Annotated in this window: 52 protein-coding genes and 1 tRNA gene (2 of these 53 only partly in view); 7 read left to right on the forward strand and 46 right to left on the reverse strand. The window is 59.1% G+C overall.

Annotation, left to right across the window (positions count from 1 at the left end; translation table 11 throughout):
• Positions 1-4,685: the 5' portion of a glutamate synthase large subunit gene (gene gltB, locus CRP02_RS07375; RefSeq protein WP_097170678.1), read on the reverse strand. 61 nt of this gene lie to the left of the window's left edge; only the first 4,685 of its 4,746 coding nucleotides appear in the window; its start codon is at positions 4,683-4,685; its stop codon lies off the left edge, out of view.
• 371 nt (positions 4,686-5,056) lie between these two features.
• On the opposite strand from gltB, the gene CRP02_RS07380 reads away from it, so the two are divergent.
• Positions 5,057-6,109: a low specificity L-threonine aldolase gene (locus tag CRP02_RS07380; RefSeq protein WP_003511467.1), complete on the forward strand. Its 1,053-nt coding sequence runs from the start codon at positions 5,057-5,059 to the stop codon at positions 6,107-6,109.
• 36 nt (positions 6,110-6,145) lie between these two features.
• On the opposite strand, the gene CRP02_RS07385 is transcribed toward CRP02_RS07380, so the two are convergent.
• The 10 genes from CRP02_RS07385 to CRP02_RS07420 form a co-directional block, all read right to left on the reverse strand.
• Positions 6,146-6,835, reverse strand: coding sequence for a response regulator transcription factor (locus tag CRP02_RS07385; RefSeq protein ID WP_097170679.1), 690 nt, complete (start codon positions 6,833-6,835; stop codon positions 6,146-6,148).
• 18 nt (positions 6,836-6,853) lie between these two features.
• Positions 6,854-9,556, reverse strand: coding sequence for a sensor histidine kinase (locus CRP02_RS07390; protein ID WP_097170680.1), 2,703 nt, complete (start codon positions 9,554-9,556; stop codon positions 6,854-6,856).
• Positions 9,557-9,610: 54 nt separating this feature from the next.
• On the reverse strand, positions 9,611-10,177 hold the full coding sequence (kdpC, locus tag CRP02_RS07395; RefSeq protein WP_097171284.1) for a potassium-transporting ATPase subunit KdpC: 567 nt from the start codon (positions 10,175-10,177) through the stop codon (positions 9,611-9,613).
• 11 nt (positions 10,178-10,188) lie between these two features.
• Positions 10,189-12,273: a potassium-transporting ATPase subunit KdpB gene (kdpB, locus tag CRP02_RS07400; protein ID WP_097170681.1), complete on the reverse strand. Its 2,085-nt coding sequence runs from the start codon at positions 12,271-12,273 to the stop codon at positions 10,189-10,191.
• A 44-nt stretch (positions 12,274-12,317) separates the two neighbouring features.
• Positions 12,318-12,482 carry a hypothetical protein gene (locus CRP02_RS27490; RefSeq protein ID WP_174003578.1) on the reverse strand — a complete coding sequence of 55 codons (165 nt, stop codon included), beginning with the start codon at positions 12,480-12,482 and terminating at the stop codon, positions 12,318-12,320.
• A gap of 9 nt (positions 12,483-12,491) precedes the next feature.
• Positions 12,492-14,195, reverse strand: a complete 1,704-nt coding sequence (gene kdpA / locus CRP02_RS07405; protein WP_097170682.1) for a potassium-transporting ATPase subunit KdpA — start codon at positions 14,193-14,195, stop codon at positions 12,492-12,494.
• Between the two features lie 33 nt (positions 14,196-14,228).
• The gene (kdpF, locus tag CRP02_RS07410; protein WP_003511473.1) at positions 14,229-14,318 is read right to left on the reverse strand and encodes a K(+)-transporting ATPase subunit F; all 90 of its coding nucleotides are present in this window, start codon (positions 14,316-14,318) and stop codon (positions 14,229-14,231) included.
• A gap of 12 nt (positions 14,319-14,330) precedes the next feature.
• Entirely contained in the window at positions 14,331-14,468 is a 138-nt protein-coding gene (locus CRP02_RS27495; RefSeq protein ID WP_003497749.1) for a hypothetical protein, read from the reverse strand.
• Positions 14,469-14,634: 166 nt separating this feature from the next.
• Positions 14,635-15,588, reverse strand: coding sequence for an asparaginase (locus CRP02_RS07415; protein WP_097170683.1), 954 nt, complete (start codon positions 15,586-15,588; stop codon positions 14,635-14,637).
• Positions 15,585-17,042 carry an amino acid permease gene (locus CRP02_RS07420; RefSeq protein WP_019564934.1) on the reverse strand — a complete coding sequence of 486 codons (1,458 nt, stop codon included), beginning with the start codon at positions 17,040-17,042 and terminating at the stop codon, positions 15,585-15,587. The genes CRP02_RS07415 and CRP02_RS07420 overlap by 4 nt, the downstream gene beginning before the upstream one ends.
• Before the next feature lie 289 nt (positions 17,043-17,331).
• On the opposite strand from CRP02_RS07420, the gene CRP02_RS07425 reads away from it, so the two are divergent.
• Positions 17,332-18,744: an aspartate ammonia-lyase gene (locus CRP02_RS07425; protein WP_162697988.1), complete on the forward strand. Its 1,413-nt coding sequence runs from the start codon at positions 17,332-17,334 to the stop codon at positions 18,742-18,744.
• Here CRP02_RS07425 and CRP02_RS07430 read toward each other — a convergent pair.
• The 4 genes from CRP02_RS07430 to CRP02_RS07445 form a co-directional block, all read right to left on the reverse strand.
• Positions 18,713-19,429, reverse strand: coding sequence for a FadR/GntR family transcriptional regulator (locus CRP02_RS07430; RefSeq protein ID WP_025595359.1), 717 nt, complete (start codon positions 19,427-19,429; stop codon positions 18,713-18,715). The two genes, CRP02_RS07425 and CRP02_RS07430, sit on opposite strands and share 32 nt — an antisense overlap.
• Positions 19,430-19,646: 217 nt before the next feature.
• On the reverse strand, positions 19,647-22,718 hold the full coding sequence (locus CRP02_RS07435; protein ID WP_097170684.1) for an efflux RND transporter permease subunit: 3,072 nt from the start codon (positions 22,716-22,718) through the stop codon (positions 19,647-19,649).
• Positions 22,715-23,800 carry an efflux RND transporter periplasmic adaptor subunit gene (locus tag CRP02_RS07440; RefSeq protein ID WP_097170685.1) on the reverse strand — a complete coding sequence of 362 codons (1,086 nt, stop codon included), beginning with the start codon at positions 23,798-23,800 and terminating at the stop codon, positions 22,715-22,717. Before CRP02_RS07440 ends, CRP02_RS07435 begins: the two co-directional genes overlap by 4 nt.
• A complete protein-coding gene (locus CRP02_RS07445) occupies positions 23,800-24,876 on the reverse strand; it encodes an efflux RND transporter periplasmic adaptor subunit (RefSeq protein WP_097170686.1) in 1,077 nt (358 codons plus the stop codon). The genes CRP02_RS07440 and CRP02_RS07445 overlap by 1 nt, the downstream gene beginning before the upstream one ends.
• Before the next feature lie 306 nt (positions 24,877-25,182).
• On the opposite strand from CRP02_RS07445, the gene CRP02_RS07450 reads away from it, so the two are divergent.
• Both CRP02_RS07450 and CRP02_RS07455 read left to right on the forward strand, forming a co-directional pair.
• A complete protein-coding gene (locus tag CRP02_RS07450) occupies positions 25,183-25,797 on the forward strand; it encodes a TetR/AcrR family transcriptional regulator (RefSeq protein ID WP_097170687.1) in 615 nt (204 codons plus the stop codon).
• A 569-nt stretch (positions 25,798-26,366) separates the two neighbouring features.
• On the forward strand, positions 26,367-27,398 hold the full coding sequence (locus tag CRP02_RS07455; protein WP_097170688.1) for a fatty acid desaturase: 1,032 nt from the start codon (positions 26,367-26,369) through the stop codon (positions 27,396-27,398).
• A gap of 48 nt (positions 27,399-27,446) precedes the next feature.
• Here CRP02_RS07455 and CRP02_RS07460 read toward each other — a convergent pair whose 3' ends face one another.
• Genes CRP02_RS07460 through CRP02_RS07470 form a run of 3 tightly spaced genes read right to left on the reverse strand, consistent with a single transcriptional unit; the run spans position 27,447 to position 28,851 of the window.
• Positions 27,447-28,022, reverse strand: coding sequence for a DUF4865 family protein (locus tag CRP02_RS07460; RefSeq protein ID WP_097170689.1), 576 nt, complete (start codon positions 28,020-28,022; stop codon positions 27,447-27,449).
• On the reverse strand, positions 28,019-28,453 hold the full coding sequence (locus CRP02_RS07465) for a cupin domain-containing protein (protein ID WP_097170690.1): 435 nt from the start codon (positions 28,451-28,453) through the stop codon (positions 28,019-28,021). The genes CRP02_RS07460 and CRP02_RS07465 overlap by 4 nt, the downstream gene beginning before the upstream one ends.
• Positions 28,450-28,851: a tautomerase family protein gene (locus CRP02_RS07470; protein ID WP_097171285.1), complete on the reverse strand. Its 402-nt coding sequence runs from the start codon at positions 28,849-28,851 to the stop codon at positions 28,450-28,452. The genes CRP02_RS07465 and CRP02_RS07470 overlap by 4 nt, the downstream gene beginning before the upstream one ends.
• A gap of 107 nt (positions 28,852-28,958) precedes the next feature.
• On the opposite strand from CRP02_RS07470, the gene CRP02_RS07475 reads away from it, so the two are divergent.
• The 3 genes from CRP02_RS07475 (at position 28,959) to CRP02_RS07485 (ending at position 31,092) form a co-directional block, all read left to right on the forward strand.
• A complete protein-coding gene (locus CRP02_RS07475) occupies positions 28,959-29,861 on the forward strand; it encodes a LysR substrate-binding domain-containing protein (RefSeq protein WP_097099879.1) in 903 nt (300 codons plus the stop codon).
• Positions 29,862-30,007: 146 nt separating this feature from the next.
• Positions 30,008-30,463, forward strand: coding sequence for an Lrp/AsnC family transcriptional regulator (locus tag CRP02_RS07480; RefSeq protein WP_097170691.1), 456 nt, complete (start codon positions 30,008-30,010; stop codon positions 30,461-30,463).
• Positions 30,463-31,092: a LysE family translocator gene (locus CRP02_RS07485; RefSeq protein ID WP_097170692.1), complete on the forward strand. Its 630-nt coding sequence runs from the start codon at positions 30,463-30,465 to the stop codon at positions 31,090-31,092. Before CRP02_RS07480 ends, CRP02_RS07485 begins: the two co-directional genes overlap by 1 nt.
• A gap of 166 nt (positions 31,093-31,258) precedes the next feature.
• Here the strand turns inward: CRP02_RS07485 and CRP02_RS07490 are convergent, their stop codons facing one another.
• The 28 genes from CRP02_RS07490 to CRP02_RS07625 all read right to left on the reverse strand — a co-directional run.
• Positions 31,259-32,713, reverse strand: a complete 1,455-nt coding sequence (locus CRP02_RS07490) for an NAD-dependent succinate-semialdehyde dehydrogenase (protein WP_097170693.1) — start codon at positions 32,711-32,713, stop codon at positions 31,259-31,261.
• 10 nt (positions 32,714-32,723) lie between these two features.
• Positions 32,724-33,806 (reverse strand): ABC transporter ATP-binding protein, encoded by a 1,083-nt coding sequence (locus CRP02_RS07495; RefSeq protein ID WP_097099875.1) that lies wholly within the window; start codon positions 33,804-33,806, stop codon positions 32,724-32,726.
• Positions 33,803-34,603, reverse strand: coding sequence for an ABC transporter permease (locus CRP02_RS07500; RefSeq protein ID WP_097170694.1), 801 nt, complete (start codon positions 34,601-34,603; stop codon positions 33,803-33,805). Before CRP02_RS07500 ends, CRP02_RS07495 begins: the two co-directional genes overlap by 4 nt.
• Position 34,604: 1 nt before the next feature.
• Positions 34,605-35,432 (reverse strand): ABC transporter permease, encoded by an 828-nt coding sequence (locus CRP02_RS07505; protein WP_370647636.1) that lies wholly within the window; start codon positions 35,430-35,432, stop codon positions 34,605-34,607.
• A 109-nt stretch (positions 35,433-35,541) separates the two neighbouring features.
• On the reverse strand, positions 35,542-36,552 hold the full coding sequence (locus CRP02_RS07510) for an ABC transporter substrate-binding protein (RefSeq protein WP_097170695.1): 1,011 nt from the start codon (positions 36,550-36,552) through the stop codon (positions 35,542-35,544).
• A gap of 56 nt (positions 36,553-36,608) precedes the next feature.
• The gene (locus CRP02_RS07515) at positions 36,609-36,923 is read right to left on the reverse strand and encodes an NIPSNAP family protein (protein WP_097099873.1); all 315 of its coding nucleotides are present in this window, start codon (positions 36,921-36,923) and stop codon (positions 36,609-36,611) included.
• A gap of 4 nt (positions 36,924-36,927) precedes the next feature.
• The gene (locus CRP02_RS07520; protein WP_097171286.1) at positions 36,928-38,394 is read right to left on the reverse strand and encodes an aldehyde dehydrogenase; all 1,467 of its coding nucleotides are present in this window, start codon (positions 38,392-38,394) and stop codon (positions 36,928-36,930) included.
• A gap of 4 nt (positions 38,395-38,398) precedes the next feature.
• Entirely contained in the window at positions 38,399-39,439 is a 1,041-nt protein-coding gene (locus CRP02_RS07525; protein ID WP_097170696.1) for an LLM class flavin-dependent oxidoreductase, read from the reverse strand.
• Positions 39,436-40,374, reverse strand: a complete 939-nt coding sequence (locus CRP02_RS07530; protein WP_097170697.1) for a flavin reductase family protein — start codon at positions 40,372-40,374, stop codon at positions 39,436-39,438. Before CRP02_RS07530 ends, CRP02_RS07525 begins: the two co-directional genes overlap by 4 nt.
• On the reverse strand, positions 40,371-41,216 hold the full coding sequence (locus CRP02_RS07535) for an alpha/beta fold hydrolase (protein ID WP_097170698.1): 846 nt from the start codon (positions 41,214-41,216) through the stop codon (positions 40,371-40,373). The genes CRP02_RS07530 and CRP02_RS07535 overlap by 4 nt, the downstream gene beginning before the upstream one ends.
• 11 nt (positions 41,217-41,227) lie before the next feature.
• The gene (locus CRP02_RS07540; protein WP_097170699.1) at positions 41,228-41,830 is read right to left on the reverse strand and encodes an amino acid synthesis family protein; all 603 of its coding nucleotides are present in this window, start codon (positions 41,828-41,830) and stop codon (positions 41,228-41,230) included.
• A 118-nt stretch (positions 41,831-41,948) separates the two neighbouring features.
• Complete coding sequence (locus CRP02_RS07545; protein ID WP_097170700.1) at positions 41,949-43,127, reverse strand: iron-containing alcohol dehydrogenase; 1,179 nt, start codon at positions 43,125-43,127, stop codon at positions 41,949-41,951.
• Between the two features lie 97 nt (positions 43,128-43,224).
• The gene (locus CRP02_RS07550; RefSeq protein ID WP_025595347.1) at positions 43,225-43,956 is read right to left on the reverse strand and encodes an amino acid ABC transporter ATP-binding protein; all 732 of its coding nucleotides are present in this window, start codon (positions 43,954-43,956) and stop codon (positions 43,225-43,227) included.
• Positions 43,957-43,985: 29 nt separating this feature from the next.
• Positions 43,986-44,675: an amino acid ABC transporter permease gene (locus CRP02_RS07555; protein WP_003511502.1), complete on the reverse strand. Its 690-nt coding sequence runs from the start codon at positions 44,673-44,675 to the stop codon at positions 43,986-43,988.
• Between the two features lie 76 nt (positions 44,676-44,751).
• A complete protein-coding gene (locus CRP02_RS07560; protein ID WP_013761897.1) occupies positions 44,752-45,612 on the reverse strand; it encodes a transporter substrate-binding domain-containing protein in 861 nt (286 codons plus the stop codon).
• Between the two features lie 183 nt (positions 45,613-45,795).
• Complete coding sequence (locus tag CRP02_RS07565) at positions 45,796-46,491, reverse strand: GntR family transcriptional regulator (protein ID WP_003511504.1); 696 nt, start codon at positions 46,489-46,491, stop codon at positions 45,796-45,798.
• A 144-nt stretch (positions 46,492-46,635) separates the two neighbouring features.
• Positions 46,636-47,520 carry a formyltetrahydrofolate deformylase gene (gene purU / locus CRP02_RS07570; RefSeq protein WP_097170701.1) on the reverse strand — a complete coding sequence of 295 codons (885 nt, stop codon included), beginning with the start codon at positions 47,518-47,520 and terminating at the stop codon, positions 46,636-46,638.
• Positions 47,521-47,611: 91 nt separating this feature from the next.
• Positions 47,612-48,919 carry a type III glutamate--ammonia ligase gene (gene glnT / locus CRP02_RS07575; protein ID WP_003511506.1) on the reverse strand — a complete coding sequence of 436 codons (1,308 nt, stop codon included), beginning with the start codon at positions 48,917-48,919 and terminating at the stop codon, positions 47,612-47,614.
• Positions 48,920-49,002: 83 nt separating this feature from the next.
• Positions 49,003-50,331 (reverse strand): FMN-binding glutamate synthase family protein, encoded by a 1,329-nt coding sequence (locus CRP02_RS07580; protein WP_003511507.1) that lies wholly within the window; start codon positions 50,329-50,331, stop codon positions 49,003-49,005.
• A gap of 16 nt (positions 50,332-50,347) precedes the next feature.
• Complete coding sequence (locus tag CRP02_RS07585; protein ID WP_097098859.1) at positions 50,348-51,034, reverse strand: GXGXG domain-containing protein; 687 nt, start codon at positions 51,032-51,034, stop codon at positions 50,348-50,350.
• A gap of 35 nt (positions 51,035-51,069) precedes the next feature.
• Positions 51,070-51,975, reverse strand: a complete 906-nt coding sequence (locus CRP02_RS07590) for a class II glutamine amidotransferase (protein WP_097170702.1) — start codon at positions 51,973-51,975, stop codon at positions 51,070-51,072.
• Positions 51,976-52,071: 96 nt separating this feature from the next.
• Entirely contained in the window at positions 52,072-52,749 is a 678-nt protein-coding gene (locus CRP02_RS07595; RefSeq protein WP_179783960.1) for a helix-turn-helix domain-containing protein, read from the reverse strand.
• A gap of 318 nt (positions 52,750-53,067) precedes the next feature.
• Positions 53,068-53,430, reverse strand: a complete 363-nt coding sequence (locus CRP02_RS07600; RefSeq protein ID WP_003511512.1) for a hypothetical protein — start codon at positions 53,428-53,430, stop codon at positions 53,068-53,070.
• Positions 53,431-53,748: 318 nt separating this feature from the next.
• Positions 53,749-53,838: transfer RNA gene (locus tag CRP02_RS07605), tRNA-Ser, on the reverse strand.
• A gap of 197 nt (positions 53,839-54,035) precedes the next feature.
• On the reverse strand, positions 54,036-54,917 hold the full coding sequence (locus CRP02_RS07610; protein ID WP_097170703.1) for a dihydrodipicolinate synthase family protein: 882 nt from the start codon (positions 54,915-54,917) through the stop codon (positions 54,036-54,038).
• Positions 54,914-56,554: an ABC transporter ATP-binding protein gene (locus tag CRP02_RS07615; RefSeq protein WP_097099862.1), complete on the reverse strand. Its 1,641-nt coding sequence runs from the start codon at positions 56,552-56,554 to the stop codon at positions 54,914-54,916. The genes CRP02_RS07610 and CRP02_RS07615 overlap by 4 nt, the downstream gene beginning before the upstream one ends.
• Positions 56,547-57,470, reverse strand: coding sequence for an ABC transporter permease (locus CRP02_RS07620; protein WP_003511516.1), 924 nt, complete (start codon positions 57,468-57,470; stop codon positions 56,547-56,549). The genes CRP02_RS07615 and CRP02_RS07620 overlap by 8 nt, the downstream gene beginning before the upstream one ends.
• A gap of 14 nt (positions 57,471-57,484) precedes the next feature.
• Positions 57,485-57,671, reverse strand: partial view of an ABC transporter permease gene (locus CRP02_RS07625; RefSeq protein WP_003511517.1) — the final stretch only. It continues 728 nt past the right edge of the window; the window shows 187 of its 915 coding nt (coding positions 729-915); its start codon lies beyond the right edge, outside the window; the stop codon is at positions 57,485-57,487.

Raw genomic sequence — 57,671 nt, forward strand, 5'->3', positions numbered from 1 at the left:
ACCGGCATGACCTTGCGGAATTTCGGACGGAACTCGCTCCAGCGGTCGAGTATATCCTTGGCGCGTGCAGAGTTGGTGTAGTGGAAGTGATTGGAAATCAGCTGGTAGAGCCGCTCCTCGTCGTGACGCGTCATGTCCTCGGATACGTCAACGCGTCCCTTGTGCATGAGGTCGCCACCGTGATGGTGCAGCTTCTCCAGCATGTCGTCCTCTTCCGGAACCGGCTCCAGCTCGACCATGGCCATGTTGCAGCGGGTGGCGAAATCGCCCTTCTCGTCGAGAACGTAAGCTACGCCACCGGACATGCCGGCCGCGAAGTTGCGGCCCGTCTCGCCGAGCACCACGACAATACCGCCCGTCATATATTCGCAACCGTGGTCGCCGACACCTTCGACAACCGCGACCGCGCCGGAGTTGCGCACTGCAAAGCGCTCACCCGCAACACCGCGGAAATAGCACTCGCCGGTGATGGCGCCGTAAAGAACGGTGTTGCCGACAATGATCGAGTTTTCCGCGACGATACGGGTGTTTTCCGGCGGACGCACGATGATGCGGCCACCCGAAAGACCCTTGCCGACATAGTCGTTGCCGTCACCCACCAGATCGAAGGTGATGCCGCGAGCGAGAAACGCGCCGAAGGACTGACCGGCCGTGCCGCGCAGGGTCACGTGGATTGTATCGTCCTTTAGACCCTTATGGCCCCAGCGCTTGGCAAGCGCGCCTGACAGCATGGCACCGGCGGAACGGTCGACGTTCTTGATCGGCACTTCGAAAACGACAGGCTCGCGGTTTTCCAGCGACGGTAGCGACTTCTCGATCAGCTTGCGATCGAGAATATCGTCGATCGGGTGCTTCTGACGCTCGGTCCAGAAGGTTGCCTCCTTGGGAGCCTCGACCTTGTGGAAGATGCGGCTGAAATCCAGACCCTTGGCCTTCCAGTGCGCCAGCATCTCATCCTTTTCGAGAAGTTCGGAAGCGCCGATGATCTCGTCCAGCTTGGTAACGCCAAGCGAGGCGAGGATTTCGCGCACCTCTTCAGCCACAAAGAAGAAGTAGTTGATGACGTGTTCCGGCGCGCCCTTGAAGCGCTTGCGCAGAACAGGGTCCTGCGTTGCGACGCCGACCGGGCAGGTGTTCAGATGGCACTTGCGCATCATGATGCAGCCCGCAGCAATCAGCGGCGCGGTGGCAAAGCCGAATTCATCCGCACCAAGCAGCGCGCCGATGATGACGTCGCGGCCGGTCTTCAGACCACCATCCACCTGCAGCGCGATGCGCGAACGAAGGCCGTTCAGCACCAGCGTCTGCTGGGTTTCGGCAAGGCCGATTTCCCAGGGCGAACCGGCATGCTTCAGCGACGTCAGCGGCGAAGCACCGGTGCCGCCGTCGAAACCGGCGATGGTGATATGGTCGGCGCGCGCCTTGGCGACACCCGCCGCAACCGTGCCCACGCCCACTTCCGACACGAGCTTCACAGAAACATCTGCTTCCGGGTTGACGTTCTTCAGGTCGTAGATCAGCTGCGCCAGATCTTCGATGGAGTAGATATCGTGGTGTGGCGGCGGCGAAATGAGGCCGACGCCCGGCGTGGAGTGACGGGTCTTTGCAACCGTCGCATCCACCTTGTGGCCGGGCAGCTGGCCGCCTTCACCGGGCTTGGCACCCTGCGCGACCTTGATCTGCAACATGTCGGCATTGACGAGATATTCCGTCGTCACACCGAAACGGCCGGATGCGATCTGCTTGATGGCGGAACGCTCGGGGTTCGGCTTGCCGTTCAGAAGCGGCATGTAACGGTCGGATTCTTCGCCGCCTTCGCCGGTGTTGGACTTGCCGCCGATGCGGTTCATCGCAATCGCAAGCGTGGTATGCGCCTCGCGGCTGATCGAGCCGAAGGACATGGCGCCCGTCGAGAAGCGCTTGACGATATCGACCGCCGGTTCGACGTCATCGATGGAAACCGGCTTGCGGCCGAGCGCTTCCGCCGATTTGACCTTGAACAGGCCGCGAATGGTGTTCATGCGCAGCGCCGTCTCATTCACCATGCCGGCAAATTCACGGTAGCGCTCCTGGCTGTTGCCGCGCACGGCGTGTTGCAGCGAGGCGACGGCATCCGGCGTCCAGGCGTGGCTTTCGCCGCGCATGCGATAGGCATATTCACCACCGATATCGAGCGTGTTGGCAAGGATGGGGTCCTTGCCGAAAGCCGCCGTATGGCGCGTTACGGTTTCTTCGGCGATCTCGGTCAGACCCACGCCCTCGATGGAGGTGGCGGTGCCGAAGAAATACTTCTCGACGAATTCCGAAGACAGGCCGATGGCGTCGAAAATCTGCGCGCCGCAATAGGACTGGTAGGTGGAAATGCCCATCTTGGACATGACCTTGAGGATGCCCTTACCCACCGCCTTGATGTAGCGATAGACGACTTCGTCGTCGGACACTTCCTTCGGGAAGGCGCCGTGCTTGTGCATGTCGAGCAGCGTATCGAAGGCGAGATAGGGGTTGATCGCCTCCGCGCCATAACCGGCGAGCAGACAGAAATGGTGGATTTCGCGCGGTTCGCCGGTTTCAACGACGAGGCCAACCGAGGTACGCAGACCCTTGCGGATCAGGTGGTGATGCACGGCAGCCGTCGCCAGCAGCGCGGGGATCGCAATGCGGTCCGGGCCAAGCTGACGGTCGGACAGAACGATGATGTTGTAACCACCGCGAACAGCGGATTCAGCTCGCTCGCACAGGCGGTCGAGCATATCAGGCATGCCTTCGGCGCCGCGCTCCACATCATAGGTAAAGTCGAGCGTCTTGGTATCGAAACGGTCTTCGGTGTGGCCGATGGAGCGGATCTTTTCCAGATCGCCATTGGTGAGGATCGGCTGGCGCACTTCCAGACGCTTGGCACGGGCCGCGCCCTCGTGATCGAGAAGGTTCGGGCGTGGACCAATGAACGAAACGAGGCTCATCACCAGTTCTTCGCGGATCGGATCGATCGGCGGGTTGGTGACCTGCGCGAAGTTCTGCTTGAAATAGGTGTAAAGCAGCTTGGACTTGTCCGACATGGCCGAAATCGGCGTATCGGTACCCATCGAGCCGATGGCTTCCTGGCCCGTCGTTGCCATCGGCGACATCAGGAGCTTGGTATCTTCGCTGGTGTAACCGAAGGCCTGCTGGCGATCGAGCAGCGACACGTCGCGCCGCAACGCCCGCGGCTCCACCGGCTTCAGATCCTCAAGAATGAGCTGGGTGCGGTCGAGCCAGGTGCGATAGGGGTGCTTGGCAGCAAGCTCGTGCTTCACATCCTCGTCGGAAATGATCGAGCCCTTTTCCATGTCGATCAGCAGCATCTTGCCAGGCTGCAAACGCCACTTCTTGATGATGCGTTCTTCCGGAACCGGCAGCGTGCCGGCTTCCGACGCCATGATGACGCGGTCGTCGTCGGTGACGAGATAGCGCGCCGGACGCAGACCGTTACGGTCGAGGGTTGCGCCGATCTGCTTGCCATCGGTGAAGGCAACGGCGGCCGGGCCGTCCCACGGCTCCATAAGCGCGGCATGATATTCGTAGAACGCCTTGCGCTCAGCCGACATGGACAGGTTGCCCGACCAGGCTTCCGGGATCAGCATCATCACGGCATGGGCCATGGAGTAACCGCCGCGCACGAGGAATTCGAGCGCGTTGTCGAAGCAGGCGGTGTCCGACTGGCCTTCATAGGAAATCGGCCAGAGCTTGGAGATGTCATCGCCAAACAGCGCCGACGAAACAGACGCCTGACGCGCCGCCATCCAGTTGACGTTGCCGCGCAGCGTGTTGATCTCGCCGTTGTGGGCGACCATGCGATAGGGATGAGCGAGCTTCCAGGACGGGAAGGTGTTGGTGGAGAAACGCTGGTGCACCAGCGCAACCGCGGATTCGAAACGCGGGTCCGCCAGATCCTTGTAATAGGCTCCAACCTGATAGGCGAGGAACATGCCCTTGTAGACGATGGTGGAGGAGGACAGCGAGACGGGGTAGAAATCCTGTGTTTCCTTGCCGCCACCCTCGTCGTAGATGCGGTTGGAGAGAACCTTGCGGATCAGGAAAAGCTTGCGCTCGAAATCATGATTGGTCGCGGCATCGCGGCCGGCGCCGATGAAAACCTGAACATGGTGCGGTTCGGTCCCGGCGATATCGGGTGCCTTGGAAAGGGAAGAATTGTCGACCGGCACGTCGCGGAAGCCGAGGAACTGCTGTCCCTCCTCGCCTATCACGTCGACAATGACCTTCTTGTAGTGATCGATACGGGACGGATCGCGCGGCATGAAGATGTGGCCAACAGCATATTCGCCAGCTTTCGGCAGCGTCACACCCTGGCTCGCCATTTCCTCGCGGAAAAAGCGGTCGGGGATCTGCACGAGAATGCCTGCACCATCGCCCATCAGCGGATCAGCGCCGACAGCACCGCGATGCGTCAGGTTTTCGAGAATGAACAGGCCATCCTTGACGATCTGGTGCGACTTCTGACCCTTCATATGGGCAACAAAGCCGACGCCGCAGGCATCGTGCTCATTGCGCGGATCGTAAAGACCCTGCTTTTCCGGCAGGCCGCCCGCGAAACGCCCCTTCGCAGAAACGGGTGCGGCCGTAGCCGCGGTGGGACAGTCTGTGGTCAGGGTTGCGGCGACGTTGTCTGCCTGCAGCTTGTTTGTCATTTTCGTCCCTCCTGCAAAATTACTTGCATGGTTTCATGCGAAGATTCGGCTCGACACGAATTTCGCTTTCCGAAAAATCCGCATTCAATCCGGCTCGACCAAATTTAGGACAGCAAAGCTGTCTCAATTCGAGAGAATTTTGGCAGAAACCCGCGGGTTTAGCAAGGGTGCGAATCCAATTAGTCGCAGCGCCTATTTGCAGCGAAGTTTCGATACTGACCCATTGCGCGAAACTTTCTTGTCACAAAACGCTTCGGGCCGTTGCTTTCATTGCCGGATTTGCCAACCGCGAGGTTAGGTCCTAGAACTTTGCCGGTCATCGTCAACGCATTCCCAACACCAGCACAACAGCCATCGGAAAGCTTTCAGAGATGTTTTTTGCCTCAGACAATTGGGCCGGCGCCCACCCTGCCATCAACGAGCGCCTTTCGCGGGAATCCACCCGATTTGCGGCCGCCTATGGCACCAGCGCCCTCGACCTTTCCATAGAAAAGCGCTTCAATGAAATATTCGAACGCGAAGTGGCGGTGTTCTTTGTCGCCACAGGTACGGCGGCCAATTCTCTTTCGCTGGCAAGCATTGCCCGCCCCGGCGGCCTGACCTTCTGTCATTCCGAAGCCCATGTGATCGAGGATGAATGTGGCGCGCCGGATTTCTTCTCCGGCATGCGCATGGTTGCCGTCGAGGGACCGAACGGCAAGATGCTGCCGGAAAATCTGATCGAGCGCATTTCGCGCTATCCGCAGGACGCCGTTCATCACGGACGTGCCGCAGCGGTTACCATGACACAGGCAACCGAGGCCGGTACTGTCTATACGCTCGATGAAATCGACGCGATTGCCAAAATCGCCAAGGAGAACGGCCTGCCGCTGCATATGGACGGCGCGCGCTTTGCCAATGCGCTTGCCGCACTCGGCACCACGCCCGCCGAAATGACCTGGAAACGCGGCGTTGATGTGCTCTCTTTCGGTGGCACGAAAAACGGCTGCTGGTGCGCGGAAGCGATCGTGTTTTTCGACCCCGCGCTCGCCAAAGACTTCGCCTTCCTGCGCAAGCGCACCGCCCAGCTTTTTTCGAAGTCGCGCTTCATCGCCGCACAATTCGAAGCCTATCTGCAGGACGATCTCTGGTTGGGTCTCGCAAGCCACGCCAATGCCATGGCCAATCGGCTGCGCGCCGGTTTCGCCTCGCTTAACAGTGCCCGTCTGGCATGGCCGACCACTGCAAACGAGGTTTTCGCCATTCTGCCGAAGGCCGCCGCTGAAGCGGCAACGGAGAAAGGCGCAAAGTTCTACGACTGGCTGGTGCCGCGCGATATGCCGGAAAAGGTTGGAAAGGACGAGGTGCTGATCCGCATGGTCACCAGCTTCGCAACGACCGAGACTGATGTCGACGAATTCCTGTCGATCTGCGCCGCCGTTTGACAAAACAATTGGGGGCGTCGTGTCGTAACGGCGCCCTCAAACCTCCTGCAGCCGGTAGCCGACACCGGTTTCCGTGAGGATATAGCGCGGCTGATCCGGAATTTTTTCGATCTTCTGGCGAAGCTGGCGTACATAAACGCGCAAATATTGCACATCGGTCAACTCGTCCCACACATGCTCCAGCAGGAAACGGTGCGTCAGCACCTTGCCCGCATGCTGGACCAGAACCCGCAGAATATCATATTCCTTGGGCGAGAGTTTCACCTCCCGGTCCTCCACCTTGACGATGCGTCTGACGAGATCGACCGAAAGATCGCCGGTATGAAACACCGGTCTCTCACCCTGGCTCTGAAGGCGATGGCGCAGGGCGACACGAATGCGGGCAACAAGCTCGTTCATGCCGAAAGGCTTGGTGATGTAATCGTCGGCACCCAGCTCCAGTGCCTTGACGATACCCGCCTCATCAGTGCGGCTGGAAAGAATGATGACGGGTAGGGAAAGTCCCTCGCTCCGCCATTTCTCCAGAAGCTCGTGTCCCGACATATCCGGAAGACCGAGATCAAGGACCACGAGATCGGGCTTGTCCTCGTTCATCAACTCCATCGCGACGCGGGCATTCATCGCCTCGCTGACCGCATAGTCCTGCGTCGAGAGACCGACCCGCAAAAGTTTGCGGATCGGCGGTTCATCGTCGACGATCAGAATGCGAACGGCGGAATTGGTCATTGCCGATCTCCTTCAGCCCTAGTCATGGTTCAGCACCGGCACTTCGGCGGGAACGGGCAGGCTTATGGTAAATTGCGCGCCCGTGCGACCTGATCTGTTTTCAGCGCGAATAGATCCACCCATGGCCTCGATAAACCCCTTGCAGATCGATAGCCCGAGGCCGGTCCCGGCCTGCACATGGTCCGCCTTGCGCACACGGTAGAAACTGTCGAACACCCGCTCGGTATCATCAGGGGGAATACCCGGCCCCTCGTCGGCAACGGACAAGAAGACATGCCTGCCCTGCCGCCACCCGCGAATCTGGATTACGGTTTGTTCGGGCGCGTATTTGGCGGCATTGTCGATCAGATTGAACAGAACCTGCTCAAAAAGCACCGGATCGACCTTCAGCATCGGCAGATCGGAGGGAATGTCCAGAACGATCTCGTGCCTGACAACGATTTTCGCCGCGCGTGAAAGCGCTGTTCCAACAATATCGCCAACAAAATGCAATCCGTAATTCGGCTCCATCGCGCCCGAACCGATCCTCGTCATATCGAGCAGGTTGGAGATGAAGCGGTTCAGCCGTTCGGATTCCTCGACGATGGTTAGAAGCAGTTCGGTGCGCGCCTCGGGCGGAATGTCGTCGGCGAAATCCTTCAGCGTTCCGGCGGACCCCAGAATGGCAGCGAGCGGCGTTTTCAGGTCGTGGGAGATGGAGGTCAAAAGCGCGGTGCGCAGCCGGTCGGTTTCCGCCGCAAGCCTTGCCCGATCGACATCCGAAACCAGCTGGATACGCTCGATGGCAAGTGCCGCCTGATCCGCCAGCGCATCGAAAAGCCGCTGCTGCTCAGGTGTGAAAAGCGGGCCAAGCCGGTCGTCGTCCAGCCCCACCACCCCGACGGCGCCGCTGCCGGTGCGTAGCGGCAGATAAAGGCGTTTGGCACCCGGGAGCGTATCGGCGCCCCGGCCTGCAGCCTTGTTGTGTTCCCAGGCCCAGTGTGCGGCCGCAATGTCCGCATCCACGAGAGTGTCATCAGGCGGATAGCCCGCCTTGACGGTGATCGAATTGTTTTCGGGCAGAAGCAGGACGACCCTGACTTTCAGCATCGACGCCATCTGGAACGCGGTTGCCCACAATACGTCATCCAGCGTGCCGGTAACCGCGAGTTTTTTGGAAAAAAGGTACAAATCTTCCGTGGTTCGCGCACGTATCCGTGCCGCTGCGGCCTGCCGCTGCACCGCCGCAGTCAGATTTGAGGCGACAAGCGCCACACCGAGATAGAACAGCAGCGCCACGACGCTTTCGGGATCGCGGACAGTCAGGGTATAACGCGGTTCAAGAAAGAAAAAATTGAACGCAAAGGCACCAAGCAGGGAAGCATAAAGGCCAGGCCCCAGCCCTCCGCGCACGGCAGCTGCGAAAACCGCCATCAGGAACACCAGCGCCAGATTTTGAACATCAAGGGCTTGGTCAAGCACGATGCCGGCCACGATCGCCAGTCCGACAAACAGGGTGCTGTTGAGATAGGGCAGTATCGAAAACCGTGATTGAGCCGTTGCCGGCTTCACGCTCTGGACCGGCTTCTCCACGTTTTTGTCGCCGGAAATGACATGCACGCTGATATCGCCGGCATGATCTATCAGATCATGCGTCAGCGAACGCTGCAGGATTCTCTGCCACCACGACCTTCTGGGACGGCCGATGATGATGTGGGTGAAGTTATTGGCGTTGGCATAGGATATGATTTCGTGCGTCAGGTCGAGCGCCGGCAGGGTTACTGTCTCGCCGCCCAACTGTTGCGCGAGACGCATGGTGCCGGCCAGCCGATCCTTCTCCGCCTCCGACAATTGCTGAGAGCGAGGCGTGTCCAGATGCAGTGCCGTCCACGGCGCGCGCAGGCGATCGGCCTGCCTTCGGGCATAACGCACCAGACCGGGGCCGTTGCCGCCGTGGTCCAGACAGACCAGAACACGGTCTCCCGCAGCCCACGGCCCGGAGATGGCGTGCGACTGCATGTGGTTGAGCAACTGCTCGTCCACCCGCTGCGCTGTGCGCCGCAACGCAAGCTCGCGCAGGGCCGTCAGATTGCCGCGCGAAAAATAGTTCTCGATGGCGCGCCGCGCGGTGCGGGGCATATAGACCTTGCCGTCCTGCAGGCGCTTGATCAGATCGTCGGGGGTGATATCGATGATCTCAACATCGTCAGCGCGGTCAATGATGCTGTCCGGCACCGTTTCGCGCACGCGGATACGGGTGATCTGCGCCACCACATCGTTCAGGCTTTCCACATGCTGAATGTTCAGTGTCGTATAGACATCGATGCCCTGCGCGAGAATTTCCTGAACATCCATATAGCGCTTTGGATGCCGGCTGCCGGCCGCATTGGTGTGGGCAAGCTCATCGACCAGAACCAGCGCCGGTCGACGGGCGAGAATGGCGTCGAGATCCATCTCGTCCAGCGCCTGGCCGCGATAATCAATGTTCCGGCGCGCAATGATCTCGAAACCCTGCACAAGTGTTTCGGTTTCCTTGCGGCCATGCGTTTCCACGACGCCGATAATGGTATCGACACCATCCGCGAGTTTTGCCCGGCCGGACATCAGCATTTCATAGGTCTTGCCGACACCGGGTGCTGCGCCCAGAAAAATCTTCAGCCGCCCTCGCGCCTCGCGCCGGGCGTTTTCAAGCAGCGCATCCGGCGATGGTCTGCTCGGCATATCACGATTATCGTCAGGCATTTAACCCACCAGTGGACAAGCTATGGCTTCCAAAGAAGCCATAGCCATTTCAGTTCATGAGCCGGCCGCGTCAAGAGCCATGTTGAGAGCCAGCACATTTACAACGGGCTCGCCCATGAAGCCCAATTCAGGCGCCTCTACATGGGCGTCGACGACGGCGCGCAGTGACGCTTCGTTCATGCCCCTTGCCTTGGCGACACGCGAGACCTGAAAATAGGCGGCCTCAGGCGACACATGCGGGTCAAGACCGCTGCCCGATGCCGTCACCAGATCAGCGGGAACCTCGGCTGCCGAATTTTCTGCTTTAGCAGCCTCGTAGTCATGCTTCACCCGGTCGATAAGCTTTGCGCTCGTCGGTCCCAGGTTGGAGCCGGAAGACGACGCGGCATTGTAGCCGTCGCCGGCAGCCGACGGCCTGCCGTGGAAATATTTCTCGTCGGTGAAGGCCTGCCCGATCAATTGCGACCCGACAACAGTCCCATTCTTCTCTATCAGACTGCCATTTGCCTGGAAGGGAAAGATAGCCTGTGCGAGGCCCGTCATTCCAAGAGGATAGGCAAGGCCGGTGATGGCGGTGGTGGCAAGGATCAGCACCAGTGCGGGACGTAGCTGTTTCAACATTTCCATACTCCTCAGGCGAGACCAAGCGCCGTAATGGCGAGGTCGATGGCCTTGATGCCGATGAAGGGCACGATGATGCCGCCCAGACCATAGATGACCAGATTGCGCGACAGCAGCGCGCCGGCCCCGATCGGACGGTATTTGACGCCCTTCAGCGAGAGCGGGATGAGCGCGATGATGATGAGCGCGTTGAAGATGATGGCAGACAGGATCGCACTTTGCGGTGTCGAAAGACCCATGACATTCAGTACGCCAAGCTGCGGATAGAAGGCCAGGAACATCGCCGGGATGATGGCGAAATATTTGGCGATGTCGTTGGCGATGGAGAATGTGGTGAGCGCGCCGCGCGTCATCAGCAATTGCTTGCCGATTTCGACGATTTCGATGAGCTTGGTCGGATCGCTGTCGAGATCGACCATGTTGCCAGCCTCGCGCGCTGCGACCGTGCCGGTGTTCATGGCGACACCCACATCGGCCTGCGCCAGTGCGGGCGCGTCGTTCGTGCCGTCACCGCACATGGCGACGAGCTTGCCCTTGGCCTGTTCCTCGCGGATAAGCTCCAGCTTGTTTTCCGGGGTCGCCTGGGCGAGGAAATCGTCCACCCCTGCTTCCGCCGCGATGGCAGCGGCCGTCATGGGATTGTCGCCGGTGATCATCACCGTGCGGATGCCCATACGACGAAGTTCGGCGAAACGCTCGCGAATGCCGCCCTTGACGATATCCTTCAGCTGTACGACGCCGAGCAGCTTTCCATCACGCACCACGGCAAGCGGCGTGCCGCCTGTCTTGGCTATCTCTTCCGCGATCGTGCGGATGTCGCGCGTTGCATCCGTTTCGGTTTTAACGGCAAGGGCCGTATTGCCTTGCTGCGTAACACCACCATCGACATAGGAAAGAACCGCATCGACAGCCCCCTTGCGAATGGAAGAGCCTTCGAAATCGACACCGCTCATGCGGGTCTGCGCGGTGAAGGGCACGAAAGTGGCGTGCAGTTTCTGCATGTCGCGGGCACGGATGCCGTATTTTTCCTTGGCGAGAACGACGATGGAACGGCCTTCCGGCGTTTCGTCGGCAAGCGATGCAAGCTGCGCCGCATCGGCCAGTTCCTGTTCGGAAACACCGGTGACGGGGCGGAATTCGGTTGCCTGGCGGTTGCCGAGCGTGATCGTGCCGGTCTTGTCGAGCAGCAGCGTGTCGACGTCGCCGGCGGCTTCCACCGCCCGGCCGGACATGGCAAGCACGTTGAAACGCACCAGCCTGTCCATGCCGGCAATGCCGATCGCCGACAAGAGAGCGCCGATCGTCGTCGGGATGAGCGTCACGAACAGCGCCACCAGCACGATGATCGGGATGGAGCCGCCGGCATAGGCCGCAAAGCTCGGAATGGTCGCGGTTGCCAGAACGAAGATCAGCGTCATGCCCGCAAGCAGAATGTTGAGCGCGATTTCGTTCGGCGTCTTCTGGCGCTCGGCGCCTTCAACGAGCGAAATCATCCGGTCGAGGAAGGTGGAGCCGGCAGCAGCGGTGATGCGAACCCTTATCCAGTCCGACAGCACCTGCGTACCACCGGTGACGGCCGAGCGGTCGCCACCGGATTCGCGGATAACAGGGGCGGATTCGCCCGTTATTGCCGCTTCATTGACTGAGGCAACACCTTCGATGACTTCACCGTCGGACGGAATGATGTCGCCCGCCTCGACGAGAACGACATCGTTCACCTTGAGGCCAGCGCCGGCTACCATCGTGTATTGGCTGCGATCATCACCGGTCAGAAGTTTCGCCTGGGTTTCCGTGCGGGTTTTCCGCAGCGAATCCGCCTGCGCCTTGCCGCGCCCTTCGGCTACAGCCTCGGCGAAATTGGCGAAGAGAACGGTGAACCAAAGCCATAGATTGATCTGGAAGGAAAAGCCGAGATTTGCGTTGCCGACGATGAGATCGCGAACGAACAGCACGGTTGTCAGCACCGATACCGTTGCCACGACGAACATAACCGGATTGCGCGCAAGCGTGCGCGGATTGAGCTTTTTGAATGCGTCGGCAATTGCCGGAACGAGAATGCGAGAATCAAGGATGCTCGCTTGTTTGGACTGGCTCATGAAGAGACTCCAGCGTTTGAAACGGGGCGACCGATGAGGGTCGATCAGCCCGTGAGAACTTCGAGAGCGCAGACGGCGGCGAACAGAGCCGCCATCATTGCAAGAATGAGATTGGATGCGCACCAGCCGCCCGGGCCGGCGCTCCCGCGAACAGGAGCGCCAGTGCGGACAGGAAGGGTGCGGTTACGTCGGGAAGTATCCTTCGTCATGGCACCACCTCAAAATACCTGGCCGGCGGCCATGACCAGATGTTCCACGACCGGACCAAGCGCCAGGGCCGGCAGGAAGGTGAGGCCACCGACGACCACGATCGTGCCGACGAGCAGACCGACGAAGAGCGGGCCGTCCGTGGGGAAGGTGCCGGCTGATGCCGGAACGGTCTTTTTGGTAACCAGCGACCCGGCAATCGCCAGCGCCGGAATGATCACCAGAAAACGTCCCATCAACATGCCAAAACCAAGCGTGATGTTGTACCAGGTCGTGTTGCCCGTGAGGCCGCCGAAGGCAGAGCCGTTATTGGCAGCAGCCGAGGTATAGGCATAAAGGATCTCGGAGAACCCGTGCGGTCCGGCTGTGCCGACCGACGCGACCGCCGAGGGCAGGATGGTGGCGGTAGCTGTGAAAACCAGCATGGCGAGCGGCAGGCAGAGAATGGCCAGAACCGCCATCTTCATCTCCTTGGCCTCTATCTTCTTGCCGAGATACTCCGGCGTGCGCCCGACCATCAGCCCCGCCACGAAAATGGCGATGATGATGAAGAGAAGAATGCCATAGAAACCCGCGCCAACGCCGCCGACGATTACCTCACCCAGTTGCATGTTGATGAGCGGAATGAGACCACCGAGCGCCGTGAAGCTGCCATGCATGGCGTTGACCGCTCCGCAGGAGGCAGCGGTGGTGATGACCGCAAAGAGCGACGAGAGTGCCACGCCGAAGCGAGCTTCCTTGCCTTCCATGTTGCCGCCGGCAAGGCCGAAGCTGTGCATCAGCGGATTTCCGGCTGCTTCCGCCCAATAGGTCACGGCAACACCGGCGATGAACAGAACACCCATGGCAGCAAGGATTGCCCAGCCCTGACGGGTGTTGCCGACCATACGGCCGAAGACGTTGGTGAAGGCAGCACCGATCGCGAAGATCGACACCATCTGGATCATGTTGGAGATGGCATCAGGGTTTTCGAACGGATGCGCGGAATTGGCATTGAAGAAACCGCCGCCATTGGTGCCGAGCATCTTGATCGCCAGCTGCGACGCTACCGGGCCGACGGCGATCATCTGCCGCGCGCCTTCAAGCGTCTGGGCGCCGACATAAGTGCCAAGCGTCTGCGGCACGCCGAGCCACACATAGACGAGGGTCAGCACTATACAGGCGGGCAGCAGGATGTAGAGCGTCGAGCGCACCATATCCACCCAGAAATTGCCGATGGCCTTGCCGGAAGCGCGCGCGAAGGCGCGGATTAGCCCGATTGCAATCGCCATGCCCGTCGCGGCAGAAACAAAGTTCTGCACGGTGAAACCAGCCATCTGGGTCAGATAGGACATGGTGCTTTCGCCACCATAGTTCTGCCAGTTGGTGTTGGTGACGAAGCTGACTGCCGTGTTGAAAGACAGTTCCGGCCCGACTGCTGCCATTCCTTCCGGATTATATGGCAACATACCCTGAAAGCGCATCAGGGCATAAAGCAGGGCAAAACCGAAGAGGTTGAAGAGGAGCATGGAAAACGCATAGGTCGTCCAGTGCTGTTCTTCGCGCTCGCTTGTCCCGGCAAGGGCATAAAGGCCGCGCTCGACGGGTGCGAGAACCGGCGAAAGCAGGGTGCGTTCGCCATTAAAGACTCGCGCCATATAGAAGCCGAGAGGCTTCACCAGCGCGACAACGATCCCGCAGAAAAGCAGGATCTGAAACCATCCATTGAGGGTCATGGTATTGAACTTTCAATAGCCGCCGCTTCCCGATCAGAAGCGTTCGGGGCGAATGAGAGCATAGGTGAGGTAGGCGGCGATAAAGACGGTGACGGCACCGCTCAAAACATAGTCGAATAACATCTCGACCTCCGCCTAAAGCCGGTCGCAGGCGCGCGTATAGGCAAAGCAGAGCGCGAAAAACACTGTGGCTGCGCCGATCAGAATAACGTCCATCATCGATGGGACTCCTTTTTTAACCGAGGAGCCGGACAGGAAGAAAAGCGCCGTCATGTGGGACGTCGCTTTTCATTCTTTCTGGCTGGGAAGAAACACCATCCCTTCCCGCACAGAAGAATGCACCCGAACCGCATAAAGGTTCGAGACGGCGGCAGATGGAATAAAATAGGAATCCCATAGGAATTTCGATGCCCGCCAATGCGGGCATTGCAGCCGCTGCTTAAGAGAGCGAGCCATCTTTGAACGCGGAAACGATCTTTTCCGTCGGGCTTTTGGCGGCAATCAGCGCCGCAAGCAGTATACGCGCCTGTCCGGGGCGCAGCGTTGACGAATGGACGGCACCGGCCGCGACCAGATCGTGACCACCGCCGCCACCGCCGTAACTCGCCACCAGCAGTCCTTCCGGGACCCTGCTGGAGACGACGACGGGAACGCCTCGCTCGGCACAGCGCTTCACGGCCACAGCGATGCCCGGATTGGCGTTGCCGGAGCCAAGTGCGGCAAGCACGATCCCATCCGCACCGGCCTGCAGGCTTGCCTCGATATGGGCGGCATCACAACCGGGATAAATGGCAACGATATCAACCCGCAGATCGGCGAGGGGCACAGCAAGCTCCAGCGCTGCGGCATGGGCCGCCGGCCGCGCAGAGCGGAACGCATCCGCCGCATCCGCGCTCAGCTTGTACAGCCCCCATGCCGGCAGACATCTGCCACCGAAGGATAAAAGCACGCCGCGTTCGGCATTCGTCTGATCAAGCGCCGTTTCTATGGCCGCGGCCAGATTGGACGGCCCGTCCGCATTCGGATGGTCGGCCGTAAACTGTGCGCCGGTGAAGACAACCGGCTTGGTGATGGCATGGTGCAAATGCACGAGCAGCGAGGATTCTTCCATCGCATCGGTTCCATGCAGAACGACGACACCGGTGACAGCGGCATCATTGAGCTCCACGCCTACCGCATCGCTGATGCGCTGCATGTCGGCCAATGTCAGGCTGGAGGAATCCTTCGCCATCAGATCGATCGGCTTCAGCCTCGCGTTGATTTGCGGAACCAGTGCAAGCAGGTCTTCACCCGAAAGGCTTGGTGTGCTGGCGCCATCGGCGCCGCGCCTGCTGGCGATGGTACCACCGGTGGCGATGACCGCCACCAATGGAGCTTCACCATGCCCGCTCAATGCGATGCTCCCGCGCCTGCACGTTCGCCGGCCAGACGGTGGATACGGTCGCGCAGCATATACCAGCCGATGACCAGCGCCGGGATGATGACCAGCAGCGAAGCGATGGTCCACGAGCCGACAGGGTAGTCAAAAGCCATCAGCACCAGCACGCCGAACAGGAAGACGAGCGTGAGAATGCCGGTGTAAGGCGCACCGAACATGCGGAAATCCGGGCGGGCCAGTTCGCCGCGCCGGGAAAGCTGCCACAGTTTGAGCTGGCAGAGCACGATGACGGCCCATGCGCAGATGATGCCGAGCGCCGACAGGTTGAGTGCAATTTCGAAGGCCGCAGCTGGCACGACAGCGTTCAGCGCCACACCGAGAACGGTGACGGCGGCGGTCACCGCAATACCGCCATAGGGCACGCCGGCCTTGTTCATCTTTGCCAGCGCTGCCGGCGCAGATCCAGAGACCGCCATCGAATGAAGAATACGGCCGGTAGAATAAAGCCCGGCATTGAGCGAGGACAGCACGGCGGTTAGCACCACAAGGTTCATGATCACATCCGCACCCTGAACACCGATGGAACCGAAGAAGGTAACGAAGGGGCTCTCGCCAGCCTTATAGGCGGTATAAGGCAGAAGCAGCGTGAACAGCAATACCGAGCCGACATAAAACACCACGAGGCGCAGCACCACGGCGCGGATGGCGCGGGGCATGACCTTGCGCGGGTCTTCGGTTTCCCCTGCCGCCGTGCCGATCAGTTCGATTGAGGCGTAAGCGAACACTACCCCCTGAATGATGACGAAGGCGGGAAGAATGCCGTTCGGGAAGAAGCCGCCATTGTCGGTGATAATGCTGAAGCCTGTCACATGCCCTTCAATGGGCGTGCCGAAGATGACGAAATAGACACCAACGACGAGGAAGATCGCAAGCGCCAGCACCTTGATGAGGCTGAACCAGAACTCAAGCTCGCCAAAAACCTTCACCGACAGCATGTTCATCGCCAGCACGACCAGAAGTGCCGTCAGCGCAAACACCCATTGGTCGATGCCTGCCAGCCAGGGGACGTAGTGCTTGAAGAAGTTCATGTAGAGCGCAACGGCGGTCACATCGGCCACGGAGGTCATTGCCCAGTTCAACCAATACATCCAGCCGGCGAAGAAAGCCATCTTCTCGCCATAGAACTCGCGGGCATAGGACACGAACGAGCCGGAACTCGGGCGATGCATGATAAGTTCGCCAAGTGCACGCAGCACCAGAAACGCAAAGAAGCCGCAAAGCGCATAAACGAACACCAGCGCCGGACCGGCCTGCGCCAGCCGCCCACCGGCGCCCAGGAACAGCCCGGTGCCAATTGCGCCACCGATGGCGATCATCTGGATCTGACGCGGTTTGAGTGCCTTGTGGTATCCGAGGTCTTCTTCCGTGAAGACCTCGCGTTCGGCAGGTGCCGTTTTTACAGATTTCATTGATATTTCTCCTCCCAATGAATTTGCTTTGCAGTCGGCGATACGCCGGAAATCAAAATTGGAACTGGCACGCTCGGCGCTGGATACAGCGCCAGCAAGCTCATGCATCGCTGTAAAGCTGCATGACAGATTTTTGCCCTCATAATTGCAGAGAATGCCGTTCGTCAAGGGGATCGAAGCATTATTGACCTTCGTACGGCGAAGGATTAAGGTCGAAAAATCTGTAAGACAGCTTTACAGATTTAGGTAACGCTTTGAGCTATTGGAGGAAAAAGTGGGCGTGACGCGCATGGAGCATGATTTGCTCGGAACGAAGGAAATTCCGGCAGATGTTTATTGGGGCGTGCACACGGCGCGCGCGGTGGAGAACTTTCAGATCACCGGCGTAACGATCGGCCACAACCCCTATCTCGTCAGGGGACTGGCCTATGTGAAGGAGGCCGCCGCCCTGGCCAATCACGAGCTTGGCTTGCTTGACCGGGAGCGGATGGAAGCAATCGTCAAGGCCTGCCGCGAAATTCGTGAGGGTGCGCTTCACGAGCAGTTCGTCGTGGATGAAATTCAGGGCGGTGCTGGCACTTCCACCAACATGAACGCCAACGAGGTCATCGCCAACCGGGCACTTGAACTGCTCGGCCACACGAAAGGCGATTATGCCCACCTTCACCCCAACGACCACGTCAATCTCAGCCAGTCAACCAACGACGCTTATCCGACGGCGGTCAATGTAGGAATGATCGAAGCGATCGACGATCTCGCGGCTTCGATGGGTGTGCTGAAAGACGCGTTCGATCGCAAGGCACAGGAGTTTTCCGGCTTCATCAAGCTGGGACGGACGCAATTGCAGGATGCCGTGCCGATGACGCTCGGTCAGGAGTTCCGCACTTTCGTGGTGATGCTGGGCGAGGATCAGGCCCGCCTCATCGAATCCGCAGCCCTGCTGCACGAGATCAATCTCGGCGCCACCGCCATCGGCACCGGGCTCAATGCACCGCGTGGTTATGCGGCGCTTGCCTGCCAGCATCTGGCGCGGTTGACCGGACGCCCGCTAGTGACGGCCGCCGACCTGATCGAAGCGACGCAGGACCCCGGCGCATTTGTGCATCTGTCCGGCGTGTTGAAACGTGTCGCCGTCAAACTGTCAAAAACCTGCAACGACCTTCGCCTGCTCTCTTCCGGCCCGCGCGCCGGCATCGGCGAAATCACCCTGCCCTCCGTTCAGGCGGGGTCCAGCATCATGCCGGGCAAGATCAATCCGGTCATTCCCGAAATGGTCAATCAGGTGGCTTATGCGGTAATCGGCAACGACATCACCATCACAATGGCCGCCGAAGCCGGGCAGCTTCAGCTGAACGCCTTCGAGCCGATCATGGTGCGTGCCCTTTCCCAGAGCATCAGCCAGCTAAGCGCCGCTTGCCGGACTTTGGCGGCACGTTGTGTCGATGGCATCGTCGCCAATCCCGCCATCATGGCACAGCGTGTGGAGGAATCGATCGGTCTCGCAACCGCGCTTAATCCGCTGATCGGATACTATGCAGCAACTGACGTCGCAAAGGAGGCGCTGGCCAGCGGCCGCACCGTGCCGCAGGTGGTGCTGGAGCGCGGCTATCTGACAGAGGCGCAACTTCAGCAGGCACTGAGCCCCCGCCACCTCGCCAACCTACCCGCGCTTACGGGTGTCGAGCCCGATCTTCTCCAATAATGGTCGTTACCACCTGCTTCACCTGACCCAGGTGAAGCTCCATCGCTTCACGCGCATCGGGGGCTGAACCCCGCCGGATCGCCTCGACGATCCGGCGGTGCTCCAAATTCGATGCAACGCGCCGGCCAGCCATCAGGTTGACCATCTCGGACTGTTGGGAAAGAGCCTCGCGCGCATCGGCCACAACCTTGGCAAACAGTGCGTTGGACGAGGCTTCCGCAATGGCGCAATGAAATTGCCCGTCCAGCAGCACCCACGGATGCGGCCTTTCCTCAGCCTCCATCCTGTCGCAGAGTTCGAGCAGAGTCTCTAGTTGGGCATCCGTGCGCCGCAGCGCCGCCCAACCGGCCGCCGGCACCTCGATGAAGGGGCGTGCCTCGATCAGATCACGGGCGGAATATGCTCCGTAACTCAATTCAGCAGGCGGTGTGGCGGTCATTACATAGGTGCCGCTACCCGTGCGCGTCTGCGTCAACCCCAGAGTCTGGAGAGATCGCAACGCCTCGCGCACGATCGGCCGGCTGACACCATATCTTTCCGCCAGATGGGCTTCGGAGGGCAGCCGGGTTCCGACCACGAGCTGACCAGAGGTGATGGCCGAACGGATATCTTCGAACACCACTTCTGCGGCATTCTTGCGATTGATCGGCTTTGCGTCCGCAAGCCAATCCGACAACCCGCCCATCCTTGAACCCTCCGGCACCCTTGGTCTGTCAACGACGCAGAAGCAAACGCTTATCTATTGAAGGACAGCGCCGCTCCCGCAGCTAAGCCGATCTTCCTAACACTATCTGCGCCGAAGGAACAACGATGGCGGGCATATTTGCAGAATTTAAGCGGGATAGTGGCTTTGCCGGCGCCACACCCTCGCGATCACGAGGGTGTGGCTGTTTCGCAGGAAATTACGTCTTGATTTCCTGAACTTCCTGTTTGTCATCCTCGCGCGGAATGCGGAACCACGCGACATAGAGTGCCGGAAGGAACAGCAGCGTGAGCGCCGTGCCAACCACGATGCCGCCCATCATGGCATAGGCCATCGGACCCCAGAATATCTCCCGAGATATGGGGATGAGGGCAAGTGTTGCCGCCGCAGCCGTCAGCATGATCGGTCGCATGCGATGCTCGGTCGCCTCGATGACGGCGCGCCAGGCCGAGACCCCCTCGCTTCTGAGATGTTCGATCTGAACGACGAGAATGACCGAGTTTCGGATCAGAATACCGATCAGTGCCAATATGCCGAGAATGGCGACGAAACCCATTGGCGCGTTGGAGAGCAGCAGCGCTGCCACCACGCCGATCAGCGCCGTCGGGGCAACGGCAAAGACAAGAAACAGCCGGCTGAAGCTCTGCAACTGAACCATAAGGATCGTTGCCATCGCAAACAGCATCAGAGGCACCACGGCGACGATTGGCGCCTGCGAATCCGCGCTGGATTCCACCGAGCCACCTATTTCCACCTTGTACCCCACGGGGAGCGACTTTTCGAAAGCCTCGAGTTTCGGCTTCAACTGCTCCACGATCGTCGCCGGCTGCGTCGGGCCGATGATGGCGGCCTTGACCGTGACTGTCGGAATTCTGTCGCGACGCCAGATGGTCGGCTGTTCCAGCTCGTAGCGGAAATTGGCGATTGCCGACAGCGGCACGGCCTTGCCGTTCGTGGCCGGCAATTGCAGGTTCTGCAATGTTTCGATGGAGCCGCGCTCCGCCAGCTGCGCACGCGCCACCACATTGACGAGGTAAATATCATCCCTGACCTGCGTCACGGTGGAACCCTCGACAATGCTGTTCATGGCATTGGCGATGTCTTCCGAAGATACGCCCAGCTGGCGGGCCTTGTCCTGCAAAACGTCGACCTTGACCACCCGCGTCGGCTCATTCCAGTCCATGACCATGTTGGACAGCAGCCGATGTTCGCCGACGATGCCCGCCAGCTGCTGGCCGAGTTCGCGGACATGCTGGATATCCGGGCCGCTCAAGCGATATTGCACCGGCTTTCCGACCGGAGGGCCGATGTCGAGCAATTTCACGAAGGCATCGGTGCCGGTAAACGTCCGGTTCAGATAGTCCTGCAACTCAGCGCGCACCTTGTCGCGCACATCAAGCCCCTTGGTGACGATGATCGTCTGGCCGAAGGTGACATCAGGCGTCTGCACGTCAAAGGAGAGGATGAAACGTGGTGCGCCTTCACCGACATAGGTCGTCCAGTGGTCGATGTCAGGGTTTTTCGCCAGCGCTTCCTGCTCGAACTGTGCCATCTGCCGGTTGGTTTCGGCAATCGAGCTGTTTTGTGGCAGGTTCCAGTCCACGATCAGTTCCACACGGTCAGAAGCCGGGAAGAACTGCTGCTGCACGAGGCTCATGCCGCCAACGGAAAGGGCAAACAACGCAACCGTGAGGATGATCGTAACCCAGCGAAAGCGCAGCGCCCGGCCTAGAAGCCAGGAAAAGCCAGAGGCAAAACGTCCCTTCTTCTCATGGTGCGATTTCATCGTCTTGGGCAACATCGCCACGCCAAGCAGTGGCGTGAACACAACCGCGACAATCCACGACACGATTAGCGAAACGGCGATCACCACGAACAGGGTGAATGTGAACTCACCCGCCGCGCTGTTGTTGAGCCCGACGGGAATGAAGCCGGCAACGGTGACCAGCGTACCGGTCAGCATCGGGAAGGCGGTGGAAGTATAAACATAGGTCGCCGCTTTTCTGAGATCGTCGCCGACCTCGAGGCGTGCGACCATCATCTCGACAGCAATCATAGCATCGTCGACGAGAAGCCCGAGCGCGATGATAAGCGCGCCGAGAGAGATGCGTTGCAGCGAAATACCGGTATATTCCATGTAGACGAAGGTGATCGCCAGCACGAGCGGTATGGAGACCGCAACCACCATGCCCGCCCGCAATCCGAGGCTGATGAAGCTGATGACGAGAACGATTGCGATCGCCTCGAACAGCGCCGAAGTGAAGCCGGAGACCGCCTCATCGACCACGGCCGGCTGATCAGACACGCGATGCACATCGACGCCAACAGGCAGATCCGCAACGATACGCTTCATCTGTGCATCCAGCTCCTCGCCGAAATGCACGAGGTTCGCACCGGTTTTCATGCCTATGGCAAGGCCGATGGCCGGTTGCCCGTTAAAGCGGAACAGCGAAGACGGCGGATCGACATAACCGCGCCGGATCGTCGCCACTTCCGTCAGCGGGAAGAACCGGTTGTTGACGCGCAGATTGATGGCGCGAAGACTGTCTTCCGAGGTGAACTGGCCGCTGACACGCAACGCAACACGTTCAGGCCCGGCATTGACGAAGCCGGACTGGGTGACAGCATTCTGGGCTTGCAGCGTCTTGATGATCGATTGCTGATCGATGCCCAGCGCTGCGATCTGCCGCGTGGAAAACTCCAGATAGATCGCCTCGTCCTGCGCGCCGATGACATCGACCTTGCCGATATTATCGACAGTCAGAACCTTGGCACGCGCGTCCTCGACCAGATCGCGCAATTGCCGCTGGCTGAGACCGTCGCTGGTGAAGGCGTAGATATTTCCATAAACATCGCCGAAACGGTCGTTGAAGAACGGTCCGACAACGCCCGAGGGGAAGTCGCCCTTGATGTCGCCGATCATGTTACGCACGCGCACCCAGGTGGGTTCGACATTCTTGGCTTTGGTTTCCGGCACGAGTTCCACGAAAATCGTCGTCTTGCCAGCCACTGTCTGGCTGCGCAGATAGTCGAGATTGTCGAGTTCCTCGAGCTTCTTCTCGATCCTGTCGGTCACCTGCCGGGCCACTTCCTCCGCGGAAGCGCCGGGCCATTGCGCGCTAATCACCATTGTCTTGATGGTGAAATTCGGATCTTCCTCACGTCCGAGGTTGAGATAGGAGAAAACACCGGCAAGAACGAAGACCAGCATGAAGTACCAGACGAGCGAACGGTGTTCGAGCGCCCAGTCGGAAAGATTGAATTTCTTCACTGATGGACCTCCTGATCGATCCTGATGGCTTGACCATCCTTAAGCTTGTGAACGCCGGCGCTGGCGACACGTTCGCCGGGCTTGACGCCGCCGGTGAAGCGCACACTGCCGCCTTCAGCGGGCTCGCCCTCTATTGTGACCGGGCGCAAGGTGACCGTGGCCGTATCGGTATTGACGATCCAGACACTCCAACCGCCTTCGGTTTTCAGCAGGGCCGACGAGGGGAGCATGATCTGCGATTCGGATGCGGCAATTGCCGAGGCCGTGACGACCGAGCCGAGCCGGAATGTCGGCGGCGCATCCTGAAGGCTGATTTTCGTGCGGCGCGTGCGTGTCGCGGTTTCGGCTTCTGGGGCAATCTCACGCACCACGCCGGTGGTGCGTATCTTTGGGTCCAGTTGCAAGGCGATATCGAAGGTCGATCCAATCTCCAGTCGCTGCGCCGCAAATTGCGGAACATCGACCACAACATCCCGCACTTCCGGGCGGGCAATGGTCACGACCGTCTGTCCGGCAGAGACGACCTGGCCAATTTCACCGGATGTCGCAGTCACCACGCCGTCAAATTCCGCGTGCAGCTGCGTATAGCCCAGTTGCTCCTCGGCCTTATCAAGATTTGCACGGGCTTTGGCGACGGCGGCATTGGCCGTTCGCGTGGCCTGCTCGGCCTCTTCGAGTGCTGCTTCCGTGCCGCTGCGGGCCTCGGCCAGCACGCGCTGACGCTGCTCGGTCGTCACCGCATTGGCCAGTTGCGCTTCGGCGTTGGACAGATCGGATTGGGCGCTCTTTACCGAAAGTTCCAGCGCGAGCGGATCGATCGAGGCCACCACATCGCCTTTCTTGACCAGATCAGCCACATCGACATTGCGGGCAATGATCCGGCCGAGAACACGAAAGCCGAGATCGGTCTGAATTCTCGATTCCACCGTGCCGGTCAGCCGCAGCGCATCGGCGCGCGTCTCCCCAACGACGACGGAGAGCACCGGGCGCGGCGCCTCAGCGGGCGCTTCCTGCTTTTCCTGGCAGGACGAGACCGCAATCGCCGGAAGCAGCAAAAACAAGCTTCTGTTTATCCTGAACATTATTGTGCCTGCCCCTTTTCATAGGCGACCTTTTCACCGGTGCGGAGAAATTTGGTCCCGCTGGTCACGACGAGATCGCCGGGAAGAAGTCCTTCCGCCACGACGAATTGACCCGTCTCATAGTCGGAGACCTCAACCCGGCGCATGGCGATTTCCGAGGACTGCGCATCGACCACCCAGACGGCGGGAAGGCCGTTCTGCGATGCCATTGCCGACCAGGGAAGCTCAATCGCCTCCACCTGCTTGAAGCGGAAATGACCCGATACCGGTGCTCCGAGCGGCATGGTCATATCGCCGTTCAGGCCAACCTTGACCCGGATCGTCCCATTGTCGGGATCGATCGTCGGGGAAATCTCCCGGACCGGTCCCTCGACAGCGCGGGCGGGATCCGACAGGAGGCTGACATTGACAAGATTGTCGATATCGCGCTCGAGGAACAGGGATTCGTAGACATCAAATACCGCATCGCGCGGCCCGTCATGCGCCAGCGTGAAAACGAGCTGAGCGGCCTGCGCCACCTGGCCGACTTCGACATTGCGCGCGGTGATCACACCATCCGCATCGGCCCTGAGTTCGGTGTAGGAAAGTGCATCGCGCGCCGTATCCAGCTGCGCCTGCGCCGATCTGACAGCGCCTTGCGTCGTAAGCAGGGTTTCCTGCGCCTTGTCGACCGCGGAGCGCGAAGTCACCTGCGTCTTGAAAAGACTTTGCTGGCGATCGAATGCCAGCTGCGCCTGCGTCATCTGCGCTTCGGCAGATTGCAGGTTGGCCAATGCAACGTCGATATCCGCCTTCTGCTCTTCCGGGTCGATGCGAGCAAGCAATTGCCCGGCCTTTACCGGGGTACCCACATCCACCAGCCGCTCGGTGATTTTCCCGCTCACCCGAAAGGAAAGGTCCGTCTGGACCCGTGCCCTTACTTCACCGGTGATGACGCTGCCACGGCCGACGGGCTTTTTCGCTGCCGCAACCACATCGACGACACGCAACGGCTTTTCAGCAGGCGGCTCTTCGTTGCTGCAGGACGACAGGGCGAAAATGCCGCCGACCGCCATTGCTAAAAGAATGCTTTTCATGGTGACCTCTTGATCTTCGCCTCACCCTATAATATTTGACTGACTGAATAGTCAATGAAATTCTTGTGTCGCCGATCGGGAACCGTCCGGACGTCAAACCGGGCTCCGCGAATGATCATTCCGACTTGCCCGGCGCGTCCTCGCGGACGCATCGGGGGATGTGCTGACATATTGAACCACGCACCACGTCTTGTAAAAATCGATTCCGGTTTTTACGCCGGTGCTATAGGCAAACCACCTGTCATTTCCGCCGATTGCGACGGGTAAAAAGGCAAGTGCCGAAAGAATACGTAGGGATCCGGGGTTATGGCAAAAGCAAAACTGACACGAGCAGAACAGAAGATACAACGTCCGTTGGAAATTCTCGACGCCGCATTCGAGGAATTCACCAAGAGAGGATTTACGGCCACGCGGGTGGAGGACATTGCCGAGCGGGTGGGAGTGACGAAAGGCACGGTCTACGTCTATTTCGAAACCAAGGAGGCTCTTTTCGAGGCGATGATCAGGCATGCCTCGGCACCTTTTCAGGAGGCATTCAAGGCCTATGCACGCACGTCCGGTGATCCCGTCGAGGAGCTTCGGATGCTTCTTGAATTCCTGTTCGACGCCCTCGTCGACAATAGAAAGATGCGGGAACTGTTTCGCTTCATCGTTGCGGAAGGAGCAAAATTCCCCGATCTCATCGACCAGCACCATGACGTGGTGATGGCGCCGGTATTCGAGCGGATCAATACGATCCTCGAAGAGGGCGTGGCGAAAAAAAGGTTTAGAGCCAACCCCACCGAACTCGCCAAGGTCGTCATGTCGCCAATAGTCGGAACATTGGTTTTCAGGCTGATTTTCGACGATCGGCGCAGTCTGGACAAGCAGGTCGTTCTGAAGATTCATCTCGAACTGATCATGCGCGGGCTGCTGGCATAAGCGGCATTCTCCTGCCAGTCGACGACCCCTGATGTGCGATCTGATACATCGCAAGAAACCTTACATGTCGGGCGCGATACAGCCACAATGCTGCGGTAAGGGTATGTTGCCTCGAGCATATTGCTCGTATTTGAACGAGTAATTGCCATCCTGTTGCCGAGACCCGCTCACCACTCCAACTTTCCAGCGATTTTAGTTGCCGAGTCGAGCTATGCTCCTGCGCGTGAATGCCAGTGCCGATTAAATTCTAGTATCCTTCAATCAATTTGAGTTCACCCTGCCCCTCTGTGCAAACAGCGCCGGTACAGTTAGACAGAACAGGTTCCAGCCGCGCAGAGTTGTGCGAAATCCTCGCCGAGCAGATCGACTTAATTAACCGTTTCAGATTTCAGGAGCGAGCTTACAGCTCGAACATTTATGAACAAAAGAGTGAATGCCCGCGCCGAGCAGAGCACGGAACCGCCGCGACAACGCGTGTTGGCTCGAGATCGGGCTATTCCAGAAAACGACCGCCAGCGCGGTGAACACTTTTTTGGAAATGCAGGCGACCAGAAGGATTGCTATCGACCATGACCGCGACGTTAACAGCCCAATTACCTGGCGGCGCGAGTGAAAAGGCCCTGCTCAAAATACTTTCGAATTATCGCAAACCCCGGACGGGCCGCAGCCTGTACGAACTGGCCGTGACGCTTGTTCCCTTCCTATCCCTTTGGGCAGCAGCGTCGGTATCGATTCATTTTGGTTACTGGCTTGGCCTGCTTCTGGTGATCCCCGCAGCCGGATTCCTGTTGAGGCTCTTCATTCTTCAACACGATTGCGGACACGGCTCTTTTTTCGGGCGCCGTCGATGGGATGACTGGACGGGTCGCGCAATCGGTATCCTGACGCTGACGCCCTACGACTATTGGCGCCGTGCGCATGCGGAACACCATGCGTCAGCGGGCAATCTCGATGAGCGAGGTGTTGGCGACATTACAACTCTGACCGTGACCGAATATCGTGCGCTCTCCCCGCGCGGAAAACTCGGTTATCGCTTGTACAGGCATCCGCTGGTGATGTTCGGCATCGGTCCTGCTTTCCTGTTTCTGTTCAAACAAAGGCTACCGTTTGGCATGATGCGGTCTGGAGCGTTGCCCTGGATTTCGACAATGGCAACAAATGCCGGTGTGGCCGTATTGGCTATTCTTCTTATCTGGGCGATAGGGCTCGTGCCTTTTCTGTTGGTTCATCTGCCGATAGTGCTGCTAGCCGGGTCAGCAGGTGTCTGGCTGTTTTATGTCCAGCACCAGTTTGAAGAAACCCACTGGTCCAAGCCTCCGGAATGGACTTTTCCCCATGCGGCGATGCATGGCGCCTCGTATTACGATCTGCCGGGTCCGCTGCGTTGGATCACCGGGAATATCGGTATGCACCATGTCCACCATTTGTCGAGCAAGGTGCCTTTTTACAGGTTGCCAGAGATTCTGCACGACTACCCGGAGCTTGCGAAGCTTGGTCGCATCAGCCTTCGCGACAGCCTGGGCTGCGTAAAGCTCATTCTGTGGGACGAATCCACAAAACGGCTGATTTCGCTACGTGAGGCAGAAAAGCAACCGCGATAGATGAGAGCTGGAACGACGCAATACCCCCCTGAGCCGGTGCGTGAGGTATCATTCCGCTAAATGCAGAACCGACCCCAATGAGACGTGGCCAACAGTGTAGGTTTGCATTGTTTCAGTAACGGCCGGCACTGTCGGCCAGAGGTTGAACTGTAGCAGCAGCCATTTTGTTGGATCGAAGGCGGCTATGGCCGCGAGCGCGCCGGCCCCGATTGCTGAACGCGCGTCCGCGGTCGCCGTATCGCGCAGCTTGGCCAGATCAGAATGGGGAGCTATGGACCGGATCTCCCGTGTGGCATATCGCGAGGCTGTAAGATCAGGTACGTGGTCGGCGTGCCAGGCCAGCCATGTCTGCACCGATGGCCAGCCGAAGTCCCGTGTCAGAACCGCAAAACCTGGACCGGACAGGAAGCTGTCTATCCCTTCTGGCTCATCCCAAAGATAGAACGGCGCGTAGAGGTTTTCAGCACTTGTGAAGCCGGCATCCTGCTTTCTCGCCGAAAGATAGGCCTTGAAACGCAGGCGTGGAAAGCCATCGAGCAGCGGCCCCTTTTCCCTTATCCGTTGGTCTATGATCGCCATATCGTAGTCGGCAGGCAGCGTGAAGCTGTATTGCATGGCGATCATGACGTGCTCTCCCCTTGTTTGACAGGTTCCATCCAGTGGACGGCAGTTCCACTCCTCACCGGCTGGACGCTGAGATAGCTGAAGGGACAGGACGGCGCGGCGCCGTGCCAATGGGCTTCGTCGGGCGCAAACCACACCGCATCTCCGGCACGGACTTCACGCGGATCGTCACCCTTGCGTTGGACGAGACCGATGCCATCCAGCACGAAGAGAAGCTGCCCGCGCGGATGACTGTGCCAATGGGTCACGACCCCCGGCGGCACAAAAGCGCGCATTGCCGTCATCTCGCCATCGATCCGGCTCGATAACAGCATCTGGACGAGGAAGGCTCCGCTGGAGATACCCTCAGGTGCCGCAACTATTCCGTCACCGGCTCGACGCACGCTCATGGTGGATGGACAGGCCGGTTGCATCTCGAAAAAATCGGTCATCGGCTACCCTCGTCCGCCGGTGTGCCTGCTGAAACACCTGATGCAAAGGACCAGTCATCAAACGTCGAATTGACGATGGCGACCATCACATCCTCCGGCCTCACACCGGGCGACGCCGCCAGGTTTTCGACGAGCCTCGCATAGAAGCGCGCCTTGGTTTCCGGCGATCGCGTCTTGCCCGTGGTGATATGAAAGAAAATGAAATCATCCGACCGAGGGCCGCCGCGATATGTTCGGTCGAAGATCAGTTCGCCCGGTTGGTGCTGGTGGATTGCAGCGAAGCGGTCGTTTTCCGGAACGTCAAAGCAGTCGACAAGCGCGCGGTCGAGACTGCCGGAAACCGCCTTGAGATAGTCGGCGGACTTGCCCGCAAGCAGAGATATTCGGGTGAAAGGCATGGATGCGCTCCGTTCAAGAGGATTGACAGCCACACTATGAAGCGACATCATCATCCTGAAAATCAAATTATTCAGGACATTATGTCCTGATTTTAAGGACATTTACTTTGCGCCTTACCCATCTGGATCTGGACGCGCTCCGCAGTTTCGTGATTGGCATCGAGACCGGGTCGTTCGCGCAGGCCGCAGACAGACTTGGGCGTTCGACCTCTGCGGTCAGCGCCCAACTCAAGAAGCTAGAGGACCAGGCCGAAACCGCTCTGGTGCGCAAATCCGGCCGGGGGCTGGCGCTGACCGAGAGCGGCGAAGTGCTGCTGTCCTATGCCCGGCGTTTACTGAGCCTGAATGACGAGGCGATCAGCGCCGTTCGCGGGCCGGAACTCGCAGGCTGGATCCGCCTCGGGATTCAGGAGGATTTCGGAGAAACCGTGTTGCCGCAGGTGCTGGGTCGGTTCGCACGCGCCCATCCACGGGTTCGGATCGAAGGGCGCATCGCTCGCAATAGCGAATTGCGGGAGAAGGTCGAGTCCGGCCATCTTGACCTCGCCTTGGCCTGGAACGACGACACGGCTTCGCCAGCGGAAACGGTTGCATCCATGCCACTGTGCTGGCTGGGCGCGGCGGAAACAGAAACTGTCTGGCAGACCGGCGGGAAAGAGCCGCTGCCACTTGCAGTCTTGGAAGCGCCGTGCCTTTTACGTAGCATTGCCTGCAACCACCTTGATCAACAGCGTATCGCCTGGCGCATTGCATTCGTCAGCCCGAGCCTCGGCGGGTTGTGGGCTGCGACAGCCGCAGGCCTTGGCATCGCACTTCGCACACCGTTTGGCCGGCCGCCTGCCGTACGGGTTCTCGATCCACTCACCGACGGTTTGCCGCAACTCCCGTCGCTGGGGCTCAGCCTTCTTCGCTCCGGAAAAGACGAAAATCCAATCAGCGCCCATCTCGCCACGATCATCCGCCAAGCCTTGCAGGAAACGCTGCCGGAAGCATGGATAGTGCGACCGTAATCGCTGAAACTGCATAAGCTTCCGCCCAGATCGCAGGCACGGCAAAGCTGCAGGGGAATCTCGGCCCGGTTCAAGGTTTGCGCTCGATTCACCAAAATTCCGCATAATATCTTTCATTATCAGAGTAAACATGATTATCTGCGGAAATGGATTCAACAGACCGCAAAATCATCAGTCTTCTTGCAGAAGACGCCCGCCGCTCTCTGGCCGATATCGGAAATGTCGTGGAGCTTTCCGCTTCGGCCGTGAACGAACGCATCCGACGCCTGACGGCCAGCGGGGCGATCCGTCGCATCACCGTTGATGCCGATCCATCCGCATTCGATTTGCCCGTGATCGCCTTCGTGTGGATCGCGTTGGCGCCGGATGCGGACGAGGCCGCGTTTCGTGTCTATGCGGCGTCGCAGTCCGCTATTGCGGAATGTCACCATGTGACCGGGCAGTGGTCCTACCTCGTCAAAGTTCACGTCGGGTCGCTGGCGGAGATCGAAACCTTTCTGGCGACAATGAAACAGAACGGGTTCCTTGCCCGTACCGAGACGATCATCGCCCTGTCGTCTGTCGTGTCGGGGCCATTTATGCCGAAGGAAAGCGTGGACTGATGGAACTGATGCTCGTTTTGAAAAGCGTTGTGCTGGGCCTTGCGGTCGCAGCCCCGCTCGGCCCCATCGGCGCCCTCTGCATCAACCGGACCCTTGATCGCGGGTTCTGGGCAGGGGTGGCAGGTGGCCTTGGGACTGCTCTGGCGGATGCCGTCTATGCCAGCCTCGCAGCGCTCGGCTTTTCCGCTTTCGCGGCGACCCTTGCGACAATCGATACGCCGCTCAAAATCGTCGGCGGCCTTTTCATGCTGTGGCTCGGCTGGAAAAGCCTGAGGCCCAAACCTCTGGCAGAAGCGGCCAAGGTTGGAGCGCGCGATCTGCTCGGCACCATCACCGCGACATTTTTCCTGACGATCACCAACCCCATGACGATTCTGTCCTTTGCAGCAATTTTCGCGGGTCTCGGCCTCGCTGACGCATCGGGAGCGACGAGCGCGTTTTTTGTGGTCGCGGGCGTTTTTCTAGGGTCTTTATTGTGGTGGTTCCTGTTGAGCGGCGGCGTTGCATTGGCCCGGCAGCGCCTCCCCACAACCTTTGCCCGCTGGGTTTCCCGCCTGTCCGGAGTGATCCTTGTCTTATTCGGGCTTTTTGCCCTCGGTTCACTTGCCTGGGGCATGCTGGCTCATTGAAATGCAACGGTTTTGTCTGCGGCTCCAACTTTTGCGAAACTGGAACCGACAGGCGCAACACAACGAACAGCCTCTCACTCGAAGTCCATGGACTGGCCATTCGAATGGTGCTGAATCGCGAGGGCGATTATAAAGAAGCTTGGCTGCCAACCTCGGCACTCAGGTCTTAGGCAACGCCGCCGATGCAGACATATTTGAGCTCGGTATATTCTTCGATGCCGTGGTGCGACCCTTCCCTACCGAGGCCGGACATCTTGACGCCGCCAAACGGCGCCTCGGCGGTGGAAATCGCCCCTGTGTTGACACCGACCATGCCGTATTCGAGCGCCTCGGCAACCCGGAAAACGCGCGAAAGATCACGCGCATAAAAATAGGAGGCGAGACCGAAATCGGTATCGTTGGCCTGCGCGATCACGTCCGTCTCATCTTCGAAACGGAAAAGCGGGGCGAGCGGCCCGAAGGTTTCCTCACGCGCCACCTGCATGCCGGCATCGACATTGCGCAGGATCGTCGGTTCGAAGAAATTTCCGCCAAGCATATGTCTCTTGCCGCCGGCGGCGATCTCGGCGCCTTTCGAAAGCGCATCGGCAATATGGGCTTCCACCTTGGCGACCGCGTTTCCGTCGATGAGGGGACCGAGAGCGCTTGCCTCATCCAGCCCATTACCCACCTTCAACTGTAAAACAGCCTGCGCGAATTTGTCAGAGAAGGCATCATAAACGTTGCTCTGCACGTAAAAGCGGTTGGCGCAGACGCACGTTTGACCATTGTTGCGGAATTTGGCAATCAGCGCTCCCTCCACGGCCGCATCGAGATCGGCGTCGTCGAAGACGATGAAGGGCGCATTGCCGCCAAGTTCCAGTCCCAGTTTCTTGATGGTCGGCGCGCATTGCCGGTAGAGATGTTCTCCCGTGCGCGTCGAACCGGTAAATGTCAAAAGCCGGATATCGGGACTTGCCGTCAGCACCCCGCCGATTTCCGCTGCAGGCCCGGTCAGAATGCTGAAAAGTTCAATCGGCAGGCCGGCACGCTCGGCGAGGATGGCAAGCGCGATTGCCGAAAACGGGGTTTGCGGCGCGGGTTTCAGTACCACCGCGCAGCCAGCGGCCAGCGCCGGGGCGACCTTGCGGGTGATCATGGCATTGGGGAAGTTCCAAGGCGTGATGGCCGCGACGACACCAACCGGCTGGCGAAGAACGATAATGCGCTTGTCTGCCTGATGGCCGGGTAACGTCTCGCCATTGATGCGGCGCGCCTCTTCGGCAAACCATTCAATGAAGCTTGCTCCATAAGCGATCTCGCCTTTGGCCTCGGCAAGCGGCTTTCCCTGCTCCAGCGTCAGGATCATGCCAAGATCGTCGCGGTTTTCCATGACGAGCCGGAACCAGTGTTTCAGGATGTTCGCGCGCTCACCTGCGACGCGGTTTGCCCAGGCCTTCTGCGCAATCACGGCTGCTGCAACAGCTTCCTCTGCTTCCGCGGCACCAAGCTCGGGAACCCGTCCGATGATCTCCCCCGTAGCCGGATTGCGGATCGTCGTCGTCTCGCGGCCATCGCAATCGAGCCAACGGCCGGCCACGGGCACCTTCTCGCCGAAGAGCGTGGGATCATTCAGATGCATATTCCGACCCTCAACAGAAAACCTGCGCCGACGCGGGATCGAAAGCCAGATGCACGAGATCTCCACGGCTGAGGCCCGAAATCGCCTCATGGCCAAATGGCAGGCGCACGGCAAAGGGCTCTCCCGAACCTGTATGGGCGACGACATGGACGTTGTTGCCAAGGAAGGTGATATCGCTGACGGTGGCCTGAAAACCGGCGGAAGAGCCGGGCCTGTTGCGACTGAGCTGTAAACGCTCCGGACGCAGCATCAGCGCCGCCTTTTTTCCCGGCGCAGCTTCGCCATGAACCGGAATATGGTCAAAGACGATATTCTGCCCGAGCGAAACCGTTGCCTTGCCGCCCGAGGCGGCGAGGAGATCGCAGGCGATGAAGTCGCTGTCACCGATGAATTCGGCCACGAAGCGGGTGGTGGGGTGAGCGTAAAGCTCCGGCCCCGTACCGATCTGGTCAATCACGCCTTTTGAAAACACCGCGATCCGGTCGGAAAGACGCAAGGCCTCTTCCTGATCGTGGGTGACGTAAAGGATCGTCACTTCCGTCTGCTGGTGGATGCGACGGATTTCGAACTGGATTTCTTCTCTGAGCTTCTTGTCGAGCGCCGAGAGCGGCTCGTCCATCAGAAGAACCGGCGGATCATAAGCGAGCGCTCTCGCCAAGGCCACGCGCTGCTGCTGGCCGCCCGACATCTGCGCAGGCCTTCTGTCCTCGAAACCTTCGAGACGAACGAGCCTCAGCATCTCCTTCACCTTCGCATCGATTTCCGCCTTGCTCTTGCGGCGCACTTTCAGCGGAAAGGCGATATTCTCGCCAACAGACAGATGCGGAAACAGCGTGTAACGCTGGAAGACCATGCCGATATTGCGCTTGTGCGACGGCGTGGAGAGCAGGCTTTCGCCGTTCAGCAGGATGTCGCCCGCCGTCGGCTGTTCGAAACCGGCCAAAATGTAGAGCGTTGTGCTCTTACCCGAACCGGATGGTCCGAGAAACGTCATGAACTCGCCCGGCTGCACCTCGAGATTGACGTCCTGAACGGCGACGACCGGTCCGTATTGCTTGGCGATGCCGCGAATTTGCAGGAGCGGTTTGGTCATGTTTTCAGTCCTTTTCGCACAGCCGCGACAAGCAGCATGAGAATGATGGTCACCACGATGAGAAGCGTCGATGCAGCGGCGATCACTGGCGTCAGATCCTGCCGCAGCGTCGCCCAGATTTTCACCGGCAGCGTCTGCAACGTTGGACTTGCCATGAAGATCGCCAGCACCACCTCATCCCAAGAAGTGAGGAAAGAAAAGATCGCGGCTGAGAACAGGCCGTGGCTGATGGCCGGCAAGGTGATGCGGATTTTCGCCTGCAGCGGGCTCGCGCCGCATAGCACCGCAGCGTCTTCGATCGATTTGTCGAAACCCTCGAGCGCGCTGGTCAACGCCAGAATGGAGAAAGGCAGCGCCACGACAAGATGGGCAATGACAAAGCCCGTGGTGGTGCCCGCAAGGCCGAGCTTCAGGAAAAAAGCATAAAGCGCCACCGCCAGCACCACGACAGGCAGGATCATCGGCGTCATGAACAAAGCCCGCAGGCCCTCGCGCCCGATGAAACGTCCCCGCACCAGGCCGAAGGAGGCCACGAGGCCGATCAACACCGACAGGACTGTGACCATCACGGCGATGCGCAGGCTCGTCCAGGCAGCATCCAGCCACCTCGGATCGGCAAAGAAATCCGCATACCATTTCAGCGTCCAGCCGGGCGGCGGAAAGATCAGCCATTGCGACGAGCCGAAGGACAAAGCGGCGATGAAGACAATCGGCAGGATGAGGAATGCCGCGGTCAGCACGGTGATGAAAAGGAGCAGCCACTTCCATGCGCCAAGGCTATTGTAGTTCAAAAGCATGTCAGCGCCCCCCTGCCCCGGCCGCGCCGAAGAATTTCAGCTGGATTGCGTAAAGCGTCAGCGTCACCACCAGAAGCACCAGCGCCGCTGCGCCGCCCATGCCCCAGTTGACGAGAGACTGCACGAATTGCGCGATAAGCTCGGCCAGCATCATGTTCGCCGTGCCGCCCAGCAGCGCCGGGGTGACGAAATAGCCAAGCGACATGACGAACACCATCAGCGCGCCTGAAATCATACCCGGAGCGGCAAGTGGAATGAGAACGCGGGTCAGCGCCTGAAAGCGGGTTGCCCCGCACAGCGCCGCCGCCTGGAGAATGGCCGGATCGATCTTGCGGATGACGCCATAGAGCGGAATGATGATGAATGGCAGCATGATATAGGTCATGCCGATCGTGACGCCGGTCAGGTTGTTGACCAGTGCAAGCGGCTTGTCGATGATGCCAAGGCCCATCAGCGTCTTGTTGACGACACCCGTCCGCTGCAACAGCACCATCCAGGCATAGGTGCGTGCCAGAAGGTTGGTCCACATGGACAGAAGCAAAATTGCGAAAACGACGGAGGCAAGCCGCGACGGCATGATGGCAAGCGCCCACGCGACAGGAAAACCGATGACTAGCGTTACGAGCGTGACCAGCGCCGAGACCGCGAATGTATTGAAGAAAATCTTCAGGTAGGTGGAGCTGCCCAGCAATGCGGCGTAATTGCCAAAGCCCAGCACCGGCTCGGTAACGCTGCGCGACAGCAGGATGATAACCGGCACGACGAAGAACAGGGCAAGCAGAACGAATGCCGGCAGGGTGGCGGCAAAATTGCCGGGCCGGAAGGGCATCCGCACCTTCGTCTTCGGGCTTTCTGTTTCATCGGTAAGCGAGACCATGCCCAAACCTCCCCGGAGGTGAAAATTTGCGCGGGCGCTTTTGGCTGCCCGCGCCGTTGCCTTACTTGGCCTGCCAGGCGTACCAGCGCTCACCGATCTCGTCGCGATGTTGCGCCCAGTAGTTCATGTCGGCATTGACCTGGCTCGCCGTCTGCTGGTCAGGCAGGGTCTTTGCCGTTTCCGGATCCATCAGCTTTGCGGATTCGACGTTGACCGGGGCATAACCCGTGGCAGACGCCATATCCGCCTGCGCCTGCGCGGAGGTCGCAAGAGCGATGAACTTCATCGCCGCGTCCTTGTTCTTCGTTCCCTTGGGAACGACGAGGGAATCCGCTGCCGTAATGTTCTGCTCCCAGGAGGTCTCCACCTTCACACCGCTCTTCTCAAGCGCTGTCATGCGGCCGTTCCAGACGCTGCCGAAGGGTGCTTCTGCAGAAGCGATCAACTGCTGCGATTGCGCACCGCCAGACCACCAGATGATATCGGATTTGATTGTATCCAGCTTCTTGAAGGCGCGATCGAGATCGAGCGGGTATAGCTTGTCGGCGGCAACACCATCGGCCAGCAGGGCTGCTTCGATCACACCCGGTGCGGACCATTTGTAAAAGGTGCGCTTGCCGGGAAACTTTGTCGTATCGAAAAGGTCGGCCCAGCTCTTGGGGCAGGCGGCCACGGCATCAACATTGCAGCCGATGACGAAGGAATAATAGAAGCTTCCGACGGAGTAGTCCGTGACGAAACGGGGGTCGAGCTTCGTTTTGTCGATGACGGCGAAATCAAGCTTCTCCAGCAGGCCCTTCGGCCCGGCCTGCGCGGCGTAGTCGCCCTCCACGTCGACCACATCCCATGTCACGCCGTTCGCCTCGACCATGGCTTTCAGCTTGCCATAGTCCGTAGGGCCATCCTGAAGCACGTTAATGCCGGTCGCCACCATGAATTTTTCGGCCCAGGCCGCCTTCTGCGCGTCCTGCGTGGTTCCTCCCCAGCTGGAAAAGACCAGATCATTCGCCTGTGCGGATGCGCCCAGGGCGAAAATTGCTGCGCATGTCATCAATACCAGTTTCGATCTCATGTTCCCTTACTCCGTTTTAGAGCTTGTTGTTGGCATGCACTTCGCGGCCGGCAGATTCACTTCAGCGGTGAAAAAGGCGCCGGCTTCATGATCTTGTTTTCGGCGACGTCGATGAGGTCGCGGATCTTAGGCAGGAAAGACAACCAGCGTGGATCGGCCAGGAGCCGCGCGCGCCGTTCTTCGCGGTCATCCAGGCTGGAAAAGGCCCAGATGTGGACAATTTCATTGATCGGCCCGATCTCGGAAAAGAAGTAACCCACCAGCTCGCCCAGATGGCTTTTCTGGATTTCGATGCCTTCCTCCTCGACAACCCTAAGGTAGGCCGGAATGGCGCCGTTCTTCAGCCGGTAGGTGCGGATTTCGTAAAACATCGCGTCACCGCATCACGAATGGATCGGGGATCGGGTCATCCGAGGTTCTAAGCCATATGGTCTTCGTGCGCGTGTAATCGAGCGCTGCCGCAAGCCCGCCTTCGCGACCATCACCGGAAAGACCGAAACCGCCGAAAGGCGCAATCGGTGAGACGGCGCGATAGGTGTTCACCCAAACGACGCCGGCGCGGATCGCCTTCATCAGCCGATGGGCGCGCGTCAGGTTCTGCGTGAAGACGCCCGAGGCGAGGCCATCGACCGTGTCATTGGCCAACGCGATCGCTTCCGCCTCGGTTTCGAAGGAAACAACCGAAAGAACCGGGCCGAAGAACTCCTTTTCCATGGACGGCGAACGAATACCGTCGCAATCGAGAATGGTCGGAGGGTAGAAGTAACCAGCGCCATCCACCGCCACGCCGCCCGTTACCAGCTTCGCACCGGCTTTTTCGGAAGCAGAGACCAGAGAGACGATATGCTTGCGCTGCCGCTCGGTCGCGAGCGGCCCCACTTCCGTTGCCATGTCCAGCGGCGAGCCGATGCGGATCGCTTCGGCCTTCGCCTTCAAAATTCCGAGGAAGCGATCCTTCACGCTTTTCTCGACAATCAGCCGTGATCCGGCGACACAGCTCTGACCGGTCGCCGCGAAAATTCCCGCGACCTGCGCATTGGCAGCGCTTTCGAGATCGGCGTCGGCAAAGACGAGGATCGGTGATTTGCCGCCGAGTTCAAGCGACGTGGAGGCAAGATTTTCAGCAGAGTTGCGGACGATGTGACGCGCCGTTTCCGGCCCGCCGGTAAAGGCGATATGGGCCACCTTCGGGTGTGTGGTGAGTGCCGTGCCGCAGGACGCACCGAAACCAGTGACTATATTGACGACGCCGGCAGGAAAACCAGCCTCCTGCACCAGCCGGGCGAACTCCAGAAGCGGCGCCGGTCCGTCTTCCGAGGCCTTGATGACGATTGTGCAGCCGGCAGCGAGCGCCGGGCCGATTTTAACGGCTGCCAGAAAAAGCTGGCTGTTCCACGGGACGATCGCGGCCACCACACCCACGGGTTCGCGCCGCAGCCAGACATCCATGTCCGGCTTGTCGATCGGCAGGTAAGCACCCTCGATCTTGTCAGCCAAGCCCGCATAATAGCGGTAATAGTCCGCGACATAGGCAATCTGCGCCGAGGTCTCGCGGATGATCTTGCCGGTATCACGGGTTTCGAGCTCGGCAAGCGTCTTTGCATTTTCGGCAACCAGATCGGCAAGCCGATAGAGCAGCTTGCCGCGTTGCGTCGCCGTCAGTTTCGACCAGGAGGTATCCTCATAAAGCGCCCGATGCGCGGCCTCTACGGCGCGGCTAATATCCGCTTCGCGGCTTTCCGGCATTTCTGCCCAAGGTTCACCGGTTGCCGGGTCGAGGCTCGAAAAGCTCGCCTCACCATCCTCGAAGCGCCCGTCGATGTAACATTGGAAACGGCGCATCATCTTACTCCTTGAAAGCCGGCATGACATCGGAAAGGAAGCGTTCCAGCGAGGCCTTCTTGCGCTCGAAGCTCATGCCGGTATCGATCCAGAAGGAATATTCGTCGTAGCCCATGGCCTCGTAGGCCTTAAGCCGGGTAATGACTTCATCGGCATCGCCGACAACGTTGTTCTTGCGCATGACATCACCGGAAAGCATGGCGTTTGCGGCGATCTCCTCCGGCGCAATACGCTCGATCAGCCCCTGATGAACGGGCTTTTCGTTTTTGAACCATGCAAAGAAGTAGTTGTAATAGACGCTCATCTCATGGGCCGCCTGGGCAATATCGGCTTCATCGGAACCGACATAGGTGTGGCGCAGCAGCATGATTTTCGGCCGCTGTTTATCCGGATTTTTCGCGCAGGCATCGTTGAAGCGGCCCATCAGGGTTTCCACCTCGTCATCGCCTTGCCAGAGCGGCGTCACCTGAACATTGCAATCATTGGCGACAGCGAATTCATGCGAATTCGGATCACGCGCCGCCACCCAGATGGGCGGAAAGGGCTGCTGCAGCGGCTTGGGAGCCGAGGTGGTGGCCGGAAACTTGAAGAATTCGCCGTCGTGGGTGTAGTCACCCGCCCAAACCCCTTTGACAGCCGGAATAAGCTCGCGCATCCGCTGGCCCGCGCCCCAGGCGTCGAGGCCGGGAAGCAGCCGCTCATATTCGAACGAATAGGCGCCACGCGCGATGCCGATATCAAGACGGCCATCACAGATCAGATCCGTCATCGCCGCTTCTCCGGCAAGCTTGATCGGGTGCCAGAAAGGCGCGATCACCGTTCCCGTACCCAGGCGTGCCGTCTTCGTACGCCGCGCCAGATCGGCGATCGTTACAAAGGGGTTGGGCGCGATGGTGAAATCCATGCCGTGATGTTCGCCAGTCCAGATAGCATGCATGCCACCACGATCGGCGATTTCGCAGAGCGTCACGAACTCCTCGTAGAGCGTCTTGTGATCCTGGGAGGCGTCCAGCCGCTCCATGTGAACGAAGAGGGAGAATTTCATGGGTTTGGCCCCTTCATGGAGATGGGATGAACCTTGCCGGCGGTCTCGTTCCCGACATAGACACCGAAATTGCCGATCGAGCTTTCCAGCACGAAACGATTGACGATATCCGCCGTCGCGCCGGAGTCGAATTTTGCCGAAGCCAGCGCGCCGGGCAACAGAAAACGGCCCTCGCGCGGCGCTTCATCGCCATCGGCAAGCGCGTGATAGACGACGTGCTGGCGCCCATCCGTCTTGTTCTCATAAACCGAGTAGAGAAATCCCGTTTTGACGGAGAGACCCGTCAGGTCTTCGAGACGTGATGTCAGCGCCGCGACCGGATCGCCGCTTGCCACGACACAGCCGGGAAGCGACAGCACGTCGTCGCCAACGAGGTAAATCTCGCCGCGCCGTTCCAGAACGGCGCCCACGACGATATCGCCCTCTGCCGCTGCCGATACCGCCTTTGCAGCCAGCATCGGCGTGAAATAGCCGCCGCGCGCATAACCGAGACCGTTCAGGCCGCTATTGTCGAAAGCCTCGATACGGCCGAGCAGAATGACATGATCGCCGGCCTCGATAACCTCCTGCATCGAACATTCGAACCAAGCCGCGACGTCTGCAAAGACCGGCGAGCCCTTAGGCGCATCCGACCAGCTGGCGGTGGCGAAACGGTCTTCGACCGGCCGGGCGAAGGTGTTTGAGAGGTCCTTCTGGCTTTCCGACAGAATATTGACAGCGAAGTTTTTGGTGCCGGTCATCGTCGCGAAATTGCGCGAGCTGCGGGCAAGGCAGATCAGCAGCAACGGCGGATCGAGCGAAACCGAGGTGAAGGAGTTGGCAGTAAAACCGATGGGCTTTCCTGCATCGTCCCGTGTGGTCACGATCGTTACTCCCGTTACGAAAGCGCCGAATGCATCGCGCAAAGCGCGCGGATCAAGGGTTGCAACAGTCATTGCGGCTCCTCCTCTAAAGCCAGCCATTCGGCCATCATTGCATTGACAGTTTCAGGTGCGGTCAGATTGACCATATGCCGGTGCGCCTCAACGACACGGGCGTAACCGCGCGGTGTGATCGCCGCCATCTGCTCGGCCATCAAAGGCGTCGAATTGGGGTCATCCGAACCCGTCAGGAAAAGAGCCGGGCAGATGACCGAGGGCCACCGATCCGCATAGGTCTCGTCGCCGCCCGCAAATGCGGTATAGGCAACCGCGTAACCTTCGGGATCGACCATTTCCAGCCAGCCCCGCGTCAACTCCCGCGCCTGCTGGCTCTTTGGATCGTCGCCGAACCAGCGTAACAAAGGGCCTTCCTTGTCCACGCCGGTGGTCCGGATGGCGGCCGCGCGTGCGAGAACCGCAGCCTTGGCGGCCGGATCACGGCGGTAGACGCCGTTCAGATAACCGACGCGCGCAATTCGATCTCCAAAGGTTGCAGCGGCACCGCCGGAAATCAGCGCACCCATGGAATGCCCGGCCACATTGGCACGCGCGATCCGCATATCGTCAAGAAACCGGCCGAACCAGCCGACAAAATCCTTGAGCGAGCTGCCCGCTGGGAGGCGTTCACTGCCGCCATGCCCCGGCATATCTACCGCGATGACACGGTGGGTCTTTGAAAAGATTTCGATCTGCGGCTTCCAGGCTTCCAGCCGCATTCCCACGCCGTGGATGAGGATCAGGTCTTCACCGACGCCTGCCTCGAAATAGGCCGCCCCGCCCTCGGTCACCTTGCGAGGGAGCGCGGCAGCACCTGCCTTTGCAGCATTGACCCGTGACGTGGTGGCGGCCTCCTGCATTTGCATCACCCTCAAACGCCGGCCGGGTTGGCGACATCCTGACCGAGATCCTTCAGATCCTGATACCGGTCGCCGATGCGGTGATGAGGCCTGCCGCCGACTGAAGCACCGAGCGCGACGACGATCTCGTCGGCAGCCGGAGCATCGGGAACGGAGGTCTGGATAGTCAGGTAGTGCGAACGGCGGCCTTCATCGTTCTTGTCCATTAACGGAATCAAGATCGGCGCATTGCCGGGACCACGCGTATTGCAGAAGGCCAGATAGGACTTGGCACCCACAGCCTGACGATAGTGATTGCCGAAACGCAGCGTGTGAATGAGCGCGGAGGCATGTTCGATCTCACCATCCAGCCCGACGACGGCGGCCTTGCCATAGGCCTCCACCGCTTCGCCGGAACCCACGGCATCAAGGATCATCTTCGTCAGCAGTTCGCCCAGCACCGGCGCCCCGGCGTGGATTTCCGGTTTGAGATCATCCACGAAGCCTTTTCCAGCCCAGGGATTTTTCACGACCGCGATGGCGGTGAACAGCTTCAAAGGTGTCGCTGCGGCCTTGCCTCCTTCAATCAACGTTGTTTCGACCTGCAACAGGGTCTTACGGATCTGGATGGGCATTGGCGTTCTCTCCGATAAATATGATGTCTTATGGTATGCCATAATATGTAAGTGTCAAGTGGCGGAAATCTGTGGCTTGAAGTTGCGAAAAATGACAATTCTTACAGGATGTTATGGCTCAAGGCCCTTCCATGCGGCCGTCAAAGGCCAGTTCGTAAAGGCGCGTCATTTCCGCTGCCGTCGGAACCCGTGGATTATTTGCCGGTGTGCCGGAGGCGAGGCCTTGCCGCACCATTTGCGGCAAAAGATCGAGATAGCGGGTTTTGTCGATACCGAATTCCTGCGGTGTCGGCACCTTCAGCCGCCTGTTCAGGCCGATGAAAGCCTCCACCAGCTTTACGCCTGCAATCTGGTCGCTGTCCGTCGAACTTGCGCAACCAAGTGCGCGGGCAGCGGCGGCATACTGCGGTAGAGCGGAATTCAACGAAAATTGTGTGACCAACGGCAGCACCATCGCATTCGACATGCCGTGCGGAACGTGGAAAAAGGCACCGACCGGCCGGCTGAGGCCGTGGATCAACGCTGTGGATGTGTTGGAAACGGCAAGACCCGCATGCGTCGCCCCGAGCATCATCGCTTCTCGTGCTTCCCGGTTTTGCGGGTCGTTCGCGACTTTTTCGAGATTTGCCCCGATCAGTTTCAGCGCGGACAGCGCCAACGCTTCGGAATGGGCATTACCGTTGCGGTTGACCAGCGCTTCCAACGCATGGGTCAGCGCATCTATGCCGGTATCGACCGTGACGCGGTAAGGGCAGGTCAGCGTCAGCTCGTAATCGATGATGGCCGCAACGGGCAAAGCGGCAGTGCCGAGGATGAGCATTTTTTCGCTGGCAGCCGTGTCCGTCACGACGGCGGCGCGTGTTACTTCCGATCCGGTTCCTGCGGTTGTGGGTATGGCAATTACCGGCATGACGGCAAAATCCACGATCCTTGGAACTTTCAGCGCCCGCAGCTCTTCGCCACTGGTTGCAACGATGGCGCCTGCTTTCGCCGTATCCATGGCGCTACCGCCGCCGAGTGCGACGAGACCATCATGGCCGCCCCCGGAAACGCGTTTCACCAGGGTGGCGATGGATATATCCGTTGGATCTTCTACGACATCCGCAAAAATGGCGGCATCGATACCCCCACTGCCAAGCGCCTGCAAAAGCGCATCCGCATGGCCGAGTTTCTGCATGACGGGATCGCAGACGAGCAGAGGGCGCTTCACCCCCAGAGATTTCAACAGCGAAGGCAATCGGAAACGGCTGCCACCGCCAATGAGCATTTCGCGAGGCATCAGGACACGGTTTATCATTGCGGTTCTCCGCCACTATCATTCTGCGTTGTTCGGAACGGCCGAAGGCACACGATCTGAAGCGGGATTTCGTCATCCCGCTCCGGTCACCGTGGCCTCAATGCGCCAGGATTTTCGACAGGAACGAGCGTGCGCGATCCGTCTTCGGATTGGTGAAGAAGCTGTCACCCTCGCCGATCTCGACGATCTCGCCGCCATCCATGAAGACGATGCGGTCCGCCACCTTGCGGGCAAACCCCATTTCATGCGTCACCACCATCATCGTCATGCCTTCCTGCGCAAGCGAGACCATGACGTCGAGCACCTCGTTGATCATTTCCGGATCAAGCGCCGATGTAGGCTCGTCAAAAAGCATGGCGACCGGATCCATCGCCAGCGCGCGGGCGATTGCGACGCGCTGCTGCTGACCACCGGAAAGCTGGCCGGGATATTTCTTCGCGTGCGCGGTAAGCCCCACCCGCTCCAGAAGGGCGTTGGCTTTGACCAGCGCCTCCGCAGGGGAGCGGCCGAGAACCTTCTCCTGCCCGATGCACAGATTTTCGAGGATCGTCATATGCGGGAAGAGTTCGAAATGCTGGAACACCATGCCCACTTTGGAGCGTAGCTTCGGCATATCGGTTTTGGGGTTGGTCACCTCAACCCCGTTGACGGTGATGATGCCGTTGCCGATCGTCTCCAGCGCATTGACGCATTTGATCAGCGTCGACTTGCCCGAACCGGACGGCCCGCAGATCACGACGACTTCGCCCTTGGCGACATTCAGACTGCAATTGGTCAGAACCTGAAAGGTCGGGCCATACCATTTGTTGACGGATTGAAGTTCGATCATGCTGGTTGCTTGAGACATCGGACTTCTCCCTAGTGTACGTCAGCCGACATGGGGCCGTAGGCCTTGCCGAACCGTTTTTCGATACGGCGCTGGATGAGTTCCCAGGCGGTCGTCATAGCGAGGTAATAAAGGGCCGCAACCATGAAGAGCTCCAGAACGAGGAACTTTTCCTGGATAAGAACCTGCGTGCGGCGCAGCAGCTCCTCCATGGAAATGATGGAGGCGATCGACGTTGTCTTCAGCACGCCATTGACGGAATTGCCAAGCGGCGGAATGATGATGCGGAAGGCCTGCGGCGCAACGATGTAACGCATCACCTGCGCCTCGGTCATGCCGATGGCGCGCGCTGCATTGATCTGGCCTTTGGGAACCGCGGCGATACCTGCCCGGACGATTTCCGACAGATAAGCTGCTTCGCAGAGCGACAGGCCGATGAGGGTGGACTGCAGAACGGTCAGCTTGATGCCGAGCTGCGGCAGGCCGGTATAGATGATGATGAGCTGCACCAGCAGCGGCGTGCCGCGAAATATCCAGGTGTAGAAATAGGCCGGTCCGGAGAGGAACCGGTATTTCGACATGCGCATCACCGCAATGACGAAACCCAGCGCAAGACCCGCCGTCATGGCAAAAACCGTGAGGCCGAGCGTCACCATCGCCCCCTCGAAAAGATAATAATTCGTCAGGTATTCGAAGAAACCTTCCCAGTTCCAACCCTTCACGTCTTTCTCCAATTCATGCGGGAATGGTCGCGGCGAGAACTTTCCCGCCGCGCTGACAGTTCAGATAGAGGAGATTTCAGCCTTCCGGACCAAGAACGGCGAGATCGCCGGGCGCGATGCTCACGCCATAACCACCCATCAGCTTTTCAAGCGAACCATCGGCCTTCATCTCCTTGAGAGCAGCAGAGACGGCACTGGCGACGTCCTTGCTTCCAAAGGAAAGCGAACCGGGCGTGGGGTACATGCCGGAAAGTGCGTGCGTGAACTCGCCGCGATCCTGGTATTGCTTGGCGACAGGATCGATGGAGACCGCCGCCTGAACCTGGCCTGCCCGCAGCGCCTGATAGACGGTCGCGTAATTGTCGAACAGGTTTATGGTCATCGGCGCAAGACCGCGTTTCTTGAAGTCCTCGTTCAATTCCTTGATCTTGCGCTCGGCATAGCCACCGATATCGGTGCTGACGGCCTTGCCGGCCAGATCATCCACCTTGGTGATGGGCTCGGATGCACCGACGGCCGTTGAAATGCTGATGGCGAGACTCTCATAGGGGATCATGAACAGAATCTTGCGACGCTCTGCCGTCACGAACAGGCCGGCATTGATCATGTCCCAGCGGCCGCCCTGCAGGCCTGGCACCATGGTGGCATATTCCGTGCTGATATATTCGGGCTTCAGGCAGAGGCGCTTGGCGATTTCATAACCCAACTCGATACGAAGGCCTTTGAGCACGCCCTGTTGGTCGGCATAGGCCATGGGCGGCAATGTCGGGCTGGTCGCCATCACGAGATGGCCGGGCTTGATGAGGTGATCGTTGGATATTTTCGGCGTGCAGTCCTGTGCAACGGCCGCACCGGCAAGAAGACTGATGACAAAGCCCGCCAGAGAGGTTTTGGCGCGCACGGCTATGCATTTCCGGGAAATCGGATTCCAGTTCATATTAAGCTCCGCTCTTTATATTATTTATTATGGCATACCATCACACCAAACGGATTGCCATGTCAATAAGCGGTTATTTGTTTTTCTAAATTATTGTAAAACAACAATAAAATCAAAAAATCGAATGCTTGCGGCCGCCAGCTGGGCAACCGCAAGATAAACAGAACGGAGCGCCAAAAAACGTCAATCAGCCGTTTTTTGCGCGGTGAGAACGGCTTCGGCGATAGCGCATGCGCTGGTAACGTGATCAAGAGCGGCTTTGTAAGCGGCGTCTCCGTCACCTTTCCGGATCGCATCGACGATCTTTTTCATCTGCGCCGGACCTTCGGTATCGCGGCTTTTCGTCTTGATCGTCATGGAGCGAAGATGGTTGATCCGTACCGTCAGCAAATTGACGACGCCCCAGGCGACATGCCGGTCGATCTTGCTGAACAGCGTATGATAAAAAGACGAGGTATGCGCGAGAACACCGGGCATATCCTTGGCAACGTAACTTTCCCGAATATGCTCGAGTGAAGCCTCAAGCGCCTCGACAATGGCGGGATCGCGACGCTCCGCACAAAGGCGCGCCGCCATTCCCTCCAGCGCACCGCGGATTTCGTAAATCTGCTTGGCCTCGGCGAGATCGAGCAGCGCAACCATCGGCCCCTTGTTCGGCAAATTCGCCACCAGCCCCTCGGACTCCAGATGCCGCAGGACTTCGCGCACGATGGTGCGGGAAACGCCCAGCTGGGCGCAGAGATCGCGCTCCACGAGGCGGTCTCCCGGACGGAAGTAACCGTTCACGATGGCGTCGCGCACCTTGTCGAGCGCAAGTTCCCTCAGCGTCTTGGTCGGACGCTCAACGCGAATGGCAGTTCCCTGCAAAGCACCGGTCATGGTATCACCTCGTTTGGCACATCCCGCTTCCGCCCGCCGGGCGTGAAAACAGGTTATGGCTCTTTATATTATGGCGTACCAACTTATTTAGCCGCGCACCATGTTTATGGCAACAGCGCGCGACCAGCTTGTCGCAATGGCACGTCACCCCATGCGTTCCGATGCATAGCTGCCCGGGCTTGGCGGGAAGACCACGGTACGGTTACCGTTGATGAAAGTACGGTGGTGGATATGGGCGTGGATGGCGCGTGCCAGAACCTGCGCCTCGACATCCCGGCCGAGCGAAACATAATCCTCCGCGCTCTGGGCATGGGTAATACGCACAATATCCTGCTCGATGATCGGACCTTCGTCGAGATCGGCGGTGACATAGTGGGCCGTCGCACCGATCAGCTTCACGCCGCGCTGATAGGCCTGCTTGTAAGGGTTGGCGCCCTTGAAGGACGGCAGAAAAGAATGGTGGATGTTGATGATCTTCCCCGACATCGTCTCGCACATCCGGTCGGAAAGCACCTGCATATAACGCGCAAGCACGATCAGTTCGGTTCCGGTGCTTTCGGCAATATCCATGATCCGGGCTTCAGCCTGTGGCTTGTTTTCCTTCGTCACCGGAATGTGGTGGAAGGGAATATCATGATTGACCACCACTTTCTGGTAATCGAAATGGTTGGAGACGACGCCGACAATATCGATCGGCAAGGCCCCGATGCGCCAACGGTAAAGCAGATCGTTCAGGCAATGGCCGAAGCGCGAGACCATCAGCAGGACCTTCATCCGCTCGGACTGGTCATGGAGCGCCACTTCCATGCCGAATTTCTGCGAGATCGGCATCAGTCCGGCCATCAACTCGTCACGCTTTGCTCCCTCTTCGGAAATGAAGCCCACGCGCATGAAGAAACGGTCCGTGCCGAGATCATCGAACTGCGAACTATCGACGATGTTGCAGCCTTTTTCAGCGAGAAAGCCTGAAAGGGCAGCGACGATGCCTCGGGTGGACTTGCAGGTTACGGTCAGGACGAAGTTCGTCATCCGGCACTCTCTCTGTCATCGATATTGGAAAAACCCCGCGCTGTCTGACGAGCGCGGGGAAAAGCCGCGAAGGCGGCGGGGAAACCCGAACTCAAACGTCGAGCGTTGTCTGGTGCTCCCAGGCGGTGAATTGCGCGCAATAAGCGTTCCACTCGCCCTGCTTGAGCTTCAGATAGGCCTTTGAGAACTCCATGCCCAATGCCTGCTGCAGTTCCTCGTCCTTCTCGTATTCGCGCAGCGCATCGAGAAGATTGAGCGGCAGTTTAGGCGCATTCGTCACGGTATGACCTTCGCGATACATGTCTATATCATGATGCGGACCGGGATCGGCCTGTGAGCGGACACCCGAGAGACCGGCCGCAATGATGATGGCCTGCAGCAGATAGGGGTTCACGGCGCCATCCGGCAGACGCAGTTCGAAACGCCCCGGCCCTGGCACGCGTACCATGTGGGTGCGGTTGTTCCCGGTCCAGGTCACCGTGTTCGGTGCCCAGGTCGCGCCCGAGATGGTCCGCGGAGCGTTGATGCGCTTGTAGGAATTAACCGTCGGATTGGTGACGGCCGCAAGAGCGGAGGCATGTTTCATGATGCCGCCCAGAAACGTCTTGCCCTTTGCGGAGAGCCCGAAAGGCATCGCCTTGTCGGCAAAAGCGTTGACCTTGCCGTCCAGATCCCAGACCGAAATATGAGCGTGGCAGCCGTTGCCGGTCAGCCCCTTGAATGGCTTCGGCATGAATGTCGCGCGCAGCCCGTGCTTTTCGGCAACCGACTTGACCATGAACTTGAAGAAGGAATGTTTATCCGCCGTCTGGAGCGCATCGTCATATTCCCAGTTCATCTCGAACTGGCCGTTCGCGTCCTCATGGTCGTTCTGGTAGGGTTTCCAGCCCAACTCCAACATGTAGTCGCATATTTCCGCGATCACATCGTAACGACGCATCACTGCCTGCTGGTCGTAGCAGGGCTTTTCCGCCGTGTCGTACTCATCGGAGATTTTCGCCCCGTCCGGCGAAATCAGGAAAAATTCCGGTTCCACACCGGTTTTGACCCGTAGCCCTTGCCCGGCCGCTTCCGCGATGAGCTTTTTCAAAACGACGCGCGGCGCCTGTTCCACAGGCTGGTCTTCCATGACGCAATCGGCAGCAACCCAGGCCACATCCTTTTTCCAGGGAAGCTGGATGACAGAGGAGGCGTCCGGCACTGCGAAGAGATCGGGATGGGCGGGTGTCAGATCGAACCATGTGGCGAAACCGGCAAATCCGGCGCCGCCCTTCTGCATATCGGCAATCGCTTCTGCAGGAACCAGCTTGGCGCGCTGGCCACCGAAGAGATCGGTATAGCTGATCATGAAATATTTGATACCTTTCTCGGCAGCAAACTTGGAGAGGTCCAGTGTCACGTCATTCCCCTTTTTTTGAATATCAGACACTTCATCGAAAAAGACGGCCACATCCTCCCAAATGCGCCCGTCCATTGTGTTTTTTAAAAGCTGCCTTTACCCGGGAACCAGTTTGTTCCCGCCAGCGGAACCTGCGCCATTGCCGCAGCCTCCATGGTCAGAGCCACCAGATCTTCCGGCTCCAGATTGTGGAGATGGTTTTTGCCGCAGGCGCGCGCGATGGTCTGGGCTTCGAGCGTCATGACCTTCAGATAGTTGGCGAGACGGCGACCGGCGGCGATTGGGTCAAGACGTGCGGCAAGTTCCGGGTCCTGCGTGGTGATGCCCGCGGGGTCTTTGCCCTCGTGCCAGTCATCATAAGCGCCGGCCGTGGTGCCTAGCTTCTGGTATTCGTCTTCCCATTTCGGGTCGTTATCGCCCAGCGCCACCAGCGCCGCCGTTCCGATGGCAACCGCATCGGCACCAAGCGCCAGAGCCTTGGCGACATCCGCACCTGAGCGAATGCCACCGGACACGACCAATTGCACCTTGCGATGCATGCCGAGATCCTGAAGCGCCTGTACTGCGGGGCGAATACAGGCAAGCGTGGGCATGCCGACATTTTCGATGAAGACGTCCTGCGTGGCCGCCGTGCCGCCCTGCATGCCATCAAGCACCACCACATCGGCACCGGCCTTTACGGCAAGTGCGGTGTCGTAATAGGGGCGCGCACCACCAACCTTGATGTAGATCGGTTTTTCCCAATCGGTGATTTCGCGCAGTTCAAGGATCTTGATTTCCAGATCGTCCGGGCCGGTCCAATCAGGATGACGGCAGGCGGAACGTTGGTCGATCCCCTTCGGCAAATTGCGCATATTGGCGACGCGATCGGAAATCTTCTGGCCAAGCAGCATGCCGCCGCCACCCGGTTTCGCGCCCTGGCCGACAACCACCTCGATGGCGTCCGCACGGCGCAAATCCTTAGGGTTCATGCCATAACGCGACGGCAGATACTGGTAAACCAGCGTCTGGCTGTGGCCGCGTTCCTCATCCGTCATGCCGCCATCGCCCGTGGTGGTGGAGGTGCCGGCAATGGTTGCGCCACGGCCGAGCGCTTCCTTGGCGTTGCCGGAAAGCGCGCCAAAGCTCATGCCGGCAATGGTGATCGGCGTTTTAAGCGTGATCGGCTTCTTGGCAAAGCGCGTGCCGAGGGTAACGGTCGTATCGCACTTCTCGCGATAACCTTCGAGCGGATAACGCGAGATGGACGCGCCGAGAAACAGCAGGTCGTCGAAATGAGGCACCTTGCGCTTCGTGCCTGCGCCGCGAATATCATAGATGCCGGTCGCAGCCGCACGGCGGATTTCCGCCAGCGTGTGATCATCGAAAGTCGCGGACTTGCGCGGCGGGGTGAAGGGGTTGTGATAGCTCATCGGAAAATCCCTCGCCTCAATACGCGTCGGCGTTGTCGATGTTGAAATTGTAGAGCGTGCGGGCCGAACCGTAGCGCTTGAACTCATCAGGGGTGACATCGGTGACACCCGCTTTTTCGAGAAGCTCGGCAAGCTTCTCCAGATGTTCGGGCCGCATTTCCTTTTCGATGCAATCGGCGCCGAGGCTTTTGACCGAGCCGCGCACGAAAAGCTTCGCTTCATAAAGGGAGTCACCCAGCGCATCGCCCGCATCGCCGCAGACGACGAGGTGGCCGGACTGGCCCATGAAAGCGGACATGTGGCCGATATTGCCCTTCACGACGATATCGATGCCCTTCATGGAAATGCCGCAACGGGAAGCGGCGTTGCCCTTGATGACCAGAAGCCCGCCGCGACCGGTGGCACCTGCGTATTGCGAAGCGTCGCCCTCGATGACGACGGTGCCAGACATCATGTTTTCTGCAACACCTGGGCCTGCCGAGCCGTGGACGGTGACGGTGCCGCCATCATTCATTCCGGCGCAATAATAACCGACCGAGCCGCGAACATCGACGATGACGGGGCTGTCGATGCCAACAGCGACGGCATGGTGGCCGCGCGGATTGACAACTTCGAATTCGGTATCGTTTGCGCCCGAGGAAAGCCCATGGAGCGCGCTGTTGAGTTCACGCAAAGGCGTGTGGGAGAGATCGAAAACTGGCATGGATATGACTTTCGCAATATGCGCCGATGACGGTTTCACGCGGCCTTTTCATGGTCCCAGAAATAGACGGTCGCCGGCTCCGGCTCCCAGACGCGGGCACTTTCGATGCCGGGCAGATTGACCAGGGCGCGGTATTCGGAGCCGAAAGCGACATATTGATCGGTCTCGGCCATCACCGCCGGCTTGCAGGCGATGGGATCGCGCACCACGCCGAAACCGGATTTGGTGCCGACGACGAAGGTAAAGAACCCGTCGAGATCATCAAGCGCACCGGTCAGCGCTTCGCCCAGATCCTTGCCCTTGGCCATTTCAGCCGTGAGATAGGCGGCGGCCACTTCCGAGTCGTTCTGGGTTTCGAAGGTCATGCCCTCGCGTACCAGTTCCCGACGCAGATTATTGTGGTTGGAGAGCGAACCGTTATGCACCAGGCACTGGTCGGCACCGGTGGAGAAGGGGTGCGCGCCAAGCGTCGTCACAGCCGATTCCGTTGCCATGCGGGTGTGGCCAATGCCATGGCTGCCCGCCATGGAGCGCACGTCAAAACGGGCGACGACATCTTTCGGCAGGCCGGTTTCCTTGTAGATTTCCACGCTGTCGCCGGAGCCCATCACCCGCACATTGGGACGGATGGCGGCGAGGACCGATCGAATTTCCGTGAGCTTTGCCGATGGAATATCCAGGACCGCGTGGGTGCTTTTCACCGCAACCGAAGCTTCAACGCCATTTTCCTTCAGCGCTTCGGCAAGGCCCGAAAAATCGGCGACTGGATCGGCCGACTGGATGGTCACTTTTGCCCGGCCATCGGCAGCGCTTCCATAGATCGCGATGCCGGCGGAATCCGGTCCACGATCCGTCATGGTCACGAGCATGTCCGAAAGCAGCTCACCCAGCTGCGGTTCAAGGCTTTTGTCTTTCAGGAATAGTCCAACAATGCCGCACATCGACAGGCACCTCCATTCGTTTCTGAATGAAGAGCTAGCATATGGAATTCCATCTCGTCAACTATCAGGAATATTTTTTTCTTCTAAGGCAACTTTTCAATCATTTGTCAGCCGTCTTTGCGGATAGGAAATGATCGACAGATAGCGAGCGGGAAGCTTTATCAGCTCCTCCGGACCGTGCGGCGCATCAGCATCAAAAAACAGGCTGTCACCGGCCTGCATGGTGAAAAGCTGCTCGCCGTGGCGATAAACCACCTCTCCCTCCAGCATGTAGAGGAACTCCATGCCCTCATGCTGGAAGGTCGGAAATACATCCGAGTCCGTCGTCAGCGTGATGAGATAGGGCTCGACGGTGACGCCGCTGGTGTTGTTGTCGATATGGCCAAGCAGGCTGTACTGATGGCCGGCGCGGGTGCCTCTACGCTCGATGTTCACCCCTTGGCCCGCCTTGACGAAGGTGGCGCTGCGCGGCTCCTCGAAACCACGGAAGAACGCCGTGATCGGCACGCCGAGCGCCTTTGAAAGCGTCTGCAGCGTGGTGAGGGACGGGGAAATATTACCGTTTTCGATCTTTGAGAGCATTCCCACCGATACACCGGTGGCCGATGCGAGATCGGTGACCGTGATGCCCAGCTTCTTGCGATAGGCACGCACCTCATGGCCGATCGCCATTTCGAGATTATTGACCCTCGGCTCGCGAACCGCATGCGGGTCCTGCGACAAAAGCGCAGGCTCGGTCTTTGTGCTGTCCTTTGCCATGGGATCCTCCGGCATAACGTGTTTTTCCTTCTTTAAAGGAAAACTATTTTAATTCGGAGGAAATTTTTATATCGCCGCAGCGGTAAAGCCTGCGGAAGGTCAGTACGTCACCTTGCCATCGGAGAGATCAAAGACGGCACCAGTATAGAGGCATTTCAGTGGAATACGGACACGCGCTGTCCATCGTAGTCTTACGCAGATATTGAAGCTCACGCCTAAGACTCCGCCAAGCGGTGCCAAGAATTACCCGGCACCGCTGGATTTCGAAAGGCCACAACATATGGCTTTCGAGGCCACTCGAACAGTCAATGGCAAGAGCCGTTCCTGCGGAGTTCAGGCTTCAACAAGCTCGCGAACATCATCAACGAGAAAATGCACGATCACATAGCGCGTCGTGTATTTCTGACCGCTATCGGACACGCTCTCGACGCTGCCGCCGTCGGAGGGGTGCCATTTCTGGTAGTGAGGATTGTTGGCGATCAGAGTAATCGCCTTGCCCGAAAACCTGCCGGTCAGCCGATAGCGAGCCTCTGCAAGATGCCAAATCTTCTCAAAATCCTGCTGGCTGATGCGGGCTTTCAAAGCCTTCTTGGATATCGTTTCTTCGGGCGAACTGTCGTCGTGTGCCCCCGATGGAATATGCAGGTCAACCTCTTCCGCGCCGTCCAGCAGAAAGGCAAATTCGTCTGGCCACATCCGTCTCACGTATCGCTCCTCCCAAAGCTTATCGTCCTACAACACAATTATGATAGCGCCTCTGCCGTAAGAGGCAATGGCGGATATGAACGAGCACTTACCGGCATCCCAATTTTTAGGGATCGTCGCCATGTGGGATTCCAACAGGTGCTGAAGATCGCGGGTGGGACGCAACGAAATGGAAGCCAACGGCTATCCCAACCAGTCTGCCTCCGCTGGCGCAAAGCGGCATCGGCTTCGCTAGCAGACTACAGCATCAAAGCGACCAACGAATGAAATCAGGCTATCTCGGAAAATCTTACAGCTCAGCGTAAATTATGGCGGAGAGGGTGGGATTCGAACCCACGATACCCTTGCAGGTATGCCGCATTTCGAGTGCGGTGCATTCGACCACTCTGCCACCTCTCCGCATGCGCGAACGCTTGCGTTGCGCGCTCCTCATAAACATCAATGGCAGAGCTGACAAGGGAAATTTCGTGTTTGTGTCACAAATTATTCGTCACGGACAAGGCTGGATAAAGGGTTCGGCTTCTCGCCGTTTTGTGGATATTTTTCAGGTGACGCCACACGGCGTCACTCCTGCACGGCACATTCGAGCGGTGGCGTTACAGCTGTTGATAACGACGTAAGATTTCCACGATCCGGTCATCCTGTTCCTGATCCGGCAGAAGGGCGGGTTGCCGGCTGGCGCCGACGGATGGGTCCTGAAGGTAAAGCGAGCGCTTGACCATGGCGGGTGCAAAACCGAGCGCATAGAGATCGGTGCGAAAATCCGTATAGATCGCCTGCTGGCGTTCGGCCTCGGCGATATCGCCGGCGTTGAAAGCATTGAGAATGCCGGCAAGCACGTCCGGAAGCGCGTTGCCGAGGCCGGAGATGCAACCGGCGGCGCCGTTCTGCAAAGACCAGAGAACGAGATGATCCGGGCCGGAATAAACTTCGAAACCGGGCATCTCCTTTGCTACCTGTAGATAGGCTTCCAGCGTCTGCTGCGCACCGCCCGAATCCTTAATGCCGGCAATATTGCCATGGGCGGCTAGTTTGCGGGCGGTTTCCGGCTCTATGTGGTTCTGGGTTCGGGCGGGAATATCGTAGAGATAGACCGGTGTTTCAACGGCCTCGGCCACAGTCGAGAAATGGCGGATCAGCCCGTCCTGGGTGCAGGCGATGAAGAAGGGTGTGATGACGGCAATACCATCGACGCCGATGCGGTCGAAGGCTTTGGCGAGTTGCAGGGTTTCGAAAGTGGCGGGCATGCCGGCATTGACGATGACCTTCGCACGGCCCGCAACTTCGTCCACCACCTCTTCCGTCAGCCGGATTTTTTCTTCATGCGTCAGTGCGGTGAAATCGCCGTTAGTCCCGGCGCACATGATGTTGTTGCCGGCCGCCACCTGACGGCGCACCTGCGCACGGGTCGCTTCGTAATTGATGGTTTCGTCCTCGTTGAAACAGGTCACGAGCGCGACGAAGGCTTGTTTGGTCATGAAAGAACTCCGCTTGGATTTCCAATAGTGTGATCGGCATCGGCCGGACGCAGAGACTGCATATCCGGGTCGGGATCGAGGCTGGCGGAAAGAAGCGCGCGCGTATAGGCCTCGCGCGGCGCTTCGAAAACCTGCCGGACAGTCCCGAATTCCACAACCTCTCCCCGCTGCATGACCATGACGTGATCGGCAAAATCGCGGACCACCGGCAGGTCATGCGCGATGAAGATGAAGGAGAGGCCGATTTCACGGCGCAGCTTGTCAAGAAGTGCAACAACCTGCGCCTGGACAGACACGTCGAGCGCCGAGACCGCTTCATCGCAGATGATGAGCTTCGGCTCCAGCGCCAGCGCGCGGGCAATCGCGATCCGCTGCCGCTGGCCACCGGAAAACTGATGCGGATAACGGCGCATATGTTCCGGCGAGAGGCCGACCTGATGCAGCAATTCCGCGACCCGTTCGCGCCATTTCGCTTTGGGTAATATGTCCGGATGGATCACCCAAGCTTCGGAAACCAGCTGGAACACAGTCATGCGGGGGTTCAGCGACTGAGTTGGATCCTGAAACACCATCTGTAGATCACGCCTGAGGGCAAAGAGTTCGGCAGGCGAAAGCTTGAAGAGATCACGCCCCTTCCACTCGGCGCTGCCGGCATCCGGCTCGTCGAGCCGGAGCAGAATGCGCGCGAGTGTCGATTTGCCGGAACCGCTTTCGCCGACGACAGCTATGGTTTCGCCCGCCATAAGGTCGAAGGAAACGCCCTTCAGTGCCTCGAATGCCCCATAACGTTTGCGCACGTCGCGCACACGGAGGAGCGGTTCGCCGGTCGCATTCGGCTCGTGCATTTCGCCCCTGCCGGGGGCGGCGCTGATGAGCTTGCGGGTATAGGGATGCTTTGGGTTGCGATAGACCTCTCGAACCGTGCCTGCCTCCACCAGCACGCCCTTTTCCATCACGACCACCCGGTCGGCGATTTCGGCGACGACGCCAAGATCATGGGTGATGATGAGAACGGCCATGCCGGTTTCCCGCTGCAATTCCTTGAGCAGGGCAAGAACTTCAGCCTGAACCGTCACATCGAGTGCTGTGGTCGGCTCGTCGGCGATCAGGAGATCGGGCCGGAGCGCAAGCGCCATGGCGATCATCACACGCTGGCGCTGGCCGCCGGAAAATTCATGCGGATATTTCTTCAAGGCTCCGTCCGGATCAGGAATTCCAACGCGCGCGACAAGCCGCCTCGCCTCCGCTTCGGCTTTCGCCCTGTCCATGCCATGGGTGGTCATCGCCTCGCGGATCTGCCAGCCGACGGTATAGACCGGATTGAGATGGCTGAGCGGGTCCTGAAAGATCATAGCGATGCGCCGCCCATTGATTTCGCGGCGGGCCTCAGCCGGCATTGTCAGAAGGTCTTTGCCATCAAGAAATATCTGGCCGCCGCTGATACGTCCGGGCGGCATGTCGATGAGGTTCATAATGGCCGAGGACGATACCGATTTGCCCGAGCCGCTTTCACCGAGGATCGCAAGCGTTTCACCACGGTCGATATGGTAGGAAACATCCTTCACCGCATGCACGACACCGCCTGCGGTGTGAAACTCCACGGAAAGGTTGCGCACATCGAGAAGATGGTCAGCCATGTTTGCGGCCTTTCATTTCCAGCCGCCAGCGCTGCACGGGATCGAGCGCAATGCGCAGCCAGTTTGACAGCAGGTTGAGCGACAGAGTGGTGAGGATGATGGCAAGGCCCGGCCAGAAGGACAGCCACCAGGCATTGGTAAGGTACTGCCGCCCCTGCGAGATCATCAGGCCCCAGGTGATTTCCGGCGGTTGAATGCCGATTCCAAGGAAAGACAGCGCGCTTTCCGCCAGCATCACATAGGCGAAATCGAGCGTCGCAAGCGTTGTCAGCGTCGGCAGCACCACGGGTAGAATATGGCGGAACAGGATACGTTTGCCCGATGCGCCCATCACGCGCGCCGCCTGTACGAACATGCGTTCACGCACCTCCAGCACCTCGGCCCTTGTGGTGCGGATGTAAACGGGGATGCGGGTTATCGCCAGAACCAGCATCAGGTTGAGGATGGAGGAGCCGAGCAGATAAAGCACGATGACCGCGATCAACAGTGACGGAAACGACATGATCACGTCCGCCAGCCTCATGATGATCTGGCCGACACGGTTGGAGGAAAAACCGGCGATCAGGCCAAGCACGGTGCCGGTGACGGCGGAAAGGAAAACGGCACCGGCGGCGATCATCAGCGTATTTTGCGTGGCGGCGACGATGCGTGCCAGCAGCGGGCGACCGAGCGCATCCGCCCCCAGCCAGAAATACCATTCGCGTTGCCATTCGAACGGGGCAAGGTTGCGTCCACGCAGGTTCTGCTTCGTCGCCAGCTCGCCAAGCCACGCCGGGCCGACAAAGGCGAGAATGATGACGACGATAAGGAAGATCGCAGCGCAGAGGGCGAATTTATCCGCCCACAACATGCGCAGCATGCGCGTTGCAAAGGATGGCTCATCAATGATCTCTGTATCGGCGTTTGAAAGGCTCATAGCTGAACGTCTCCTCAGTGCCGGATACGCGGATCGAGCAGCGCATAGGCGATATCGATCAGAAGATTCATCAGAAAGATCGCAAGCGCGGTCACAAGAATTGCTGCCAGCACGACGTTGAAATCGCGCTGAAGAATGGAATCGATCATCAACTTGCCAACGCCAGGGAAACCAAAGATGGTTTCGACGATGACTGCGCCG

Origin of the sequence: Rhizobium sp. AN5 (assembly GCF_900215255.1) — a bacterium.
Classification (GTDB): Bacteria; Pseudomonadota; Alphaproteobacteria; order Rhizobiales; family Rhizobiaceae; genus Agrobacterium; species Agrobacterium tumefaciens.

What these genes read in the sequence shown, in the direction of transcription:
- CRP02_RS07380 (WP_003511467.1), top strand. Translation starts at nt 5,057, where the DNA reads ATGTTTTTTGCCTCAGACAATTGGGCCGGCGCCCACCCTGCCATCAAC.
- CRP02_RS07385 (WP_097170679.1), bottom strand. Translation starts at nt 6,835, where the DNA reads ATGACCAATTCCGCCGTTCGCATTCTGATCGTCGACGATGAACCGCCG.
- CRP02_RS07390 (WP_097170680.1), bottom strand. Translation starts at nt 9,556, where the DNA reads ATGCCTGACGATAATCGTGATATGCCGAGCAGACCATCGCCGGATGCG.
- kdpC (WP_097171284.1), bottom strand. Translation starts at nt 10,177, where the DNA reads ATGTTGAAACAGCTACGTCCCGCACTGGTGCTGATCCTTGCCACCACC.
- kdpB (WP_097170681.1), bottom strand. Translation starts at nt 12,273, where the DNA reads ATGAGCCAGTCCAAACAAGCGAGCATCCTTGATTCTCGCATTCTCGTT.
- CRP02_RS27490 (WP_174003578.1), bottom strand. Translation starts at nt 12,482, where the DNA reads ATGACGAAGGATACTTCCCGACGTAACCGCACCCTTCCTGTCCGCACT.
- kdpA (WP_097170682.1), bottom strand. Translation starts at nt 14,195, where the DNA reads ATGACCCTCAATGGATGGTTTCAGATCCTGCTTTTCTGCGGGATCGTT.
- kdpF (WP_003511473.1), bottom strand. Translation starts at nt 14,318, where the DNA reads ATGTTATTCGACTATGTTTTGAGCGGTGCCGTCACCGTCTTTATCGCC.
- CRP02_RS27495 (WP_003497749.1), bottom strand. Translation starts at nt 14,468, where the DNA reads ATGACGGCGCTTTTCTTCCTGTCCGGCTCCTCGGTTAAAAAAGGAGTC.
- CRP02_RS07420 (WP_019564934.1), bottom strand. Translation starts at nt 17,042, where the DNA reads ATGAAATCTGTAAAAACGGCACCTGCCGAACGCGAGGTCTTCACGGAA.
- CRP02_RS07425 (WP_162697988.1), top strand. Translation starts at nt 17,332, where the DNA reads ATGGAGCATGATTTGCTCGGAACGAAGGAAATTCCGGCAGATGTTTAT.
- CRP02_RS07430 (WP_025595359.1), bottom strand. Translation starts at nt 19,429, where the DNA reads ATGGGCGGGTTGTCGGATTGGCTTGCGGACGCAAAGCCGATCAATCGC.
- CRP02_RS07440 (WP_097170685.1), bottom strand. Translation starts at nt 23,800, where the DNA reads ATGTTCAGGATAAACAGAAGCTTGTTTTTGCTGCTTCCGGCGATTGCG.
- CRP02_RS07445 (WP_097170686.1), bottom strand. Translation starts at nt 24,876, where the DNA reads ATGAAAAGCATTCTTTTAGCAATGGCGGTCGGCGGCATTTTCGCCCTG.
- CRP02_RS07450 (WP_097170687.1), top strand. Translation starts at nt 25,183, where the DNA reads ATGGCAAAAGCAAAACTGACACGAGCAGAACAGAAGATACAACGTCCG.
- CRP02_RS07455 (WP_097170688.1), top strand. Translation starts at nt 26,367, where the DNA reads ATGACCGCGACGTTAACAGCCCAATTACCTGGCGGCGCGAGTGAAAAG.
- CRP02_RS07460 (WP_097170689.1), bottom strand. Translation starts at nt 28,022, where the DNA reads ATGATCGCCATGCAATACAGCTTCACGCTGCCTGCCGACTACGATATG.
- CRP02_RS07465 (WP_097170690.1), bottom strand. Translation starts at nt 28,453, where the DNA reads ATGACCGATTTTTTCGAGATGCAACCGGCCTGTCCATCCACCATGAGC.
- CRP02_RS07470 (WP_097171285.1), bottom strand. Translation starts at nt 28,851, where the DNA reads ATGCCTTTCACCCGAATATCTCTGCTTGCGGGCAAGTCCGCCGACTAT.
- CRP02_RS07480 (WP_097170691.1), top strand. Translation starts at nt 30,008, where the DNA reads ATGGATTCAACAGACCGCAAAATCATCAGTCTTCTTGCAGAAGACGCC.
- CRP02_RS07485 (WP_097170692.1), top strand. Translation starts at nt 30,463, where the DNA reads ATGGAACTGATGCTCGTTTTGAAAAGCGTTGTGCTGGGCCTTGCGGTC.
- CRP02_RS07490 (WP_097170693.1), bottom strand. Translation starts at nt 32,713, where the DNA reads ATGCATCTGAATGATCCCACGCTCTTCGGCGAGAAGGTGCCCGTGGCC.
- CRP02_RS07495 (WP_097099875.1), bottom strand. Translation starts at nt 33,806, where the DNA reads ATGACCAAACCGCTCCTGCAAATTCGCGGCATCGCCAAGCAATACGGA.
- CRP02_RS07500 (WP_097170694.1), bottom strand. Translation starts at nt 34,603, where the DNA reads ATGCTTTTGAACTACAATAGCCTTGGCGCATGGAAGTGGCTGCTCCTT.
- CRP02_RS07505 (WP_370647636.1), bottom strand. Translation starts at nt 35,432, where the DNA reads ATGCCCTTCCGGCCCGGCAATTTTGCCGCCACCCTGCCGGCATTCGTT.
- CRP02_RS07510 (WP_097170695.1), bottom strand. Translation starts at nt 36,552, where the DNA reads ATGAGATCGAAACTGGTATTGATGACATGCGCAGCAATTTTCGCCCTG.
- CRP02_RS07515 (WP_097099873.1), bottom strand. Translation starts at nt 36,923, where the DNA reads ATGTTTTACGAAATCCGCACCTACCGGCTGAAGAACGGCGCCATTCCG.
- CRP02_RS07520 (WP_097171286.1), bottom strand. Translation starts at nt 38,394, where the DNA reads ATGCGCCGTTTCCAATGTTACATCGACGGGCGCTTCGAGGATGGTGAG.
- CRP02_RS07525 (WP_097170696.1), bottom strand. Translation starts at nt 39,439, where the DNA reads ATGAAATTCTCCCTCTTCGTTCACATGGAGCGGCTGGACGCCTCCCAG.
- CRP02_RS07530 (WP_097170697.1), bottom strand. Translation starts at nt 40,374, where the DNA reads ATGACTGTTGCAACCCTTGATCCGCGCGCTTTGCGCGATGCATTCGGC.
- CRP02_RS07535 (WP_097170698.1), bottom strand. Translation starts at nt 41,216, where the DNA reads ATGCAGGAGGCCGCCACCACGTCACGGGTCAATGCTGCAAAGGCAGGT.
- CRP02_RS07540 (WP_097170699.1), bottom strand. Translation starts at nt 41,830, where the DNA reads ATGCCCATCCAGATCCGTAAGACCCTGTTGCAGGTCGAAACAACGTTG.
- CRP02_RS07545 (WP_097170700.1), bottom strand. Translation starts at nt 43,127, where the DNA reads ATGATAAACCGTGTCCTGATGCCTCGCGAAATGCTCATTGGCGGTGGC.
- CRP02_RS07550 (WP_025595347.1), bottom strand. Translation starts at nt 43,956, where the DNA reads ATGATCGAACTTCAATCCGTCAACAAATGGTATGGCCCGACCTTTCAG.
- CRP02_RS07560 (WP_013761897.1), bottom strand. Translation starts at nt 45,612, where the DNA reads ATGAACTGGAATCCGATTTCCCGGAAATGCATAGCCGTGCGCGCCAAA.
- CRP02_RS07565 (WP_003511504.1), bottom strand. Translation starts at nt 46,491, where the DNA reads ATGACCGGTGCTTTGCAGGGAACTGCCATTCGCGTTGAGCGTCCGACC.
- purU (WP_097170701.1), bottom strand. Translation starts at nt 47,520, where the DNA reads ATGACGAACTTCGTCCTGACCGTAACCTGCAAGTCCACCCGAGGCATC.
- CRP02_RS07580 (WP_003511507.1), bottom strand. Translation starts at nt 50,331, where the DNA reads ATGAGCTATCACAACCCCTTCACCCCGCCGCGCAAGTCCGCGACTTTC.
- CRP02_RS07585 (WP_097098859.1), bottom strand. Translation starts at nt 51,034, where the DNA reads ATGCCAGTTTTCGATCTCTCCCACACGCCTTTGCGTGAACTCAACAGC.
- CRP02_RS07590 (WP_097170702.1), bottom strand. Translation starts at nt 51,975, where the DNA reads ATGTGCGGCATTGTTGGACTATTCCTGAAAGACAAAAGCCTTGAACCG.
- CRP02_RS07595 (WP_179783960.1), bottom strand. Translation starts at nt 52,749, where the DNA reads ATGCCGGAGGATCCCATGGCAAAGGACAGCACAAAGACCGAGCCTGCG.
- CRP02_RS07600 (WP_003511512.1), bottom strand. Translation starts at nt 53,430, where the DNA reads ATGTGGCCAGACGAATTTGCCTTTCTGCTGGACGGCGCGGAAGAGGTT.
- CRP02_RS07610 (WP_097170703.1), bottom strand. Translation starts at nt 54,917, where the DNA reads ATGACCAAACAAGCCTTCGTCGCGCTCGTGACCTGTTTCAACGAGGAC.
- CRP02_RS07615 (WP_097099862.1), bottom strand. Translation starts at nt 56,554, where the DNA reads ATGGCTGACCATCTTCTCGATGTGCGCAACCTTTCCGTGGAGTTTCAC.
- CRP02_RS07620 (WP_003511516.1), bottom strand. Translation starts at nt 57,470, where the DNA reads ATGAGCCTTTCAAACGCCGATACAGAGATCATTGATGAGCCATCCTTT.